54 protein-coding genes are annotated in these 57,671 nt (G+C 44.9%); 2 read left to right on the top strand and 52 right to left on the bottom strand.

Annotated elements, in window-relative coordinates:
- Window positions 1-49: 49 nt before the first annotated feature.
- The 31 genes from G636_RS0114700 to recG all read right to left on the bottom strand — a co-directional run bounded on the left by G636_RS0114700 (window position 50) and on the right by recG (window position 36,441).
- Window positions 50-2,212 carry a cell division protein FtsA gene (locus G636_RS0114700; protein WP_026508662.1) on the bottom strand — a complete coding sequence of 721 codons (2,163 nt, stop codon included), beginning with the start codon at window positions 2,210-2,212 and terminating at the stop codon, window positions 50-52.
- A 67-nt stretch (window positions 2,213-2,279) separates the two neighbouring features.
- Window positions 2,280-2,894 (bottom strand): dephospho-CoA kinase, encoded by a 615-nt coding sequence (gene coaE, locus G636_RS0114695; RefSeq protein WP_026508661.1) that lies wholly within the window; start codon window positions 2,892-2,894, stop codon window positions 2,280-2,282.
- Window positions 2,895-2,916: 22 nt separating this feature from the next.
- On the bottom strand, window positions 2,917-5,358 hold the full coding sequence (gene polA / locus G636_RS19770; protein WP_026508660.1) for a DNA polymerase I: 2,442 nt from the start codon (window positions 5,356-5,358) through the stop codon (window positions 2,917-2,919).
- A 28-nt stretch (window positions 5,359-5,386) separates the two neighbouring features.
- Window positions 5,387-5,722 (bottom strand): anti-sigma factor family protein, encoded by a 336-nt coding sequence (locus G636_RS0114685; protein ID WP_026508659.1) that lies wholly within the window; start codon window positions 5,720-5,722, stop codon window positions 5,387-5,389.
- Window positions 5,719-6,888, bottom strand: coding sequence for a tetratricopeptide repeat protein (locus G636_RS0114680; RefSeq protein WP_026508658.1), 1,170 nt, complete (start codon window positions 6,886-6,888; stop codon window positions 5,719-5,721). The genes G636_RS0114685 and G636_RS0114680 overlap by 4 nt, the downstream gene beginning before the upstream one ends.
- Window positions 6,888-8,522, bottom strand: coding sequence for a class I adenylate-forming enzyme family protein (locus G636_RS0114675; protein ID WP_026508657.1), 1,635 nt, complete (start codon window positions 8,520-8,522; stop codon window positions 6,888-6,890). The genes G636_RS0114680 and G636_RS0114675 overlap by 1 nt, the downstream gene beginning before the upstream one ends.
- Before the next feature lie 28 nt (window positions 8,523-8,550).
- Window positions 8,551-9,579, bottom strand: a complete 1,029-nt coding sequence (locus G636_RS0114670; RefSeq protein WP_330364012.1) for an NAD-dependent epimerase/dehydratase family protein — start codon at window positions 9,577-9,579, stop codon at window positions 8,551-8,553.
- On the bottom strand, window positions 9,576-10,808 hold the full coding sequence (locus tag G636_RS0114665) for a ribonuclease E/G (RefSeq protein ID WP_026508655.1): 1,233 nt from the start codon (window positions 10,806-10,808) through the stop codon (window positions 9,576-9,578). Before G636_RS0114665 ends, G636_RS0114670 begins: the two co-directional genes overlap by 4 nt.
- Before the next feature lie 9 nt (window positions 10,809-10,817).
- Window positions 10,818-11,600: a TIGR03936 family radical SAM-associated protein gene (locus tag G636_RS18835; protein ID WP_051227057.1), complete on the bottom strand. Its 783-nt coding sequence runs from the start codon at window positions 11,598-11,600 to the stop codon at window positions 10,818-10,820.
- Window positions 11,601-11,615: 15 nt separating this feature from the next.
- Window positions 11,616-13,487 (bottom strand): TIGR03960 family B12-binding radical SAM protein, encoded by a 1,872-nt coding sequence (locus tag G636_RS0114655; protein WP_026508654.1) that lies wholly within the window; start codon window positions 13,485-13,487, stop codon window positions 11,616-11,618.
- A 7-nt stretch (window positions 13,488-13,494) separates the two neighbouring features.
- Entirely contained in the window at window positions 13,495-14,835 is a 1,341-nt protein-coding gene (gene hisIE / locus G636_RS20130; RefSeq protein WP_442856000.1) for a bifunctional phosphoribosyl-AMP cyclohydrolase/phosphoribosyl-ATP diphosphatase HisIE, read from the bottom strand.
- A gap of 33 nt (window positions 14,836-14,868) precedes the next feature.
- A complete protein-coding gene (gene hisB / locus G636_RS0114645; protein WP_026508652.1) occupies window positions 14,869-15,456 on the bottom strand; it encodes an imidazoleglycerol-phosphate dehydratase HisB in 588 nt (195 codons plus the stop codon).
- Window positions 15,457-15,549: 93 nt separating this feature from the next.
- Entirely contained in the window at window positions 15,550-16,842 is a 1,293-nt protein-coding gene (hisD, locus tag G636_RS0114640; protein WP_026508651.1) for a histidinol dehydrogenase, read from the bottom strand.
- Window positions 16,843-16,869: 27 nt separating this feature from the next.
- Entirely contained in the window at window positions 16,870-17,511 is a 642-nt protein-coding gene (gene hisG / locus G636_RS0114635; protein WP_026508650.1) for an ATP phosphoribosyltransferase, read from the bottom strand.
- Window positions 17,512-17,524: 13 nt separating this feature from the next.
- Complete coding sequence (gene hisZ, locus G636_RS0114630) at window positions 17,525-18,631, bottom strand: ATP phosphoribosyltransferase regulatory subunit (RefSeq protein ID WP_026508649.1); 1,107 nt, start codon at window positions 18,629-18,631, stop codon at window positions 17,525-17,527.
- A gap of 146 nt (window positions 18,632-18,777) precedes the next feature.
- The gene (locus G636_RS0114625; protein ID WP_026508648.1) at window positions 18,778-19,593 is read right to left on the bottom strand and encodes a YecA/YgfB family protein; all 816 of its coding nucleotides are present in this window, start codon (window positions 19,591-19,593) and stop codon (window positions 18,778-18,780) included.
- 39 nt (window positions 19,594-19,632) lie between these two features.
- Window positions 19,633-19,857, bottom strand: a complete 225-nt coding sequence (locus tag G636_RS18830; RefSeq protein WP_035779813.1) for a hypothetical protein — start codon at window positions 19,855-19,857, stop codon at window positions 19,633-19,635.
- A 23-nt stretch (window positions 19,858-19,880) separates the two neighbouring features.
- Window positions 19,881-21,323, bottom strand: coding sequence for a Y-family DNA polymerase (locus G636_RS0114615; RefSeq protein WP_026508647.1), 1,443 nt, complete (start codon window positions 21,321-21,323; stop codon window positions 19,881-19,883).
- 491 nt (window positions 21,324-21,814) lie between these two features.
- Entirely contained in the window at window positions 21,815-22,150 is a 336-nt protein-coding gene (locus G636_RS0114610) for a PqqD family protein (protein WP_026508646.1), read from the bottom strand.
- Window positions 22,140-24,029, bottom strand: coding sequence for an OPT family oligopeptide transporter (locus tag G636_RS0114605; RefSeq protein WP_026508645.1), 1,890 nt, complete (start codon window positions 24,027-24,029; stop codon window positions 22,140-22,142). Before G636_RS0114605 ends, G636_RS0114610 begins: the two co-directional genes overlap by 11 nt.
- Window positions 24,030-24,179: 150 nt before the next feature.
- Window positions 24,180-24,716 (bottom strand): Holliday junction resolvase RecU, encoded by a 537-nt coding sequence (locus G636_RS0114600; RefSeq protein ID WP_026508644.1) that lies wholly within the window; start codon window positions 24,714-24,716, stop codon window positions 24,180-24,182.
- Between the two features lie 91 nt (window positions 24,717-24,807).
- Window positions 24,808-25,845 carry an RluA family pseudouridine synthase gene (locus tag G636_RS0114595; RefSeq protein WP_026508643.1) on the bottom strand — a complete coding sequence of 346 codons (1,038 nt, stop codon included), beginning with the start codon at window positions 25,843-25,845 and terminating at the stop codon, window positions 24,808-24,810.
- 15 nt (window positions 25,846-25,860) lie between these two features.
- Window positions 25,861-26,463, bottom strand: coding sequence for a hypothetical protein (locus G636_RS0114590; RefSeq protein ID WP_026508642.1), 603 nt, complete (start codon window positions 26,461-26,463; stop codon window positions 25,861-25,863).
- Window positions 26,463-27,227: a pseudouridine synthase gene (locus G636_RS18825; RefSeq protein ID WP_051227056.1), complete on the bottom strand. Its 765-nt coding sequence runs from the start codon at window positions 27,225-27,227 to the stop codon at window positions 26,463-26,465. Before G636_RS18825 ends, G636_RS0114590 begins: the two co-directional genes overlap by 1 nt.
- Before the next feature lie 97 nt (window positions 27,228-27,324).
- Window positions 27,325-28,023 (bottom strand): hypothetical protein, encoded by a 699-nt coding sequence (locus tag G636_RS18820; protein ID WP_196803123.1) that lies wholly within the window; start codon window positions 28,021-28,023, stop codon window positions 27,325-27,327.
- A 25-nt stretch (window positions 28,024-28,048) separates the two neighbouring features.
- Window positions 28,049-28,546 carry a pantetheine-phosphate adenylyltransferase gene (gene coaD / locus G636_RS0114575; protein ID WP_026508641.1) on the bottom strand — a complete coding sequence of 166 codons (498 nt, stop codon included), beginning with the start codon at window positions 28,544-28,546 and terminating at the stop codon, window positions 28,049-28,051.
- Between the two features lie 12 nt (window positions 28,547-28,558).
- Window positions 28,559-29,125, bottom strand: coding sequence for a 16S rRNA (guanine(966)-N(2))-methyltransferase RsmD (rsmD, locus tag G636_RS0114570; protein WP_026508640.1), 567 nt, complete (start codon window positions 29,123-29,125; stop codon window positions 28,559-28,561).
- 5 nt (window positions 29,126-29,130) lie between these two features.
- Window positions 29,131-31,380, bottom strand: coding sequence for a DNA gyrase/topoisomerase IV subunit A (locus G636_RS0114565; RefSeq protein ID WP_026508639.1), 2,250 nt, complete (start codon window positions 31,378-31,380; stop codon window positions 29,131-29,133).
- Between the two features lie 35 nt (window positions 31,381-31,415).
- Window positions 31,416-33,344, bottom strand: coding sequence for a DNA gyrase/topoisomerase IV subunit B (locus G636_RS0114560; RefSeq protein ID WP_026508638.1), 1,929 nt, complete (start codon window positions 33,342-33,344; stop codon window positions 31,416-31,418).
- An 87-nt stretch (window positions 33,345-33,431) separates the two neighbouring features.
- Entirely contained in the window at window positions 33,432-34,295 is an 864-nt protein-coding gene (locus tag G636_RS0114555) for a DegV family protein (protein ID WP_026508637.1), read from the bottom strand.
- Between the two features lie 88 nt (window positions 34,296-34,383).
- On the bottom strand, window positions 34,384-36,441 hold the full coding sequence (gene recG, locus G636_RS0114550; RefSeq protein WP_026508636.1) for an ATP-dependent DNA helicase RecG: 2,058 nt from the start codon (window positions 36,439-36,441) through the stop codon (window positions 34,384-34,386).
- A 207-nt stretch (window positions 36,442-36,648) separates the two neighbouring features.
- Here recG and G636_RS0114545 point away from each other — a divergent pair, with 207 nt between their 5' ends.
- Window positions 36,649-38,913, top strand: a complete 2,265-nt coding sequence (locus tag G636_RS0114545) for a diguanylate cyclase domain-containing protein (RefSeq protein WP_026508635.1) — start codon at window positions 36,649-36,651, stop codon at window positions 38,911-38,913.
- A gap of 87 nt (window positions 38,914-39,000) precedes the next feature.
- On the opposite strand, the gene G636_RS0114540 is transcribed toward G636_RS0114545, so the two are convergent.
- The 21 genes from G636_RS0114540 to G636_RS0114445 all read right to left on the bottom strand — a co-directional run bounded on the left by G636_RS0114540 (window position 39,001) and on the right by G636_RS0114445 (window position 56,813).
- Window positions 39,001-40,836: a DAK2 domain-containing protein gene (locus tag G636_RS0114540; protein ID WP_026508634.1), complete on the bottom strand. Its 1,836-nt coding sequence runs from the start codon at window positions 40,834-40,836 to the stop codon at window positions 39,001-39,003.
- Between the two features lie 18 nt (window positions 40,837-40,854).
- Window positions 40,855-41,217, bottom strand: coding sequence for an Asp23/Gls24 family envelope stress response protein (locus G636_RS0114535; RefSeq protein WP_026508633.1), 363 nt, complete (start codon window positions 41,215-41,217; stop codon window positions 40,855-40,857).
- Between the two features lie 153 nt (window positions 41,218-41,370).
- Window positions 41,371-41,556 carry a 50S ribosomal protein L28 gene (gene rpmB, locus G636_RS0114530; protein ID WP_026508632.1) on the bottom strand — a complete coding sequence of 62 codons (186 nt, stop codon included), beginning with the start codon at window positions 41,554-41,556 and terminating at the stop codon, window positions 41,371-41,373.
- Window positions 41,557-41,687: 131 nt separating this feature from the next.
- Window positions 41,688-42,248 (bottom strand): hypothetical protein, encoded by a 561-nt coding sequence (locus tag G636_RS0114525; protein ID WP_026508631.1) that lies wholly within the window; start codon window positions 42,246-42,248, stop codon window positions 41,688-41,690.
- Between the two features lie 27 nt (window positions 42,249-42,275).
- Window positions 42,276-42,668 carry a GerW family sporulation protein gene (locus G636_RS0114520; protein WP_026508630.1) on the bottom strand — a complete coding sequence of 131 codons (393 nt, stop codon included), beginning with the start codon at window positions 42,666-42,668 and terminating at the stop codon, window positions 42,276-42,278.
- A gap of 20 nt (window positions 42,669-42,688) precedes the next feature.
- Window positions 42,689-43,732: a DUF2953 domain-containing protein gene (locus G636_RS0114515; protein WP_026508629.1), complete on the bottom strand. Its 1,044-nt coding sequence runs from the start codon at window positions 43,730-43,732 to the stop codon at window positions 42,689-42,691.
- On the bottom strand, window positions 43,732-44,070 hold the full coding sequence (locus G636_RS0114510) for a hypothetical protein (RefSeq protein ID WP_026508628.1): 339 nt from the start codon (window positions 44,068-44,070) through the stop codon (window positions 43,732-43,734). Before G636_RS0114510 ends, G636_RS0114515 begins: the two co-directional genes overlap by 1 nt.
- A 1-nt stretch (window position 44,071) precedes the next feature.
- On the bottom strand, window positions 44,072-45,763 hold the full coding sequence (locus G636_RS18815) for a peptidoglycan D,D-transpeptidase FtsI family protein (protein ID WP_242826986.1): 1,692 nt from the start codon (window positions 45,761-45,763) through the stop codon (window positions 44,072-44,074).
- Entirely contained in the window at window positions 45,763-47,109 is a 1,347-nt protein-coding gene (locus tag G636_RS18810; protein WP_051227055.1) for an FtsW/RodA/SpoVE family cell cycle protein, read from the bottom strand. The genes G636_RS18815 and G636_RS18810 overlap by 1 nt, the downstream gene beginning before the upstream one ends.
- 21 nt (window positions 47,110-47,130) lie before the next feature.
- Window positions 47,131-48,144 carry a hypothetical protein gene (locus G636_RS18805; RefSeq protein ID WP_035779811.1) on the bottom strand — a complete coding sequence of 338 codons (1,014 nt, stop codon included), beginning with the start codon at window positions 48,142-48,144 and terminating at the stop codon, window positions 47,131-47,133.
- Window positions 48,145-48,146: 2 nt separating this feature from the next.
- Window positions 48,147-49,478, bottom strand: a complete 1,332-nt coding sequence (locus G636_RS18800; RefSeq protein WP_051227054.1) for a peptidase U32 family protein — start codon at window positions 49,476-49,478, stop codon at window positions 48,147-48,149.
- Between the two features lie 45 nt (window positions 49,479-49,523).
- Window positions 49,524-49,958 (bottom strand): cell division protein ZapA, encoded by a 435-nt coding sequence (locus tag G636_RS0114490; protein ID WP_026508627.1) that lies wholly within the window; start codon window positions 49,956-49,958, stop codon window positions 49,524-49,526.
- A 115-nt stretch (window positions 49,959-50,073) separates the two neighbouring features.
- Window positions 50,074-51,063, bottom strand: a complete 990-nt coding sequence (gene ruvB / locus G636_RS0114485) for a Holliday junction branch migration DNA helicase RuvB (protein WP_026508626.1) — start codon at window positions 51,061-51,063, stop codon at window positions 50,074-50,076.
- 206 nt (window positions 51,064-51,269) lie between these two features.
- Window positions 51,270-51,881 (bottom strand): Holliday junction branch migration protein RuvA, encoded by a 612-nt coding sequence (gene ruvA, locus G636_RS0114480; protein WP_026508625.1) that lies wholly within the window; start codon window positions 51,879-51,881, stop codon window positions 51,270-51,272.
- Between the two features lie 74 nt (window positions 51,882-51,955).
- Complete coding sequence (locus tag G636_RS0114475) at window positions 51,956-52,450, bottom strand: Gx transporter family protein (RefSeq protein ID WP_026508624.1); 495 nt, start codon at window positions 52,448-52,450, stop codon at window positions 51,956-51,958.
- Window positions 52,451-52,519: 69 nt separating this feature from the next.
- Window positions 52,520-52,984: a NusG domain II-containing protein gene (locus G636_RS0114470; RefSeq protein WP_051227053.1), complete on the bottom strand. Its 465-nt coding sequence runs from the start codon at window positions 52,982-52,984 to the stop codon at window positions 52,520-52,522.
- A 24-nt stretch (window positions 52,985-53,008) separates the two neighbouring features.
- On the bottom strand, window positions 53,009-53,800 hold the full coding sequence (locus G636_RS0114465; RefSeq protein ID WP_026508622.1) for a histidine phosphatase family protein: 792 nt from the start codon (window positions 53,798-53,800) through the stop codon (window positions 53,009-53,011).
- Between the two features lie 35 nt (window positions 53,801-53,835).
- Window positions 53,836-54,690, bottom strand: a complete 855-nt coding sequence (locus tag G636_RS0114460) for a patatin-like phospholipase family protein (protein WP_026508621.1) — start codon at window positions 54,688-54,690, stop codon at window positions 53,836-53,838.
- Window positions 54,691-54,841: 151 nt separating this feature from the next.
- Window positions 54,842-55,117: a hypothetical protein gene (locus G636_RS0114455; protein ID WP_026508620.1), complete on the bottom strand. Its 276-nt coding sequence runs from the start codon at window positions 55,115-55,117 to the stop codon at window positions 54,842-54,844.
- A gap of 24 nt (window positions 55,118-55,141) precedes the next feature.
- Window positions 55,142-55,426, bottom strand: coding sequence for a hypothetical protein (locus G636_RS0114450; RefSeq protein ID WP_026508619.1), 285 nt, complete (start codon window positions 55,424-55,426; stop codon window positions 55,142-55,144).
- 22 nt (window positions 55,427-55,448) lie between these two features.
- Window positions 55,449-56,813 carry a radical SAM/SPASM domain-containing protein gene (locus G636_RS0114445; RefSeq protein ID WP_026508618.1) on the bottom strand — a complete coding sequence of 455 codons (1,365 nt, stop codon included), beginning with the start codon at window positions 56,811-56,813 and terminating at the stop codon, window positions 55,449-55,451.
- Between the two features lie 428 nt (window positions 56,814-57,241).
- On the opposite strand from G636_RS0114445, the gene tnpA reads away from it, so the two are divergent.
- Entirely contained in the window at window positions 57,242-57,658 is a 417-nt protein-coding gene (tnpA, locus tag G636_RS0114440) for an IS200/IS605 family transposase (RefSeq protein ID WP_155832413.1), read from the top strand.
- Window positions 57,659-57,671 lie beyond the last annotated feature (13 nt).

The following is a 57,671-nucleotide window of genomic DNA, read 5'->3' as shown; positions in this document are numbered from 1 at the left end:
GATATCTCCTTAATCACCTATTCTATTGATGTCACTAAGGCTCATATTCTCACGTCCAATAGACCTCGATCTTGTCCCCTTCCTTTATGGACTGCATATAGTCGGGAGTCTGACCGTTAAGGAGAGTCACTATGCCCTTGCCCTGGGGCTTACTAAGGTCAAAATCTATATAGTCAAATATATCTACAAAGATATAATCTGCCTTGTTATGAAGTGTTATGGGCGAGCCGTTACAGATCACATGAAGATCATGAGCCAGGATGTTTTTAACAGTGGCGACAGCTTCTTCTTTTTCTACTTCCTGATTAACAGGATCATGCTCATCAAGGTCTGTGCGCTCAGCTCTGTCAGCATTATCTATATCTGAGAGCACTTCTTCATTTTCCTGCTCTATAAGTACCTCATCTGCATCAGGGATGTCACTGTAGTACTCCATGATGGCATCTTCCTTGCTCTTGAAGTCGATCTTGAAATTCTCATAAACAGGTGTATCCGGTCCTGCCACTTCATTATTGACCACTATCATGGTATCTTCAGTGATCTCAATATCCAGAAGCTGGGCTATCTGAGCAGCTGTATCATAATCCAGCACCTTGACTTCATCTCCGGGCATGATCTGGTAAAGAGGGGTCTTTGCCTGCCCTCCTACTGTTGCAAAGCGGGAAGCCTCCACATCCTTGCCATTTACGATAACCTTAAATCTGGACTTGTATTCAGGAAGTGAATTAATATCAGCAGTACCGGGGAGTCCGGCAGTTGAGGGCTTTACATTGATAATGTCATTGGCATGGATCTTGGAGTGTATGTCAGCGGGCTTACCGTTTAGAGTGATCACAGCGGATTCTCCGGGCTCACCTGCAACTACTCTGTCCTGACCATTAACTGTAAAGGTAAGAGCTTCGCCCCTCTTGGGGAAGAGATCCTCATTAGGGAAGGCTGCCTGCATGGCAGCATCCACTATCTGGAGCTTGCCATTATCATATATCTTGGTCTGTACTCCGTTAAAGGAGACAAATACAAAGTTATTGGTATCTGTGTAATAGCTCTTGCATATACCAAGAGGTGTGACCATAAGCGAATCATGGGCAGGACCTTCATCAGAAAGGAATACAAAGTCTTTCATGACTTCATCGCCCCTAAGAGCTACCCTCTCTTCGCTGATGCCCATATCAGAGGCTATAGCAGAGGTATAACCGTCTATTCTTCCGCCGCCGCCTACTACAAAGACAGCACTTACAGGCTCTCCGCCGTTGAGTCTTCTGATCTCACCTGTGACCTGCTTGGCCATCTTGGATACCAGGGGATGAAGTGTCTGATTTACTTCCTGCCTGGATATGGTCTTGGTCAGTCCCATGATATCTGTATATTCCACAGTATCCATATGGGAAGCATCAACCTTGATCTTATCTGCTGTATTAAAATCTACCAGGCAATGCTGGGCTATGGATTCAGTGAGATGATCGCCTGCTGTAGGGATCATGCCATAGGCGGTTATGGTGCCTTCCTTGGTAACGCATATATCAGATGTTCCTGCACCCACATCTATAAGAGCCAGATTCAGGAGTCTGAACTTTTCCGGGATAGCTACCATGATAGCAGCTATAGGCTCCAGAGTAAGATTGGCTACGTTGAGCTCAGCTCTTTCGCATGCTTTATAAAGGCCGTCCACAACATCATCAGGAAGAAAGGTCGCTATAAGCTCTACGCGCACCTTGCCTGAGTTATGTCCTTCCAGATTGGCTATCTGATAATCATTGAGATAATAGTGCAGGACAGAATATCCCACCAGATAGAATTTCAGATTGCTGTCCTTATTCTTTTCCAGGAATTCCTGATATGCCTTCTCTACGCCCTTGGAATCAAGATTGTAGATATCCTCATCAGTAATAGCGCGGCCTTCCTCCATATCCTCTTCATAGGAGGTCTCCACTGTACGAAGTACACGCCCCGCAGCTGCGATACATACATCCGTCAGATGGATATCAGAATCTGTCTCCAGCTCATTCTTAATAGTGCGGATAGTCGCAGATACCTTGTTGATATCATGTATCTGACCATCCAGCATAGCTCTGCTCTCATGACTCCTGGCTTTTTGGGCGATAACATAGAATTTGCCGTCATCTCTGAGATATCCTATGGTACCCACTACGTTCCTGGTACCTATATCCAGACCAAAGACAACCTTTTGCTGTTTCTGTTCAAGGCTTGGCATGATTAAGAACCCCCCTTCGCAAATCCTGACATCTCACAGGATATATCGGATCCAAAGGACTTATTCTTTATACCATTTGTTTAGATAGATGTTCTTTTACAATAGTGATACTGTCAGAGAGCTCGCCGCTGTTATCAACTATAAGATCGGCATTAGCTCTGAATATCTCGTCTGACAGCTGAGATGCAAAAATCGAGTCTATCTTCTCATCACTGTAAGCTCTGCTTTCCTTGAGGCGTTTTCTTCTCACTTCCTCAGAGGCATATATATACCACATCTCGTCTACTATATCTTTGTAGCCGTTCTCTATAAGGAGGGCTGCTTCTACGAAGAGATAATCCAGCTTTCCGGCATCCTTCTCCTTTTCTATTGTCATCTTGATATAATCATTGGTCGCAGGATGGAGGATGGCATTTACTTTTTCAAGGAGCTCAGGCGCATTAAAGATCTTATCGGCCATGGCTTTCTTGTTTATGCCTATATCCATCCCGCTTTCATCAAATAACAGGATATCTCTTCCAAGCAGATCTGCAAGTTTGTCATAAGCAGGCATCCCCTTTTCTTTGACCCTGTTGGCAACGTCATCGGAATAGATGACTCTGCAATTATAATTATTCTCGATCCAGGACAAGACGCTGCTCTTGCCGGCGCCCACGCCCCCTGTCACACCTATAAGGCGCATATATCCTCCAAATATTTATATATCACTTGGCTTCGTACCAGTCATAACCTGTGCTGCATTCTGCAAGAAGAGGTACTTTGAGTTCTGCTGCTTCCTCCATGCCCTTCTTTAGTATCTCTGCCACCAGTTCCTTTTCATCAGGAGCAGTCTCTATGAGCAGTTCATCATGGATCTGTAATATGAGCTTTGACTTAAGTTTTCTCTTTCTCAGCTCCATATATACATTTATCATGGCTATCTTCATGATATCTGCAGCAGTGCCCTGAATAGGAGCATTCATGGCCACACGTTCACCAAACTGCCTCTTCATATATACGGAATCCTTAAGCTCTGGTATAGGCCTTCTCCTGCCCATACGTGTAAGGCTGTAGCCATGCTCCTTGGCAAATTCCACGCTGCTCTCCTGATATGCCTTTACTCCGGGATAAGTGAGGAAATAGCCGTCCATATAGGATGCTGCTTCTTCCCTTGATATATTAAGGTCATTGGCAAGGCCAAAAACGCTGATACCATAAACTATACCAAAGTTGACCGCCTTGGCATTGGACCTTTGAGCAGCTGTTACCTCATCAAAGGGAGTATGGAATACTCTGGAAGCTGTAGCTCTGTGTATATCCCTACCTGAGCGGTAATCATCTATCAGCCCCGGGTCTCCTGACATATCAGCCAGTATTCTCAGCTCCACCTGGCTGTAATCGGCATCGGTAAAGATATAGCCTTCCTTAGGTACAAATACCTTCCTGATCTGTCTGCCCAGCTCAGTCCTCATGGGAATATTCTGGAGATTGGGCTCTGAAGAAGATATCCTTCCTGTAGCTGTAACTGTCTGGTTAAACTGGGTATGAATCCTGTTATCAGGTCCTATGTAATCAGCAAGGCCCTCGGCGTAGGTGCTCCTTAGCTTGGTCAGGCCCCTGTACTCCAGGATATCCCTTACTATAGGCTCATCTACTGCTATCTTCTCCAGGACATCTGCCGAAGTGGAATAGCCTGTCTTGGTCTTCTTGCCACCTTCGATGCCCATTTTCTCGAAAAGGATCTGTCCTAACTGCTTGGGCGAATTGATATTGAATACTTCGCCTGCAGCCTCGTAGATCCTGCTCTCTAATCTGTCGATACCTGCAGTGAGCTCATAGCCGTAACTCTCAAGCTCTTCTCTCTTACAGATTATGCCTTCCTTTTGCATATCATAGAGCACATATGAAAGAGGCATTTCCATCTTTCTCATGATATCAAGCTCGCCTATGCTGACCAGCTTATCTTCCAGGATGGGTGCAGCCATAGCTGAGATCCTGGCTAGATCTGACAGATATTCATAGAGAAGGTCATAGGACCTGAGCACGCTATAGGGCGGAAGGGGCTTTTTAGAGCTGTCTCCCAGCCTCTTCTTAAGGTCAGGAATATCTGTATCAAGATATAACTTTGCAATATATTCAGCAGTGATGGCTCCGTTATTGGGATCCAAAAGGTAGGCTGCAATGAGTATGTCAAAGGAGCCAGCCTCCTTTTGATGATCTATCTCATAAGGAGTATAGAATCTATAGCTCCTCTTAAGATCAAAGCCGGCAAGCCTGCAGTCTTCTGACAAGCCGCTAAGTATCTCATCAAAATATGCCCTGTCAAAGCCTTCACCTGACTTTATATAAAATGAGCCTGTAGCAGGTGTGTAGAGGCATAGTCCCACTATATCTTCACCGGAGAGCTCATCACCTTCTGCAGCAAAGCCTATGAAGCGATCATCATGACCTGAAGCATATTCTCTGCATTTTCTTATCAGCTCATCAGCAGTCTCTCTATTCTTAACTTCTCTATAAGGAGACTGTTTTGAGGAGACTCCTGCAGCAAAAGCTCCCATAGCAGAGCCTGCCACTGAGCCGCAACTGCTATCTGTATCATCATCAAAGGGATTATCACTGCAAGGCATGAATGCATCTTCCGGATTATCTCCGCTTACAGAGCCGCTTCCTGCATCAAGCCCTTCCAAAGGAAATGCACCGTATTCATTTAGGCCTATGCTCTTGTCTGTAAGCTCCAGACTCAGGATCTCAGCTTTATCTCCTGCGTAGCTCTTTAGAGTAATTCCGGCAGTCAAAAGAGTGTATCTCGTATCATCAATATCTGTAGAAAGAAGCTCAGTAATTGATATATCCATTTCTTCGGACAGTTCCGCATTCTTTGATCTGCAATAACTCCTGATCTCTTCAAGTTCAGCAGTCATATCAGCGCCATTAACAAAATAAGCCCCTGCAGACTCGCTCATATTGATACCAAGATCAAGTGACAGGTCAGAGCCTGCATAGAGCATAGTCTTCACATAGGGCCTTCTCTTAAATGCTGTATCAACAAGGTGCTCAAAAGCTGACAAAACTGCTGTCCTGAGCCCCTTCTCATCTCTCATATCAGGTACAATGTCCCTGAGCAGAGCCAGCAAAGAATTAGAGTCTATTATCAGTATATTATTCATACAATACCTATCTCTCAACAATATATATTTATACTACCATGTGCAGATAAAAAGCCATGATGACCACTGCTGTAATAAAAAGTATGGCAAATACTTCAAAGGAAAAAGAAATATTCCTGAATCTCTTGTTGTGCTCCAGCCTCTCGTGAGCTTCTTTAAGCTTCTTGTTCATCTCACTGCTAAGGTTAAAGGTCTCTCCCGTTTCAAGGAGAGACATGCCCAGTCCCAGGAGGAACTGCACTGTGAGTTCTTCCTTGCAGGAAGGGCATTTTTCAATATGATCCAGGAATTTCTCCAAAGTATCATCATCCATACTTTCATCAAGAAAACTGGGTATGAGTCTTTCTATATCTTTGTGATTCACAGAATCTCCTTCATAAGATCATACACTTCATTCAAACTATAATTTGGGCTTCCTGTAACAGCTGCCGCTTCATGGATATAATCCAGGGAATTGTCATAACTCACAGTCTCTATAAGATTGCCCTCGCTGTCAAGCTTCTGGCTGTACAGCTCTTCACCGTTGTCACCACGGATATAGACCTCGTAACCTGTAAGATTATCGCCGTAATAAGTGGATACACCTGTCATAACGCCATCAGCATACAGCGGAATGTACACATCCCAGGCACCATCTGTATGTATAAAGCCATATACATATCTGTCAGTACCCTCATAGAGTGAGAAGCTGGTACCTATCTCATTGCCATCTGCATCATAGGTCCTGATCACAGCAGGGCTGTCCTGGCCGTTTATATATCTCTTATAATAGATGGTCTCATATAAAGAGCCGTCTTCCAGGCGTACCTCTTTGCACCTTGCTCTTCCCAGGCTGTCTGAGTAATCTGCAGATGCATTAAGTTCATCTGCCTTATCCTGAAGGCTCCTCATCTCAGCTTCATCCGTGACAGCGTCCATACCTTTCTCAAGCACTTCCAGAGCCTTATTCTTAAAGGTATCTCTGATATAAACCTCTGCTTCGCCAAGATAACCATAAGCCTCATCAGGATGAAGGGTCTGATACTTTTGATAGTCCAGCGCAGCTCCTTCAAGCGATACAACAGTATCTGAGTGCATCATGTAAGCTTCTGCCCTTCCTCTCAGAGCGTCCTCATAGTCAGGATCCTCTTTCAGAGCATTTGAAAAGGCTTCAATGGCAAGGCTTAAGGTCTCATCATCATGACCTGTTTCCAGTATGGACAGGGCCTCCTGTGTATAGTCATAAGCAGGGTCTGTCTCCGGCTCTTCTTCCTGGATGAGATTCACAGATACGCTGCCCTCATCATTATCAGCAGTCATCTCATTCTCTGCTGACAAAGCAGCAGTCATTACGCCCTTTTTCTTTTCTTCACCGGCCTTTTTGATTATGACTATGCAGGGGATGAGCAGCAGAGCAGCTACAAGGACCATTGAGATCACTATATACCTTCTGCTTTTAGGATATGCAAGCTTTCTGATGATCCTTCTTATGGTCCTTTTAGCAGTCTTTCTGACTTTGACAGCAAAGCTTTTAATAAATGACAGATTCATTAACTACGGTTCTCCATTGCTACCAGGTTCTCCGCACCGTGGAGCTTGCGAAGGCGGGGCTTCTCAATCTTGCCGGTAGCGTTTCTGGGGATCTCCTCAAAAAATACTTCCTTGGGTCTCTTGTATCTGGGGAGGCCCAGGCAGAACTCATCAATCTCTTCTCTGGTAAGTTCGCAGCCTTCCTTGGTTTCAATAACTGCTGCAGTGATCTCGCCAAGACGAGGATCAGGCATGCCGATAACAGCTACATCCTTGACCTTATCATTGGTCCTGATATAGTTCTCAATCTGAACAGGATATATATTCTCACCACCGGAGACGATTACATCCTTCTTTCTGTCAACCAGGAATATAAATCCATCAGGATCCTTCATGGCCATATCTCCTGTATAGAGCCAGCCGTCCTTCAGGACTTTATCAGTTTCTTCGGGATTATTATAATAGCAGGTCATGACACCGGGGCCTTTGACACAGAGCTCGCCCACCTGGCCATCCTCCACTTCATTATTATCTTCATCTACGATCTTGCAGGACCATCTGTATCCGGGAACACCGATAGCGCCTACTTTATTTATGTTTTCTACGCCCAGATGTACGCAGCCGGGGCCTGTAGATTCTGAGAGACCATAGTTGGTATCATACTGGTGCTTGGGGAAGTACTCCAGCCATCTCTTGATAAGTGACGGAGGAACCGGCTGAGCACCGATATGCATGAGTCTCCACTGATCCAGCTGATAATCTTCAAGCTTTAAGTCTCCCCTGTCCAGAGCATCCAGTATATCCTGCGCCCAAGGTACCAGGAGCCATACTATACTGCATTTCTCATTGGATACAGCTGAGAGTATGATCTCAGGCTTGGCACCCTTTAAGAGTACTGCCTTGCCCGCTGAGAAGAGACTGCCCATCCAGTGGAACTTGGCGCCTGTATGATAAAGAGGCGGGATGCACAAAAATACATCATCATGTGTCTGACCATGATGCTTTGCTTCCATCTCTGCAGCCTGGCTCAGGCTCAGATGCTTATGAAGTATTGCTTTGGGAAAGCCTGTGGTACCTGAAGAGAAATATATAGCTGCGAAATCATCCTCTTTGAGCTTAAGTCCCGGAGACTTGCTGGAGCAGTCAGCCACCAGTTCTCTGTAGCTCTCTGCAAAGCTGGGACAGTTGTCGCCTACATAAAAGAGAAGCCTGCCCTTACTGAGTCTCTCTGCATAATTCTCGATTCGTCCAATGAACTCAGGGCCAAAGACGATAACATCAACTTCTGCAAGCTCTGCGCAATAGAGAATCTCTTCAGCGTCATATCTGAAATTAAAGGGTACAGCTATAGCACCGGTCTTGAGTACGCCAAAATATACAGGCAGCCACTCCAGGCAGTTGTACATGATAATAGCGACTTTATCCCCCTTGGTAATGCCCCTGTTGATAAGGAGATTAGCAAATCTGTTAGCCTTTTCATCAAACACTTTCCAACTGATCTCTCTTCTGTAAGGCTCAAAATGTGAAGGCTCTATGAGTTCATACTCTTTCCAGCTGATCCTCCTGGTATCTGCAAGCTCAGGATTCAGCTCCACAAGAGCTATCTCATCAGGATATAACTTGGCATTACGTTCCAATAATTCTGTAACCGGCATAATTCCCCCCTTGGTAATTTATGTATTTTTATCTAAAGCTTTTTAGCGCATCTTGCTGCGCTGCAATAACCTTATCACAGAATGCATCAAAGGCAGAATCCTCCCTGCGGCATTCTTCATGGCTCATGATATAGTCAAGACTCCTTCTGACTCCCACCTTGAAGGGTACTCTTGTCTTCATATCAGGCACCAAGCTCTTGAGCTTACTGTTATCAAATACTACAGACGCTGCCTTATCTCCCGTAAGGGCGCCCCTAAGATCATAGCCTTCACTTTGTCCTGCTTCTGCCAAAAAGTCAGAAGAAACATGGAAAGGGATAAAAGGCTTATTAAGTGCATCACAGATGGTCCTGTGGATCTGATCCCAGCTTAGTATCTCATCCCCTGTGATCTGAAAAGCTTCGCCAATAGCATGATCATTTGCAATAAGGCCTGTATAGCCCACTGCAAAATCACTGTTATGTGTAAGAGCCCATAAGGAAGACCCGTCACCATGAATAATGACAGGCTTCTCTTCCATGATCCTCTTTATGACCTGATAGGAGCCATTGTTACCATGAACTCCCACAGGAACGGAACGCTCGTCATAGGTATGACTGGGACGGATAATGGTCACAGGAAAGCCCTCGCTGCAATACTTCTCCATAAAGAATTCTTCGCAGGCCTTCTTATTCCTGGAATACTCCCAATAGGGATTGGCCAGGGAAGTACCCTCTGTAATGATATAATTCCTGGAAGGCTTGTGATAAGCAGACGCAGAGCTTGTAAACATAAACTGCCCTGTTCTGCCTTTAAAGAGCTTGTAATGCCTCTCGGCATCCCGGACTGTAAAGCAGATAAAATCACATACGCTGTCAAAATACAAATTGCCCAGAGCCTTATTTGCCTCTGCCTCATCATTGATATCCGCCTTAAGGATATGCACATTTGAAGGGATCACGTCAGATCTGTTGCCCCTGTTAAGTACATATACATCATAATCAGCAATAGCTGAAAGATGTTTAACAATACCGCTGGAAATAGTACCACTGCCGCCTATAATCAATACCTTTATCATGACTTCCTCCTAACCAGCTCGGCTATGCCCAGCCCGGTGAAATCAATAAATGTACATTTAACAGGGTCTGCCTTGCATTCCCTTTTAATAACCTTCTCAAGCTCTACATATTCTTCGCGGGAGGCCATATTGATAAAATCGATAAGGATCATGCCCTTAAAGCCTCGCACTCTGATCTGCCTTATAGCCTCTATGGCAGCTTCTATATTGATATTCAGGAAAAGATTGCCCTTAAGAGCACCGGAAGAGCCGCTATTAACATCTATCACATGCATGGCTTCCGTGGATTCTATCACAAGGTAGCCCCCGCTCCCAAGCCATACCTTCTTGCTGCTGCAATGCTCCAGCTTGCCAAGAAGACCAAATACAAGCTCTGCCTTCCCAAGGCTTTTCTCAAAAGGACGGATATCTATATTATACTCTTCAAGATCCAAAGAGCATACCATTCCCATAAGTTCTCTGTCAGAAGAGATCAGTTCGCACCTTCCCTCAGGTGATAGGGTATCCAGGCAGCCAGCAGATGAAACTATGGCTTCCAAAAGGTCTCTTCCTGCAGATCCCTCATATATAAGGCTCCCTGCAGTCCTCATCCTGCCACTATCAATGATCTCTTCAAGAGCAGCTACCTGCTCCATAATTTCACGTCTTGCCTCTGCAAAAGCATCATCATTACTGATACAGTCTGCAGCTCTGGTCCTTATAAGGCAGCCATAGCCCTGATCAGCCAGGGATCTGAAGGTAAAATCATGAGAAAACCTGGCTATGAGCTCCCGCCTTAGTTTTTTATCAATTTTCCTGGAACAGCCTATCCCTTTTCTGCCAAGGCTTAGGACAGTGTACTTGCCGCTAATGCTGATACAGCCGCTTAGAACCGCCTGTTTGGTCTTGATAGGAGCCTTGGATACCTGCACCAGGATAAGGTCTCCGCCTCTTAGCATGCTCTTATTATCATTATGACTGCTGTATACTACATTTGGATCTATATCCTTCAGAGGCAGATAACCGGTATTGTCCCTGGCATCAGGAGCATCATTTTTGAACCTGACAAAGGCCGCACCAAGATTATCTATTATATTCTCTACCCTACCCACATATATATTCCCAACAATGGAATCAGAAGGTGAGATTGTCAGATCATATTCCAGCTCTTTATCCAGCATAGAGCTGATCCTGATTCTGCTTTCATCCTCTTTTACCCTTGATATCAGGATCTGTTTGGAAGCTGTCATATTACCCCTTTATATATATATCCTGGATCCGGCAGATTCTATAAGAGGTCTCTCATATGTCCCCTTATCATCCTCGCCTCTTAGATAGGTCTCTATTCTGTGAAGCCTGATAGCAACGCTTGAAAGACGAAGGCCCTGATCCTGTGCAAAATTCTCTATTACCATTGATGGCTTTAAGTGGTCACTGCTTCCGCTGCTCACCAGAAGATGAAATACATATTCATCAGGACTTACCTGAGGATCAGTGTATCTGTAGTTCTCATCAGCATAGCCCTTAATATCAGCAGCTCTGATTATCTCATATCTATAGATCAGAGGCTTCATGTCTATGGTAGTCTCGCCTCTCTTGGTCTTCTTAAGAGCAGGAAGTGACTCTCTCTCTAGATAGCTTTCAAGCTTAACAGGCCAGTCCTCTGAGGGAGCAAGGCCTTCCCTGAAGGAGAGTATCCATTCTGCAGCATCTACTATGGTCATGGCCTTTTCGGATCTCTCGGGAAGCTTCTCGGCGCCCAGTATCCTGACGCCTTCGTTCATAACACTATTTAACTTCTCGCAGAGCACTGCTGTATCCATGTCTTCTGACAGCTGCATATCCAGATATTCACCGTCACTGGTAGCTCCTACGCTGAGGGGCTCAGCAAAGGACAGTATCTGATGAGGGCTGTAGCCTTCTGAATAAGCTACCGGGATAGAGGCGCGTCTGTTGACCTTCTGGAAATATCTCATAAGGTCCAGGTGACCTATGAAGCGGATAGGGCCCTTTTTATCAAATTTAAGTCTGATCTTTATCATCAATAACCTCGCAAACTATTTCATACATATACCACAACCATAGGACCTTGCGCCGCAGCCCATGCACTGCTGCGCGCAGTTGGGTGATATGTGGCCCTCGCCCAGGGCTATATGCCATTCCCTGAGGAGATATTCCTTGGTCACGCCTATGTCTATCACATCCCAGGGGAAGACCTCATCATCAGCTCTTTCCCTTACTGTATAAAATTCAGGATCTATACCGCATTCCTTAAAGCATTCTTTCCATAGATCGATCTTAAAATATTCGCCCCAAGCATCATAGATGCAGCCCTTTCTATAAGCTGTAAGTATGACCTTGGAAAGTCTTCTGTCACCTCTTGCAAATACGCCTTCCAGCATGGAGGCATCTGCTTCATGCCAGTTGTAATGTATCCTCTTTTGATTGATCTGAGACCTGATACCCGCCTTGGTCTTGGCAGCCTTTTCCAGGAATTCTTCGGGCCTGCACATCCTGGCCCACTGGAAAGGTGTAAAGGGCTTGGGTACAAAAAAGCTGGTGCTGGCTGTGATCTCCACAGACTGGCCGTTTCTCTTCTCCTTTGGCACTGTATCAAAATATTCTGCAGCTACCTCATTGCAGATCTCACCAATGCCGGCAATATCTTCATCTGTTTCTGTGGGATGACCCAGCATGAAATAGAATTTAACCTTATTCCAGCCGCCCTTAAATGCCTCCCTGGAGCCCGTGAGTATATCCTCTTTTGTAACTCCCTTATTGATCACGTCGCGAAGACGCTGAGTGCCGCCTTCTGCAGCGAAGGTAAGGGAGCTTTTCTTGATATCCTGGACCTTGCTCATTACGTCCAATGAGAAATTATCTATTCTAAGTGAAGGCAGGGAAATATTGACCTTTTCCTTGCCGCATTCATTTATAAGAAAGTCAAGAAGCTGAGGCAGCTCATCGTAATCGCTGGTAGATAGAGAAGCCAGCGATATCTCTTCATAGCCTGTATTCTTAAGTATCTCTCTTGCCTGCTCTATGAGGACCTTTGCACTTTTGACCCTTTTGGGACGATAGAGCTGGCCTGCCTGGCAGAATCTGCAGCCTCTGATGCAGCCTCTCATTACTTCCAGAACAGCCCTGTCCTGGGTAGCTTTGATAAAGGGCACTACAGGTGCAGTGGGATAATAAGAGCTGTCCATATCTGTCACAACCTGGCGCCTTACCCTGGCAGGTATATCGTCTGAGAGAGGGTTGATCGAAGCTACAGTATCATCATCATTGTAGCTGACCGCATAGAGTGAGGGCACATAGATGCCTTCAATGCATGCAGCCTTCTTTAGAAACTCTTCTCTGGAGCAGCCATCTTCCCTGCAGCTCTCATACAGGTCAAAGAGCTCTCTGTATCTGACTTCTCCTTCGCCAATATAGAAGATGTCGAAGAAATCAGCTATAGGCTCGGGATTGGTTGCACAAGGGCCTCCCCCTATAACGATGGGACTATTCCAGTCCTTCCTGTCTGCAGATAAAAGGGGAATGCCTGACAGGTCCAGTACCTGCAGGATATTGGTATAGCAAAGCTCGTACTGGAGAGTAAAGCCCAGGAAATCAAAATCCTTAACAGGCTCCTGGGATTCCAATGTGAAAAGAGGGATATTCCTCTCTCTCATGATCTTGTCCATATCAGTCCAGGGAGAGTATACCCTTTCACACCATACATCATCCATGGAATTAAACATGCCATAGAGGATCTGGATTCCCAGATGAGACATTCCTATCTCATAAACATCAGGAAAACAAAAGGCAAAGCGCAGTTTTACACTGTCTTTGTCTTTTGTCACACTGCCCACTTCATTGCCTATATATCTTTCAGGCTTTTCGCAGGACAGAAGTATTTCATCGCTAAGTGCCAGTTTGTCGTTCATAATATACCTATTCTCTTCTTGTAAGCTCGTCCGTTATATCTTCCCAGCGTACATTCTTTTCTACCATTAGTACCATCATATGATACAGGTAATCAGCTATTTCGTAAACTATCTCATTTTCGCCGGGATTCTTGGCAGCTATGGTTATCTCTGTGGCTTCTTCACCACACTTCTTTAATATTTTATCAATTCCTTTGTCAAAAAGGTAGTTGGTATATGAACCTTCTTTTGGATGAATCTTGCGGTCGGCAATAACATTATATACATCTGAGAGAACCTTGCTGGGGTCCTTCTTGTCATATTCCTTCTCAGCGATCTGGTTAAAAAAGCAGCTGTAAGAGCCTGTATGGCAGGCTACTCCGATCTGCTTTACCTTGGCAAGGATAGTATCCATGTCGCAATCTGCAGAAAGGCTTTTAACAAACTGGAAATGGCCGCTGGTCAGGCCCTTGATCCAAAGCTCCTGCCTGGAGCGGCTGTAATAGGTCATCTTACCGGTCCTGATGGTAGTATTAAAGGCTTCCTCATTCATATAAGCCAGCATCAGCACCTGTGAAGTCCTGTAATCCTGGACTACTACAGGCACCAGTCCTGCATTGTCCTTTTTAAAATCTTCCCATTTGAAGCTGCTGGTCAGCTTCTTTACCTCCATACCGGCTTCAGACACTTCTTCCTTGATATCAGTGATCCATTCTGCGCCATTTATAAAGCCTGTACCTGTAGCACCCAGGTACAGATCATTATTCATAAATGTAAGACAGATGTCCATAAGCCTGTCTTTGTCGCAAAAGCTGCTGATATAAAGATAGCCCTTTAAACCGTCAAGCTCTTTAGGGAGCACAGCCCCAACAGAATCTATGCTATTATCGTCAAATGCGCATGGAAGCACAATCATAGAGGAGGCGTATTTTTTAATATCTTCAGAATGAGCTATACCCCTTGCTTTTTCCTCGTCCTTATCAGCATAGCAGATCATGATCTTCTCTTTGCCGAATTTCAGGGATACTTCCTCTAAAAGCTCCATATTGGACTCCTTGGCCGTACTCAGAAAGCATGCCTTGCAGCCTGCATAGAGCATCTTCTTGACATCTTCCATCCTCTTTATGTTGCCGCCGCCAATAACAGGAATATCAACAACATGGCAGATATCCTTGATGATATCCAGGGCCTTGTCATGGGATGCATCATCTGTTGACTGATCAAATACTATGAGAGCATCCGCACCTGCATCATTATAGCCTTCTGCAAGCTTTACAGGCTCAGAAGATATGCTGTTTCCTCCTTTAAAAGAGTCAAAGACCTTTCCGTCACGTAATATTATTGATGGTATAAATTCTTTTATCATGATATATAACCTTTTCAATTTATTGTAATTAGGAGATTAGAGACTTCCCTTGGTACTTAGCACACCTTCCACTCTGGGATCAAACATGGATGCTTCATCCAGTGCCTTGGCAAAAGCCTTAAAGATGCCCTCTATCTTGTGATGATCATTATCTCCGTCCATCAGCCTGATGTTGATATTCATCATAGCGCTGTAGGAAAGAGCATAGAAGAATTCTTTGACCAGCTGGGTATCAAAATTGCCTACCATGGCCTGTGTAAAGTCAGCATTAAATACCAGATAGGGCCTGCCGCCAAGGTCTACAGCACAAAGAGCCAGCGCCTCATCCATGGGAAGAAGCCTTTGTCCGTAACGCTTTATGCCCTTCTTATCACCCAGTGCCTTCATGATAGCCTGACCAAGGACAATGCCGGTATCCTCTACAGTATGGTGCCCGTCTACGATAAGATCTCCCACTACCTTCACATCCAGATCAAAGAAACCATGGCGCCCAAAGGCGTCCAGCATGTGATCAAAAAAGCCTATACCTGTATCAATATTTGTTTTGCCGCTGCCATCAAGATTAATGGTAACAGTAATATCTGTTTCTCCGGTTCGTCTTGTGACTGTTGCAGATCTGCTCATGGCGTTCCTCCACCCAAAGTCTGTTATTTTCCCCCTTGCCCAAAGTCCGTCAGACTTGTCATGGATCATTTGCTGCAAAGGGGCCTTTACCTATCAGTCTTCAAATCTTACTGCTATAGAATTTCTGTGAGCGCTAAAGCCTTCCTTGGAAGCAAAAAGCTCGATATCCTTGTGTACCTCTTCAAGACCTGCTCGTGAATAAGCGATAATGCTGGTCTTCTTAACAAAATCATCCACAGACAAAGGACTAAAGAACCTTGCTGTCTGATTGGTAGGAAGGATGTGATTAGGGCCAGCGAAATAATCCCCAAGGGGCTCACTGGAATATGCTCCAAGGAAAAGTGCTCCTGCATTCTTGACCCTGGGCATGATCTCAAAGGGATTGGCTGTGATGATCTCGCAGTGCTCTGAAGCCACAGCGTTAGCGGCATCTATAGCATCATCCATATCCTTTGCCACAAAGATATAACCGTAATTATCAAGAGACTTTCTGATTATCTCCTGCCTGTCAAGTTCATTGGTGAATTTCTCCACTTCCACAGAAACCTTATCAGCCAGCTCAGGAGATGTAGTGATCAGTATAGCAGAAGCCATCTCATCGTGCTCAGCCTGAGACAGAAGATCAGCAGCAACATAACGGGGATTGGCTGTTTCATCTGCGATCACCAGGATCTCTGAAGGGCCTGCTATGGAATCAATGGATACGTGGCCAAATACTGCCTTCTTGGCAAGTGCCACAAATATATTGCCGGGGCCTGTGATCTTGTCTACTCTGGGTACAGAAGCTGTACCAAAAGCCATGGCTGCTATTGCCTGAGCACCGCCTACCTTGTAGATCTCATCTACACCGGCTACCTTTGCTGCAGCCAGAGTACCGGGATTGACCTTGCCGTCAGCTCCGGGAGGTGTGCACATGATGATCCTCTCAACGCCTGCAACCTTAGCCGGGATGACATTCATAAGTACAGATGAGGGATAAGCAGCCTTGCCTCCGGGCACATACACGCCTGATATCTCTATGGGCAGTATCCTCTGGCCCAGGATAGAACCATTATCAGAGCTTGTAAACCAGGAATTTCTCTTCTGCTTCTCGTGAAAAGCTACTATATTATCCCTGGCTTTTTTCATAACCCTGATAAATTCAGGATCAAGGCTATCCATAGCCTCATTAGTCTCTTCTTCTGTCACTTTGATATTATCAGCGTTCAGCAGGAATCTATCAAATTTCTGAGTGTACTCAAATAATGCCTCATCGCCCCTTTGCCTGACATCAGCAATAATAGCATCAACCTTTTCTTCGTATTCTGCAAAGCCCTGTGTACTTCTCTTCTGAAGTATATCAAGGAGCTCATTTTTACTTTCGTTGTTAAGTTCTATGATCTTCACGTTAATCCTCCGTTTATAAGTCTTAAATTACTGTTCAAGAGCTGCTTTCATATCAGATATTATCTTCCTGATCCTCTCGGATTCCATCTGCATACTAACAGGATTGACTATGACTCTGGCAGAGAGATCGCATATCTCCTCCAGAACTTCGAGCCCGTTAGCCTTAAGTGTAGAGCCTGTCTCTACTATGTCTACGATCACATCAGACAGTCCTACAATAGGTCCCAGCTCAACAGAACCATTTAGTTTGATTATATCTACTGTTTGATTTTTCTTATTATAGAAATAGTCCCTTGCTATATTGGGATATTTACTGGCTACTCTGATCATCTCATGATGTTCAAGGAGCTGTCTCTTCTGGGCAGGTCCTGCCACGCACATCCTGCATTTGCCAAAGCCCAGGTCCAGCACTTCATATACATTCCTGCCCATTTCCAGTATGGTATCTTCTCCTACCACACCGATATCAGCTGCGCCGTATTCCACATAAGTGGGAACATCAGGTCCCTTGGCCAAAAAGAATTTCAGCCCCAGTTCTTCGTTGGTGAATATCAGCTTTCTGGTATTCTTGTCAGTTACTTCGCTGCATACGATACCGCATTTCTCCAAAAGCTCCATGGTATCGTTTACCAGCCTTCCCTTACCCAGGGCAAAAGTCAAATATCTCATATATGTCCTCTCCTTATCTGTGAATCAAAAGGAGATGCTCTCCCTTTGCCCTTCTTTCCTGAACATTTTTCAGCTTTTCTTCAAAATCATCATCAGTATATTCAACAATCTCAGGCTCTTTGCAGCAATTGATCTCAATCTTCTGACTGTAAAGTGCGCTCATGAGGTACTCCAGATCAATCATAAATCCGATAGCCGCAGCGTCCTTGCCAAATTTGGACAATAGTGAATCATATCTACCGCCCTTGGCAATAGCATCACCTACGCCGTAGGTATAAGTCCTGAAGATGACGCCTGTATAATAGTTGTACTCAGAGAGCATAGCCAGATCAAAGGAAACGTAATCACCAAGACCATACAAGGACAGCACCCTGTATATCTCAAGGAGCCTGCATACACTGGCCTTGGCTCTGTCGCTCTTTACCTTGTCTGCAGCCCTAAGGAGGCCTTTTGTATCATGGAGCTGCTGCATATCTGCGATGGTCTCTCTGTATTTCTCATTGCCTGTGGCAGTAACGATGAGATCTGATGCAGCATAGAAATTCCTGCCCTCTATAAGGCTTCTAAGCTTCTCCTCTGTCTCATCATCTATACCGGACTCCTGCACGATGCCCATGTAATAATCCGCATCAGACAAGGTCACGATAAAATCCTTAAGACCTGTATTTCTAACAGATTCGATCATCATGGCTATCATCTCAGCATCTGCATGTATGCTGTCATCACACATAAGCTCTGCGCCCAGCTGAGTATGCTCTCTGAGCTTACCCTGAAGCCTATGGGTATTGATATAGATATTGCCGTTGTAACAGATCCTTACAGGATCATTGGCATCCATATAATATTTGGCAATACATCTGGCAACAGAAGGGGTAAAATCAGGTCTCAGGACCAGAGTGTTGCCTTCATTATCAAAGAACTTGTAGAGATCCTTGGCACTGGCCTGACTGATCTCTTTGGCAAATACATCAAAAAACTCAAAGGCGGGAGTCATGATATTCTCATAGCCGAATCTGTGCATGGTCTCCAGTATCCTGGAACTGATGGCTGTTCTCTCATAAGACTCACGGCCATAAACATCTCTGACGCCTTCAGGGGTATGGACTAATTCTCTGCTCATATTATCCTTTCGAAACGCTTTACCATAGTAACGTGCTACTTCACTAATTAGATAAATTCGAGTATACAGGCCAGGCCCAGCCTTGTCAAGGGGAATATATGACGCTGCTTAGAAAGTTAGTTTCCTCGTTCGAGGCACTTAAGTTTTCAGATCAGGTTGCCATGACATTTTTTGAATTTACGTCCGCTGCCGCAGGGGCAATGATCGTTACCGGAAGCCTTATCCCAAAGAATTCTCTTTTGATCATATTCATCTTTGCGCTGGGGATATATCTTTTGCATATTATCATAATATGATGATATAAGTCTCCTGTAGAGATCGATGCCCGGCGCTGTTACGCCTTTGATCTTCTTCAGATATTCTATCTCCAATGATCTGTACGAAGTGCTTGTATTTCCTATATCTTCTACGCATTTATAGAGCCCTGGATAATCTTTTTGGAGAAGGGCAAGGTCTCCTTGCTCCTCTTCCATATATTTCAAGAGATACCACTTGTTGATATAGTAATCACCGCTATTATCTGGAGCCTTTCCCTCTCCATAATAATGATCTGCAATAAGAGGGATCACCCTTTTGATAAAGATGTCCATCTCCTTATCGTCAAAGAACCTATAAGACTCCTCCGAAGCCCTGGCAGCATCCAGTACTCTGTCCAGTTCAGCTGTCTTAAGGTAAAAATCATTGCTTATAAAAGACAGATATCCTGCAAACTCGCTTCGAAACCAGGCCCTGTCCTGCAAGGAGCTGAGCACCATGACAGAGCTGATGATAGACTTTTGAGAATCCTCGTCTATATCTGAACCGTTAAGATATGCGTAGAGCCGTCTCATATCCTCCCTGCAGCGCTCCTTATCACCGGCTTCCACGTCTTTTTTGACCACTTCTGTCATAGACATGATGGCAGACCTGGTGTCGGTATCTCCACTATTTATGTAATTGGTATAATGATCCATAAAATTCATGTCAGTACCTTTTTCTTTAATACATGTAATCTAAGTAAATCATATGTCATCAGGCAGATCATCTCTGTATTCACCGCTTTTGGCATTTTCTTCAAAAAAGAGGAGCCTTGCGCTGTCTATTGAGTCCTCATATCCGGTGAGCGCCGCAAAAGGCGAGAACTGAGCAGCTCTCTTATCCATAGGCATAGGCGGATGCTTAGCAGATACAGGCCTCTTCTCATTAATGATATCAGAATATTTAAATTCACCATTAGTATTATACATAATAATCCCTTATATTTCTTCTTCTAAGCTTTGTGGCCACCAATCTGGGAGTTCCTGTTAATGGTCTGAGCCCCCTCTTGCAGATCCATTCCTTTCAGGATGGCATTCTTACCATACTTTTGCCGTATAGAGACCACAGCCTGCCTGGCTTTCATATCCTTGTCCCTTTCTTTGCGAAGCTTGTCCTTTTCATCCATCATCTCAGGTATGTTATCAAATAGGGACAGCTGTACGAATTCATTTTGCTCCAGTTCCATAGCGGCAGCTTCACTTATCACACGGTTTGCAGATATATTCACCCTGCGGATGAGAAGGTCCCTGTTGACGATCCTTTCATAAAGCCCGCCCATAGCATCCATGATCTCCCTTGTGGATGATCTGTATGAAGGCAGGTTAACAGACCCCCTGGCATGCTCGGGAACAAGCCTTCCCATATAATCCATTACCACATTTCCTTTGTATTTCCGTGAAATATCAGGATCCGTAAGATTAGATATATCATAACCGATGGCCAGTCCCAGCTGATCTGTAACAAGCCCCTTTTCTGTCATATCCAGAAAAAGCTGATCAGTCATCTCCTTTACAATGAGATATGCCTTGTCGTAATCATAGGGACACATAAGCACCTGCCCTGACGAAAGTGAATTATTAACAGGCTTGTATGCCTTGATATCCGGTATTGTAGACGGCTCTATGCCAAAGGCATGGTCTATAAGGAGCTCTGCATTGACACCGAACATATCATAAAGTATATCTTCATTAGCCAGCGCACATCTGGCTACGTCACCCATAGTAAAGATGCCATGGGATTCCAGCTTTCTGGCATAGCCACTTCCCACTCTCCAAAAGTCTGTCAAAGGCCTGTGTTCCCAGAGCTGTTCCTTGTAGCTCATCTCATCCAGCTCAGCTATCCTTACGCCGTCCTTGTCTGCAGGCACATGCTTGGCCACAATGTCCATGGCGACCTTGCACAGATAGAGGTTGGTCCCTATACCGGCAGTAGCTGTAATGCCGGTCTGGCTAAGCACATCCCTTATCATGGTCATAGCCAGCTCTCTGGCGGTCATCTTATAGGTAGACAGGTAAGAAGTCACATCCATGAATACCTCATCTATGGAATATACATGGATATCCTCAGGAGCTATATATTTCAGATAGATCCTGTATATCATGGAGCTGTACTCCATGTATTTCTGCATTCTGGGCGGGGCTGCTATGTAGTCTATTTCCTTGCCTGTCTCTGATTTGATCTGCCTGATCCTTTGCTCCACTTCAAAAAGGCGAGCACGCCCCGATATCCCATAAGCCTTGAGGGCAGGCGAAACTGCAAGGCATATGGTCTTATCCGTTCTGGACGTATCCGCCACCACAAGGCGTGCAGTAAGGGGGTCAAGGCCCCTCTCCTGACACTCCACGGAAGCATAGAAACTTTTCAGATCAATAGCGATATATTGTTTTTCCTTCATACTGAAAATAATTATAACATTTATAACTCATAAAATAAACAATTATAGTATTTTAAAATCTATTCGTTGCAGCTGCAGAATTTATTTTACAAAGTGAGCTATTCACTCAAATGGTTTGTTTTTCTTATTCTTCATACGCAGGCTTCAAAGCGCCCACGAGAAAGTTGTTTGAGCATGGCAAAGCAGATAGTTTACGCTCAATGGTCATTGGGGGCGTTAGCACCCAAAAATAAAAGAAATATCCGGCTCTTAAGCTTGCTTAAAGAGAGGGATATTTCTTTTATTGTATATGCTCGCGCAGCGGGCATATGACCATTGAAAATAATAATAATACTTTGCCCATGCGAGTTTCTTTCGAGTGCGGCGCATTAAAATGAAGTCTGCGGAAGAATTAGAAAAACACCATTTGAAGTGCTGCGAACGTGTAAAAAACTTCTGCAGCTGCACTATAACCCAAAAGCCTCCTTGCTGCGCTGCAAGGAGGCTTTTGTTTAGGACTTTTTAAATTCGATATAATGATTGCCATCCAGCAGCTTGAAGAACTGGACCAGCCTTGGAAAGAGAGGCTCAGCCTTCTCTCCCAGCCTTTCTTTGACTATAAGGCCTATCTCGTAGATACTACGCTTGCCGTCGATGAGAGACCAGACAGTACTGCCGTTTTCGTCCAGGTCTACTGTAGAGACAGGAGCCTTGTGAAATACTTTTTGGGCAATCTTGTCGACCATGGAATTATGACTTACAAGAAGGGTTATATTGCCATTATCTCTAAAGGTATGATGTATGTCCTTTGCCTTTACTGGCACAAAATCCAGATAATTACTTTTCATTCTTCTTAAGACCACTCTTAAATACGAGAGCTACAATAGCAGCCAGTACAATGATACCACCAACTGTGCCAAGGTTCAGCACGGATGAGAGATTGATGACCTTATCAAATCCAAATACTGCAAAGATAGCCAGTACGATTCCGATAAGACCCTCTCCGGCAATAAGTCCTGAACAGAAAAGGATACCATGAGAGGTCTCGCTGTTCTCTTCAGAATCATTATTCCTACGATCAATGAGATAACGGATAGCACCGCCGATCATGATTGTAGTAGAAAGCTCAAGAGGCAGATACAGACCGATAGCAAAAGGCAGGATCGGCACTTTAAGTACCAGCATTGCAGCGCCTACGAAGATACCGATCATGATCAGTGCCCAGGGAAGGTTGCCATTCATAACACCTTCTGTGATCATCTTCATAAGTGTAGCCTGAGGTGCAGCCAGTTCAGGTGTACCAAAGCCCCACGCCTTATCCAGAAGGAGGAGTACGCCGCCTATTGTGAAGGCTGATACGATAACACCGATAAGCTCACCTATCTGCTGATTTCTGGGAGTAGCGCCCAGGATGTAACCTGTCTTAAGATCCTGTGAAGTATCACCTGCAACACCTGCGATGATGCAGATAACAGAACCGATACAGATAGCTCCGATAAGGCCTGAAGCACCAGTAAGACCTGTAGACTTCAGGATCAGTGTAGAGAACAGCAGCGTAGCAATAGCCATACCTGAAACAGGGTTATTGGAACTGCCTACCAGTCCTACCATTCTGGAGGATACAGTAGCACAGAAGAAACCAAAGAGGATGATCAGCAGTGCTCCGATGAAATTAACAGGTACAGCAGGCAGGAGCCAGAGAAGGACAGCCACGATCACTGTTACAACAAGGATCAGCTTGCTGCTGAGATTCTTGTTGGTACGAAGGTCTCCTGTTACCTTATCAGCAGATGTCATATCCTTGACTGAGGATGTAAATGCTGAAAAGATCATAGGAAGTACTCTGATCAGAGATACGATACCACCAAAGGCAACTGCTCCGGCGCCGATGTATCTAATATAAGAGGACCAGATGGCACCTGCTCCGTTTGCTGCATACATCTCTCCGATGGTAACAGTACCGGGATAAAGCACGGTGTCAGCGCCAAAGGTCACAATAGCAGGGATCAGGACAAACCATCCAAGGAGACCACCTGCAAACATATAGGACGAGATCTTGATACCGCAGATATAGCCTACGCCAATAAGTGCAGGATATACTTCACCGGAGAACTCAGTCTTCATAGCCTTTACAGGGATAGTGATAACGCTGCCTGCGACTTTAAGACCATCTACGATAAACTTGATAAGAGCAGATACGCCAAGGCCCATGAATACGTGCTTGGCTCCTTCGCCGCCCTCTTCACCTGCCAGCAGTACGTCTGCACATGCTGTTCCTTCAGGATAAGGAAGGTTGCCATGCTCCTTGACTATAAGAGCATTACGAAGAGGTATCATAAAGAGCACGCCAAGTATACCACCAACCAATGAGATTGCTGTGATAGTGATGATACTGGGCTTACCTGTCACGCCCTCCTGTGCCCATAAAAAGAGTACAGGCATTGTAAAGATCGCACCGGCAGCTACTGCTTCGCCGGCAGATCCGATTGTCTGGACCATATTATTCTCAAGAATGGAATCTCTTTTAAGCACATACCTGACAATAGCCATAGAAATAACGGCTGCAGGAATAGATGCAGATACGGTCATGCCTACGCGCAGACCAAGATAGGCATTTGCAGCGCCGAATATAACAGCCAGCAAAATACCGATAATAACAGATGTCACGGTCAGTTCAGATACTTTCTTATCTGCCGGGACAAAGGGTTTGAATTCTTCATTTCCCATAGTAAAATAGCTCCTCTGTAATAATTTGCGGCAAAGCGTCGAAACTTTAACGCGTTGAACGCAACAAGAGGAATTATATCACTTAAAATGGTAAAAGTGAAGAGAAAATCTTATATTTAATCAAGCGAAACATTAATTTTGCTACGGTTTTCAAGCTTCTCTTTGCTTCAGATCCAGTGCCAAAGGCTCCAGATAAGGAACCAGGCCATCGACGCTCTGATGAATAAAATACATTTCATCAAGTTCATCATAGCGAAAAGATTTTCTGCCCCCATTTTCTCTTCTGTCCCAAAAGACCTTTAGGTCTCTGAAAGGCAGGTAATAATATTCATCTCTTCCCGTGAAATAGATGAGAAAAAAAGCCACGCCGTCCTGTTTCTCAAAGTTCTCCATAAAGGCTACCTGATGAGGATGGATATTCTGCAAAGTAAAGGTGTCCACGCTGCATTCCTTGGCATCAAAGCACACCGGAATCCCCTGGACCGCACCAATATAGTCCACAGTGGACTTTTGGTCAAAATATGCCAAGGTGATATGCCTGGTCTCTTTATCAATATTAATGGGAGTAATGGGCGTAGGGATCTTCTGTATCAGAGCCAGGCCCCTGGCCAGATAGCTCTCATTGGTCCTGTTGATCATCTCTTCCAGAACAGATCCTCTAAGTCCTCTGGATGTCCAAGTCCCCATATATATCCTCCAAAATCACAGTACAAACATATAGTCATACGAAAAGGCAAAAGCAGCTGTCAAATGCAGTTAACAGCCGGATCACAATATATCAGAACAGATCTTCTATGATTTTTTTTGCCAGAGGCGGAAGGGGACATTCTATTACCATGTCCCATACAGAGCGCTCATCTTCCATCTCCTGAGCAGCTTCATCAGCCCCCGGAAATTCCATTCTATAGGCATGGAGCAGCTGATATCTAAGCCCATACCTGTCTCTAAAGGCCTTGTTAAGCTCCCTGTCACCGTATTTGGAATCACCTATAAGAGGATGACCTATGGATGCCAGATGAGCTCTTATCTGATGAGTCTTGCCTGTTCTTAGCTCCACTTCTATATATGTGAGCTTGTCAGCCTTATTTACTGCCAGAGGCACGATAGCTGTGTCTATATTGGCAGCAGGGTCTTTAGACTGGATATTTTTGACCTTTACGATATTATTCTTTTCATCCTTGGACAGGACACCCCTGATCTCAAGAGGCTCTGTGATGATACCTGATACCACTGTCCTGTAGTATTTCTTAAGACTCCTGTCTTTTAAAAGGCTGGCAGCTGTTCTGGCTCCAGTAAGGCTCTTTGAACATATCACCAGTCCTGAAGTATTACGGTCCAGCCTGTTGCATACAGAGGGCTTAAAAAAAGCCAGATCCTTAGCTATTATTGCATTTTTATACAATAAATAACCTATCAGCCACTCATTAAGTGATATATCCCCTGCTGCAGCCTTCTGAGTCAGGATGCCTGCAGGCTTATTAACTATCATTATATCCTTATTTTCAAAGAGGATCTCTATGCCCTTTAGTTCGGAATAGGCTCTCTCATACTCTGCCGCATCTACGCCGCCTTCTGTTTCAGACTGCCTGGCAGCAGGATTTACAAGCTTAAGATAGGTCTCATCAGAGAACCAGAGCCTTATACTGTCTCCCTTTGCAAGCTTTTCGGAGCCGTCGGCCTTATGGCCGTTGAGGACTATATTCTTTTTTCTAAGCATCTTGTATATAAAGCCCTTACCGGCTTCAGAGAGATACTGGCCCAGAAATTTGTCCAGGCGCTTACCGGCTTCATTATCACCTACTATGATCTCTTTCATAATGCTTCCCGCCTCTTATAAGGATACACTCTGCAATATTCCGCTGACAGTCTGCTTGGTACCGGGTACCCAGGCATCTTCTACGGCTTTGGGATCTATCTTGTGGGCTATCCTTAGCTTTTCCAGTTCGCCCAGCCTGTCACAGAACTTATCAAGATTGTCAAAGATCTTGATGGTATAGTCATGATAGCCGCTCTGAGCTATCATATTTCTGATGTGCTCCTGGCAGTCACGAGAATCCATATCCTCATCCTCGCTGTAGCCTATGATATTCTTTTCCATTACTGTAATGGCAGAGACATTATAGCTTCCCTTTTCTGAAGTCATACACAGGTCATAGAGGACATACAGACCTTCTTTGACTCCTTCGATCCTCTCGAGGGCCCTGTCAGAGATCTTGTGAGCTCTCAAATACATATAGAGATTGACCGCGCTCCAGGCACCGGGCAAGCACAGCACTATAGCTATTATTGTAAGAGCATTTTGTCTGTTGCCAAAGATCATCAGGCCTGCTATGAATATAGCCAGGATCACACCCGCTATGATGCCTGTCCTGATGCCTGTATACCTTCTCATACTGTCTATATATGTCCTGCTACCCTTTACTGCTTTTCTCATTATTCCTCCAAATTATCCACGATTAAATCATCAGTCTTCTTTAGGAGAGTCAGCTCATCAGCTGTGAGTCTCCTGTATTCAGATATCTCAAGGTCCGCAGGGAGACTAAGGCCTCCCATCCTGACACGTTTTAGAGCTGTCACTTCATTGCCGACAGCTTCCAGCATGCGCTTAACCTGATGAAAACGTCCTTCGCAGATAGCCAGATATATTACGGGATCTGCGCCTTCCCCATATTCTCCTCTTCTGCATTTTGCAGGAAGAGTGATATCAGGGCTGTTGTCCTTCCTTCGATCACCGATATCTACGCCCTTTATGAGCTTTTCAATATCCTTGTCTGTTATATCATGTCTCAGATGTACCTCATATTCCTTTTCAACATGATGAGAGGGACTTAGAAGGTAATGATTCAAAGCACCGTCATCTGTTATGATAAGGAGTCCCTCTGTATCTATATCCAGGCGTCCCACAGGAGAAAGGCCTTTTGTATTCTCGCCTTCAAGGAGGTCCAGGACAGTAGCAGCTCTTTTATCATTTGTAGCTGTGATCACACCTGAGGGTTTATTTAATATATAATATCTGTTTTTTTCGTATACAAGCTCTTCTCCCATGTAATACACATGGTCAGTAGTCTCATCAATATGAGTGTCTGCCTTATAGATCACATCACCGTTAACAGATATGGTACCATTCTTTATCAGATCCTTTATCTGCTTCCTTGTACCCAGGCCTCTGTCAGCCAGAAATTTGTCCAGTCTTTGCATTAGCTCTCCTAATTGGCACATATGTTGTGCATAAAATAATGCGGCCCGATTTTACTCAGGCCGCCTATATCCAGTCGTCATATGATGTTAATGGATTTTATACAGTCGGCTCTGCAGCGCCTGCAATAGCAGCCATCTCTCCTGCGTTATCCGCTGCAGCTGGGGAAGCTGCGTCATAAGTCTGATCAAAAGCCGTGCTCTGATCCAAATATGTCTGTCCATCCTGCATAGGATAAGTCTCAGGTGCAGCTACAGGCTGCGGAGGAACCAGTTCTGCTCTGTTGGATCTAACCATTTCTTCGAAGCTGGTAAAATCTGTCAGCAGCTGCTCATAATGAGCATTGGTAGTATTGATGGAATTCTGCAGGACATTCTGCACTTCAGCCAGAAGCTGGTCTGTATAGGAAACAGCCTGAGCCTTCAGACTATTGGCTTCATTGCCTGCTCCGTCTATGATCTGCTGCGCCTTGGTTGCAGCAGAGGATACGATCTCACTGGCCTGATCATAAGCCTGGCGCATGATCTCGTGTTCGCTTATAAGTTCATTGGTCTGAGCCTTGGCATCTTCGAGAAGCTGCTGAGCCTTGCCCCTGGCATCATTCAGGATAGCCTCCTTATTGGATACGATCTTCTGATAACGCTTGATCTCGTCAGGAGTCTTGGTCCTGAGCTCACGGATCAGCTCCATGATCTGTTCCTTGTCCACAATAATGCTGTTATTGGAGAAAGGTACTGATTTGCATCCGTCAATGTATGCTTCGATCTCGTCGATAACCTGTTCAATCTTGTTGGTCATAAAGGCTCCTCACATAAATATAGAATTAATTCCCCTTGCTGTTATGGCCGTATTTCTCCCGCAGCCTCTCCAGCACGTTTTCCGTAACCATACCGGACACATCTCCGTCATATCCGGCTATCTCCTTAACAGATGAGCTGCTAAGGTATGAATAGATCAAATTGGTGGTCAGAAATACAGTATCGACGTTATTATGGGATAACTCACGATTAGTTTGTGCGATCTGCAGCTCATACTCAAAATCAGTAATAGCACGCAGCCCCCTCAAAACAATGTGGATCTGTTCCTTTTTGCAATAATCTATCAGCAGACCATCATATGAATCTACTGTTATATTATCCAAATCCCCCACACAATCCTCTATCATTTTAACACGTTCATCAGGCGAAAACAATGAAGTCTTGGCAGAGTTCTTCATCACGACTACGATCAGCTTGTCAAACATCACTGATGCTCTGCGGATAATATCAAGGTGCCCCAGAGTAATAGGATCAAAGGATCCAGGATAAACAGCTACTTTCATAATTACCTCCCATCAAAGCGCCCTGTTTATATTTCTCTTCTTCAGGAACACATGCTTGTTGTTCTTGTAGAGTTTTTCTCTTGTGATCTCATAGCCCAATCCCTCAGCAAAGGAGAAGTCCTCGTTAATATCAGCCTCGCAGATGATCATGGTATATTCACTGACATAGGGCATGGAATAGAGAGTTCTGAGTGTATGCTCATAAAGTCCGCCGTCATATGGAGGATCGATATATATTATATCCGCTTCCTTTTCGTGAATAGACCTGAGGGCAATGGATACGTCCTTTTTGATAATAGTCGCCTTGTCATCAAAATGGCATTTGTGGACATTGGCTGTAATACAGCTGATGGGCTTGACGCCTCTGTCTACAAAATAAGCATGGGCAGCACCTCTTGATATGGCTTCCACTCCTATGGAACCACTTCCTGAATACAGGTCTATGAATATAGAGCCCGGCACCTGCATCTGGATCATATTAAAAAGTGTTTCCTTGATCCTGTCCTGGGTAGGCCTTGTATCTTCTCCTTCAGGTGTTACAAGTGGTACGCTTCTAGCTTCTCCTGCTATTACTCTCATTAGGATTATCCTTTCTGTTTCTTTACCTTGCTGCCCTTGCCGTTTCTGCCGGCTATCTTTAAGCTTCCAAGGTCTGTCTTTATTCCTGATATCTTCTCGGTCCTTTCTTCCATAGCGCCAAGGAGATATGCATTTTTGATCTTATCTTTTGCTGCCAGGTTCATACCATGTACACCTGCTGCAGTCTTCTTTTGTTCCGGTACTTCATCAAGGAGGAATCTGAGGCAAAAGCCGTTTTCGGATTCTAATACCACGCTTTCCTCACCCTTAATGGGATGAACGCATACCAGCTCATCCTTGTCAGAAAGCTTGGTAGCGGCAACGGTCCTTCTTGATACATCAAACTCACCGCCGCCTACCTGCTTGATATAGGCATCAGCTGTTACAAAGAGGAGCTTATACAGGTTGATGCTGGACTGGCTCATGACCGTGATGATAGTCTCCTTGGATGAATCAAAGCCTGAGACATTGTCAATAGGCACACCCTTGTCCCTGAGCCTGCCCTGGGGCAGATCTGAAGCCTTGACTGTATGGAGCTGGCCACTGCTGGTAAAGATGCAGACCTTACCGGTATTCTTCATAATAAAGTGATACTTAAAGTCGCTCTTTACAGCTTCAAGATTCTTGTCATAGGTTCCTGCATCAATAGTCTTGGCATATCCGAATCTGTCCATGACAAAGGCAACATCTATTTCGGCTTCGGGCTTTTCTTCATAAACAGCCTCGTCGTACTGGCCTATCTCTGTCTTTCTCCTTGTCTTGTATTCGCTTCTGATAGCCCTGAGCTCTTCCTGGATGACCATAGACATGCTGGTCCTGTCTTCCAGTATATCCTCATATCTGTAGATATTAGCTACAGTATTCTCGTGCTCCTTGACCAGGGCATCCAGCTCCAGACCTATGAGTCTGTAGAGTCTCATCTCCAGGATGGCATCTGCCTGTCTTTCTGTAAAATGGAGCTGCTCAGCCATCACTCTGGATTCTCTGGACTTGAAATTAATTCCCTCTGTCACACCGTTTACAAGGCAGTTCTTTGCCTGAGGACGGTCCTTCGACCCCCTTAGGATCTCTATTACCAGGTCTATAACATTGCAAGCCTTGATAAGACCTTCCTGGATCTCCTTCTTTTCAAGCTCCTTTTTCAGAAGAGTCCTGTATTTCCTCTCTGAGGTCTCAAACTGGAAATCAATGGAAGCCTGAAGAGCAGCCTTAAGTCCCAGCGTCTCAGGTCTTCCGCCGGATATAGCCAGCATATTGACACCAAAGGTATCTTCCAGCTTAGTCTTCTTGTATAAGAGATTGGTAAAGTTCTCAACATCAGTGTCCTTTTTTAGCTCTATGACTATGCGGACACCTTCCTTGGAGGACTGGTTGGAAATGTCTATTATGTCATTTGTGATCTTCTTTTCAGCAAGAGCAGCCACATCTGCACAGAACTTGGATATGCCTGCACCGATCATGGTATAAGGGATCTCTGTGATCACCAGGTTGATATGACCGTTCCTTGCCTTCTCAGTCTCTACTCTTCCGCGGATCCTGATCTTGCCTTCGCCTGTCTCATAAATAGCCCTTAGCTCGTCCTTGTTGATCACTATACCGCCTGTAGGGAAATCAGGTCCCTTGATATAGTGCATCAGCTTGGCAGTAGAGAGGGTCTCATCCTGCATCAGGGCTATCTCGGCATCTATCACTTCAGCCAGATTGTGAGGCGGTGTACTGGTAGCCATACCTACCGCGATACCTTCCGAGCCGTTTATCAGAAAATTGGGTATCTTAACAGGCAGTACAGAGGGCTCCTTTTCAGTGGCATCAAAATTGGGTATAAAGTCCACTATATCCTTGTCCAGGTCAGCAAGAAAATTCTCCTGGGTCACCTTAGACAGTCTTGCCTCGGTATACCTCATGGCAGCCGCGCCGTCGCCTTCTATGGTACCAAAGTTGCCATGACCGTCTACCAATGGCAGACCCTTCTTAAAATTCTGGGCCATGACAACCAGACAGTCATATATGGAGCTGTCACCATGGGGATGATATTTACCCATGGTATCGCCTACTATACGGGCACTTTTTCTATAAGGTCTGTCATATCTGATGCCCAGCTCATACATATCATAGAGGGTACGCCTCTGAACGGGCTTAAGGCCGTCCCTGATATCAGGTAGAGCCCTGGATACGATTACGCTCATAGCGTAGTCAATATATGATTTCTGCATTATCTCCGAATATTCACTTCGGATAATACGCTGTTCTTCCATAACTAATCTCTCTTCCCCCGATCAAATCCTTCTTATCACGCCTGGAAATCCAGTTCTGCATCTTCTGCATGATCATGGATAAATGCGCGTCTGGGTGGTACTTCACTGCCCATGAGCAGCTCTGTCATATGTGAAGCGGTCTTGGCATCGTCTATCTCTACAACCCTCATCATACGGGTCTTGGGATCCAAAGTGGTCTCCCAGAGCTGTCCCGGGTCCATTTCTCCCAGACCCTTGTATCTCTGAAGAGTAAAGGATCCCTTGTGGCTGGCCCTGTATCTCTCCAGAGCCTTGTCATCATAGAGATATTCCTCCTTGCCCTTGGACGGTACCACCTTATAAAGAGGAGGCATGGCGATATATACATGTCCCTCCTGGATCAGCTCCGGCATAAAGCGATAAAAGAGCGTTAGGAGAAGAGTTGCTATATGGGCACCATCCACGTCCGCATCGGCCATGATCACTATCTTGTCATAGCGGAGCTTGGAAATATCAAAGTCATTGCCATAACCTTCCGAGAAGCCGCAGCCAAAGGCATTGATCATAGTCTTGATCTCAGCATTAGCCAGGACCTTGTCTATGGAAGCCTTCTCTACGTTGAGGATCTTACCTCTGATAGGCAGAATGGCCTGATACTGACGATCTCTTGCCATCTTGGCACTGCCGCCCGCTGAATCACCCTCTACGATAAAGATCTCGCACATCTTTGCATCCTTGCTGATGCAGTTAGCCAGCTTGCCGTTGCTGTCAAAGGAATACTTGGGCTTTGACAGGAGGTTGGTCTTTGTCTTTTCCTCAGTACGTCTGATCTTGGCAGCCTTTTCTGCTGAAGATATGACAGCCTTAAGAGTATCCAGGTTCCTGTCAAAGAATCTGGTAAGCTCGTCACCTGCTATCTTGGATACAGCCTTTGAAGCATCCTGGTTGTCCAGCTTGGTCTTGGTCTGGCCTTCAAACCTGGGATCCGGATGCTTGATGGAGATAACTGCAGTCATGCCGTTTCTCACATCTGCACCTGTAAAATTGGCATCCTTGTCCTTAAGATTACCCAGCTGTCTGGCATAGGAGTTGATGATAGAGGTAAATACTGTCTTAAAGCCGGTGATATGTGTACCACCTTCTGAGTTATAAATATTATTACAAAAGCCCAGCACATCCTCATGGAAATCATTAACATACTGGAAAGCGATCTCTACAGAGATATTATCGCTCTCACCGCTGATGTATACGATATCATGGAGAGCCTCGGCATTCTTGTTCATCTCATCCACAAAGCCCCTGATACCGTCAGGCTCATGGAATTCCAAATGCTCCATACTGCCCTCTCTCCTGTCATCATAGATGATGGTGAGATCAGGATTAAGATATGCTGTTTCGTGAAGTCTGTTCTTGATATCCTCTTCGCGGAAACGGGTCTTCTCAAATATCTCGGGATCGGGAAGAAAAGAGATGCAGGTACCATGCTCTCTGGTCTTACCCACTTCAGGAAGAAGTCCGCCTATGAGCTCTGTGGTAGGGATACCTCTTTCGTAGCTGTCTTCGTATATGCAGCCATTCTCTTTGATCCTGACCTTCATCCAGGATGAAAGAGCATTTACTACAGAGGAGCCTACGCCGTGGAGACCGCCTGATGTCTTGTAGGCGCTGTTATCAAATTTGCCTCCGGCATGAAGCATGGTCAGTACCACACGCTCTGCAGACACGCCCTTGGCATGGAGACCCACAGGGATACCTCGTCCGTTATCCTCTACAGATGCTGAACCGTCCTCATAGAGAGTGACATGTATCTCTGTGCAGTAGCCTGCAAGATGCTCATCCACGGAATTATCTACTATTTCATAGACCAGGTGGTTCAGACCCCTTGTAGATGTGGATCCGATGTACATTCCGGGTCTTTTACGGACTGCTTCAAGTCCCTCGAGGACAGTGATACTGCCTGCGCCGTATTCGTTCTTATCTGGCATTGTTTCCCCCTAACAGATCTTATATCTTCGTATAACTTCATAAGAAAGAACCTGCAGCACAAAAAATATCTGCAGGTCTATTAATTATCATTTAAGTATTTTGGTAACTGTAACAGCAAGAGCTCCGGGGCCTATATGACAGGATACAGACAGTGACAAGGGATCCATATCAACTTCAAAACCGGGGAAAGCCTCCTCTATGGCCTGCTTCCAATGCTCAGCTCTCTCCTTGTCCTGAGTATAAGCCGCAGATATCCTCACATTATCAGGATCCAGCCCGCCAAAGCGCTTCATGGCATCATCTCTAATGGCACCCAGCATGATCTTCTCGCCCTGAGAAGAGGTACGGGCCTTGGCAAAGGCATCCAGCTTCTCTCCCTGGATCTGAAGAACAGGCTTAAGCCTGAGAAGTGTACCCAGTGCAGCAGCTGCAGGTGTGATCCTGCCGCCCTTCTTCAGGTAATGAAGAGTATCCAGCATAATATAGATGCTGGAATTAAACTTATCAGCAAGCAGTATCTCCTTGATCTCTACCGCGCTCTTACCCTCAGCTGCCAGTTTCAAGGCATCCAGACATGAAGATTTCTGAGTAACGGATATCCTCTGGTTATCAACAACCTGTACTTTGCCGTCATAATCCTCTGCAAAAATGCTGGCACTCTGACATGAGGATGACAGACCGCTGCTCATAGGTATATATACTATCTCATCATGATCTTCAAGGATCTTGTCCCAGGTCTTCATTAGCACTTCAGGTGAAGGCTGGGATGTAAGGATTTCCTCATCATCATTAAGCTTTTGGTAAAACTCTTCCTGTGTAAGATTTATATCTTCAAAATAATCCACGCCAGCTATACTAAAGGGCATGGGAATGACTTCAATACCCAGTTCTTTGGACTTTGCCTGTGTGATCCCGCTGTTGGAATCTGTTACAACTGCAATCTTAGCCATAAGTGTCCTTTCCTTTTCCGTCTATATTATCAACTTAATTATCTTACCCGCAAAGCCAGTAACTGTCAAATTATGGAAGGATTTATAGTCATAAGGTCACATCTCTTTCCATAACGGGCAGATATACTTCCTTCCTCATAAGGCTGTGCTCTTTATTGCTCAGATCGGGATCAGACTCCAGTATCTTAGCGGCATCTGCAGCAGCCTGCCTGATAAGATCAGAATCAGCATATATATCACCTGCTTTAAAAGAGAGCTCTCCGCTTTGCCTGATGCCAAAGAGCTCTCCGGGACCTCTTTGCTTTAGGTCTTCCTCCGCTATCACAAAGCCGTCATTGGACTTTGCCAGTATATCCAGCCTTTTGGCGGCTTCTTCCCCTTCAGAACTGTTGATAAATATGCAGTAGCTCTGCTCGCTCCCTCTTCCTACCCTGCCCCTTAACTGATGGAGCTGGGCCAGACCAAAGTGCTGGGCATTCTCAATCATCATCACAGTGGCATTGGGCACATTGACGCCCACTTCTATAACTGTCGTTGATACCAGTACGTCAATATTATGAAGGGCAAAGTCTTCCATGATCCTGTCCTTCTCGGCAGCCTTCATCTTGCCGTTTAGCATGGCTATCTTGAGGTCAGGAAGAATTTGCGAGAGCTTAGCAGTATAATCTGTGACATTCTCCACATCATTCATCTCTCCCTCTTCTATCATGGGACAGATGACGTATACCTGCCTGCCCAGAGCTACCTGCTTTTTTATAAAATTATAGGCCGTAGGCCTGTAGGAAGTATCTACTACGCAGTTCTTGACAGGGAGCCTCTCCCCGGGCTTCTCATCAACCACGGATACGTCCAGGTCACCATAGAGGATAATAGCCAGAGTCCTGGGTATGGGCGTAGCACTCATAGCAAGGACATGGCATTTCTCTCCCTTGTCTGCAAATCTCTCCCTTTGCCTGACGCCAAAGCGGTGCTGCTCATCCGTGATCACAAGAGCCAGGTCCTTGTATTCCACCGCATCCTGTATCAGAGCATTGGTCCCTATTATCACATTGACTTCACCGGATATGATGCTCTTTCTGATCTTTTTCTTTTGTGCAGCTGTCACACTGCCGGCCAAAAAGACAGGCTTAAAGGGCAGGTCATACTTTTTAGTCATCTCCAGCATATCTTCATAATGCTGCCTTGCCAGCACCTCTGTAGGAGCCATGAGAGCCGCCTGAAGGCCCATGGATACAGTATCGAGCATGGCCATAAATGCCAGGATAGTCTTGCCGCAGCCCACGTCTCCCTGGATCAGCCTGTTCATGACTCTACCTGAAGACATGTCCCTTCTGATCTCTGACAGGACTCTTTTCTGGGCCGTGGTCAGTTTATAGGGAAGGCTGTCAGACAGCCTGTCTGTGATCTCTGACGGTCTGATCACCGCCTTTGGCAGCGCCGGGCTACCTGAGAGCTTTAAGAGCTTTAATTTTAATATAAATAACAGATATTCATCATAAGCAAGGCGTTTTCTGGCCATGTCAAAAGAGTCTCTGTTTTTGGGAAAATGTATATCCTTAAGAGCTGCGCTGTATTCCATAAGCTCATGTCTTTGCTTTAGCTCTGCAGGCAGAGTATCCTTCATATAAGACACATATTCTATAGCGATCTTCATGGCCTTCTTGACCATATTATTGGTGAGACCGCTTACCAATGGGTATATAGGCTGCATGGTACCTTCAAGGGCAGCATAGTCCTCTTGCTTGTATATGGAAGGCTGCTGCAGGACGAGCTTTCTTCCTTTTGTCTTAACAAGGCCCCTGAAGATATACCAGCCTCCCCTTTTAAGACTGGATTTCAGATAAGGCTGGTTAAAAAAGGTAATGTTAAGCACGCCCTCATTATCAGCTCCTTCAAAGGTCAGTATGCTCATATTCTTCACATGCCTGACAGTGATCTCCGAACTGATCCTGAGCCTGAAAGCCGAAACATTACCTGCCTTGGCCGCAGATGAAGGCAAAATTTCCTCGAAAGTATCATAATTTCTGGGATAATAGGCCAAAAGGTCTTTGATATAATAGATACCGGCCTTATTAAATGCCGCTTTGGTTTTATCTCCAATGCCCTTGATGGAATCAATGGCTTCAAACAGAAAGTCCTCGTTCATATGATCCTCCCCACAACATTGTATGAGATTTTGCCCACATGTTCAAAGCAAATTAAAGGATAAGGCTCAAAATGCCGATAGTACATACAGATGCTGTATATTTTGATATATAATAATATTTGTTTTTAGTATATATTTAATATTGATGCTTATTATCCAATTGATTAAGTATACACATAATTTATTTCGAGCATATATGGGATCATTATGAACAAGAAGATACGTACTATAGGCATATTATCAAGCGGTATAACAGAAGAATACTCAGGCCAGATATGCAGAGGCGCAGTTGACAGAGCCCTTATGGAAGGTATCAATGTCATCATTTTCCCCGGCAAATACCTGGATGTAAGGGATGATATCCTGCAAAAGGAATCTTCTTTTGAATATCAGTACCAGGTACTCTTTGACGAAGCCAAAAAAGCCGGAGTGGATGCCTTTATCTGCACAGCCGGTTCCATAGGCAACTATACCTCCAGAAAAAAGCTCAGAGCTTTTATTGAAGGCTTCAAGGACTATCCCATTGTATTATGCGGTATGCATATGGAGGGCTATTACAGCGTAAATTACGATAACACAAGGGGTGTGCACGAAGGCCTGGAATTTCTCTATGACAAGTTGGGTGTTAGAAAATTCGCCTGCCTGGCAGGAAGCTCAGAGAATACTGATATGCTGGAAAGAGAAATGGCCTTTTGCGCCTTTATGGAATCCCATGATCTGGAAGTGACAAAGGATCAGATCGTCCGCTGCCTCCTTCCCAGACATAAAGATAAGAGCACAGCCATGATCTTGGATCAGAACCCCGGCGTGGAAGCAATATTCTGTGCCAATGACGACACAGCTCTTGCAGTATATGAAGAGATGTATTACAGAGGTCTGACTCCCGGCAAAGATATTTATATCCTTGGTTTTGATGATGTGAGCGGCGCTGCAAATGCTTCTCCTTCCCTCTCCACCATACATGCTGATGCCCAGCGTATTGGAATGGAGTGCGTATCTCTCCTGCAGAAGATATGCAGTGATGCACCTCTCTCTGACCGCATAGATTTCAGGATCCCCTGTCCTCTTATTATCAGAGATTCCTTTGGTAAGGGCTCAAACAAGATTGTCAGCGACCTTAACTACGCCTCAGATTCAATGAACAGCAGCCTCCTTAGGAACAGCCATTCTATCAAAACCGAGGAGTACCTTAGAAACAAGCAGCTCTATGATGCCATACCTGTCATCATTGAAAATGCAGTTGCCTCAAATTCTGAAAAAGATTTTAATGAGCAGCTCTTTAATATATCAAACCTCTTGTCAGACGCAACAGAAAAGGCCGGAGCTACCGCATTTCTGGATATAAGCTCCACTATCAACTATCTGACCAAGCTTGAACAGCAGCTCAGGCACAAGTATCAAAGCGAGGATTCTCTGAGCAGGCTCTATTCTGTCTTTAGTCTGGTATTCAAAAAGATGGTAAAAGCCCTCAATGAAGAAAACGGACGATTGACCAGAGAAAAGATGCTCAACGAGCAGGAAATGAGACTCTTCTGCCGCCGCACCATGAGCTTTACAACAGGAAATGACAAGAGCTACTCAGCCATCCTGTCTGACCTGGGCTGGCTTGGTATTGACAAGGCTGCGCTGTGTCTTACGCCCCGTATGTTCATACATGATTTCAGAGATGAATATGAACTGCCTGACAAGCTGCTGCTAAAGGCCATTCTCAGGGACGGCAGAGTCAGCTCTCCCAAAAAACAGGAAATGACCATGGAGGAAATCTTCAAAAAGCTCAGCAATGGCGAAAAGAACCAATATGTCATGTTCCCTATCTTCTATGGTAATGAATACTACGGTTTCCTGATCTGCAACATGACCGAGGATCTCTATATCAATGGAGACTTCCTTGCAGGCCAGGCCGGCTGCGCGGCACGAATGATATCACTCCTGCATCTCAATGAAGTCACTTCGGACAAGCTTGATAAATTGTCCAGGATCGATCCTCTCACAGGAATACTCAACAGAAGAGGCTTTACAGATGCAGCTTACGAACTTTTTGCAGAGGAAGAAAAGGGCATGGCCTCTCATCTGCTCCTGCTATACCTTGATCTGAACTGGCTCAAGGAGATCAATGACGAATTTGGCCATGAAGAAGGTGATCACGCCATCAGATGTGTAGGTGAGATCATTACAAAAGAAGCTGAAGATAAAGGCTATGCTGCCAGGATCGGCGGCGATGAATTTGCATGTCTCTTTAGATGCTCAGATAAAGAAGCTGCTGACAACGCGATCCTTTCAATGAGAAAAGCTTTTGATGAGCTTAATGACATGTCCGATAAGCCCTATCTTGTATCAGTTTCCATAGGAAGCTGCTTTGTCAAAGGAGGATATCCCAAGGTCCTGGATGATATGCTGGAAGAAGCAGATAAATCCATGTACCTGGAGAAAAAGAATATCCATAAACAAAAAGGAAGCGGATTCAGAAAATAGTAAAAAGCCCATTATAATTTCAAATAAATATATAAAAAGTAAACCCCCGTTAAGGAATGAACCTGAACGGGGGTATAATATTAAAACTTATTCAGCAGATACAATGTAATAATATACAGGCTGTCCGCCGCACTGAAGCTCGATATCACAGGAAGTAAACTTCTCTTCTATCCTGTCACGAAGCCTTGCAGCCTCAACTTCATCCACGTCAGAGCCGTAATATACACTTATAAGCTCAGTCTCAGCTGAAACCATAGATTCCAGCATCTCAAAGGTAACATCCTGAATGTCTGTACCTACTGCAGCAATACCATCATCACCGATACCCATATAATCACCGGAGTGGATCTCTCTGTCATCGATCATGGTATCTCTGACGGCATAGGTCACTTCGCCGGTACGTACACCGGATATGGCATCCAGCATCACTTCCTCATTTTCCTCAGCAGACATATCGGGAATGAAGTTGATGGCAGCTGTGATACCCTGAGGTACTGTCTTTGTGGGAATCACTATTACAGTCTTGTCTTCTGTCAGGTCCCTTGCCTGGTTGGCAGCCATGATAATATTCTTGTTATTGGGGAATACGAACACAGTCCTGGCATTGACCTTCTCAATAGCACTGAGAATATCATCAGTACTGGGATTCATGGTCTGACCGCCTGATATGACATAGTCAGCACCCAGTCCTCTGAATATCTCAGCAAGGCCGTCACCTGCGCATACTGTCACAATACCAAAATCCTTGGCATCCTCTACAGGCTCTTGTGCAGCTTCAAGACTTCCAAAAGCTTCGCCCTTGTCATCTTCCCACTTGGCAGCATCATTAAGAACTGCCTCCACATGTTTGCCGGAAAGAGAGATATTGCCGTCAGGCCATTCATTCTCAGCAGTCTGAGGGATAGTCCTCTCAGCCATGCCTGAGATCTCCTGATCGATCTCATCAGCCTTGCCGTCCTTGTTCATATGGAAGAGCTTCTCTCTGTGCTCCATGCGCATGTTGTCCACCTTCATATTGGACAGCTGGCCCAGCATAAGAGCCTTCTGTATAGCAAGTCCGGGATCATTGGTGTGTACATGGATCTTGCAGATCTCATCATCTGCTACCATGACTATAGAATCACCTATATCTCCCAGGAATGTCCTGAAATCAGATTCCTGCTTGCTGTTAAGCTCATGCTTTAAGAGGATGACAAACTCTGTACAATAACCAAACTTGATCTCTGTAGGTGCAGACTTCTCTACCATCTTGGCAGGAGCTTTGGGAGCAACATCTGCGGCGGGAGCAGTGATCACCAGCTCTCTTCCGTTGATGCAGTCACAGGCACCTCTAAGGACCTCTACCAGACCCTGTCCGCCTGAATCAACTACGCCGGCCTGCTTAAGAACAGGAAGCATATCAGGAGTGGCAGCCAGTACTTCCTCTGCATACTCCAGCACCTTCTGAGCAAATACTTCAAGATCAGTCTCACCGGCAGAAGCCAGCTCTCTGGCCTTATCACAGGCTCCCTTCGCAACAGTGAGAATAGTTCCTTCCTTGGGCTTCATAACAGCCTTGTAAGCTGTCTCTACAGACTTGTCAAATGCGTCCGCAAGGATCTGGACATCAAGTGTATCATGCTCTGCTGCTACCTTGGTAAATCCACGGAGAAGCTGGGACAGGATAACGCCGGAATTACCTCTGGCTCCCCTTAAGGAACCTGATGAAATGGCTTTACATACAGCTGCCATATCTGTCTGATCGCATTTGGAGACCTCTCCTGCGGCAGACATAATGGTCATAGTCATATTGGTACCGGTATCTCCATCAGGAACAGGGAATACGTTCAGCTGATTGATCCAGTCCTTCTTGCTCTCAAGATTCTGTGATCCCTGAAGGAACATTCTGGCAACCTTGAGGGCATCTATAGATACTGTACTCAAAACAAAAACCTCCTAAATTCAGTCAATCACGCGGACGCCTTCAACAAAGATGTTGATCTTCTCGATCTCAAGTCCGGTAAACTCCTCGACCTTGTACTTAACACTGTCGATAAGATTATCTGCAACAGCGGAAATACTTACGCCGTAGGATACGATCACGTGGAAGTTGAGGATCAGCTTACCGCTCTGGCTGACTTCAACATTGATACCCTTGGTCATATTGTCCTTATGGAGCAGATTAACAAGGCCGTCTCTGATGCTGACATTGGCCATACCCACGATGCCAAAGCATTCCATGGCAACTGTTCCTGCGTACTGGGCAATAACCTCAGAATCAATGGATATATTTCCCATATGAGTGTTCATTGTAGAAGCTTTCATAGGAATCCTCCTGGTCAGTTGTTATTGGTCACGACTAATATTTTATCATATGAGGTAGGTGTCAAAAATTCCTTTTGACCCTTACGTCATCATATTACGATAACAAACAAGGGACATCTTATTCAGATGTCCCCTGGTACTACTCAAATACTCTTATGCTCTTTCTACAGCATTAGATCTGAGACAGCTGGTGCATACGTTCATTCTGCGTGTATTGCCGTTGATCTTAACAGCTACTCGCTGAACATTTGCGTTCCATGCTCTGTTTGATCTTCTATGGGAATGGCTTACGTTGTTACCGAAATGAACGCCCTTGCCACAAACTTCGCACTTTGCCATTTTGACACCTCCTTATAAGCCATGTGAAATCTGCTAATTTACATAACAATTTTATAAATGTGCGACACCAAGTCGCAACATTGATACTATATCAAAGACCGGGACTATTTGCAAGAAGTTTTTTTAAAAATTCAATAATAGTCACCTAATTCATCAAGAAGTCTTGTATATTCGATATTAAGGAGCTGTACCAGCTCTGTATCTCCATCCGTATTATCGGGATGGAATATCTTCATCAGGTCCCTGTATCTCTTCTTGAGCTGAGCTTCGCCTTCAGCACCTTTAAAGAGCACAGACATGAGCTCTGCGGATTTGCGCTGTATCTCATCATCCATATAGGCCATATCTTCAAGGAGACTCCTCCTGTCAGATAAGATTTTCTTCTCCTGAGCCCTTAGCTGCTGTCTGTCAGCCTCAAGCTTCTTAAATCCATCGGTAAGGATAGCCATCTTTTGATCAAACATGGAAGCTTCCTGTTCAAAAGCGGCCCGCTCCTCCTGGAGCTGCCTTAGTCTCTCCGCTGTCTCGTCAGCCAGATCCTGTCTCATCTTTTCCAGCTTCGTCCACTGGTCATTTAGAGCACTCTCTCTGTTCTTAAGGCGGCAGCACTCTTTAAAGAGGAAGAGCCTTAGTTCTTCAAGATCCTTCTCGTTTCCGTTTTTGATTATATCTTCGCTGCTTATCTTATCCATGGCTCCGTCCCCCTTTATCAGGACTTATTACAGCTCTTCTCCAAAGGCCGCATCTACTGCTTCCTCATCAGAGGGCATATTCTGCTTTGATGCTGTAAATTTATCGACCACATCCGGTACCAGATCCAGTATCTTGGTAACTGCATCCTGGTTCTTGACATTGACCAGCTTGGTAGAACCATTCTTGATGACCAGCACAGCTGAAGGTGACATCTTGGCACCAAAGCCTCCCAGTCCCTTCTTTGCCTTATCCTGACTGTTGCTGCCGGCTCCCACGCCAAAGGATACATCCACAAGAGGAAGTATCATGGTACCGTCAGGAAGCTTTGTAGCTTCGCCTATAACAGTCTTACTGGACAAAAGATGATTCATACCATCCATCAAAGAATCAACAACATTATCAAAATTATTTTCAGCCATTTCTCCTCCAATCCCCGGCATCAGGCAAATATCTTCTTGAATCTTCGGATAACCTCTCGGATATCCTTATTAAAAAACAGCACTGCGCCCCAATACAACAGAACAAATATCCTTATCCTGCCCTTGATATCAATATCAAGATCCAGGTATTTCCTGTCAAAATCAGGATAGATATCAAGCCTGTTATCTGTATAGGCAAGTATAGGACCTGCTATTGCCAGCAGATTTGCTGTATCAGCAGGATCTCCCATCCCGTATGTCACTTCGCCTGTGATCTTACAGGGCATGATATCCTTCAGGACCTTGTAAATGCCCTTTTTGCCAAGGCCAAATCCTCTTTCAAATTCAGGGCTCTCTATGAGCCTCCTGATCATTTCTATTCTAACACAGCCCTTTTCCAATGTATATTCGATTTTGGAGGCCAGGGCATCAGTGTCATTCAGGAGCGTCCACAGAGCATCCACAGCCTTAAATATCATATCTATAAAAGAAAAGATCTTATCCAGAATATTCCATATAATGCTTACAGGATCAGGTATTTTCCATTTTAGAGCGCGTGAAGGCTTTGCAGCTTTAGGTGCTTTCTCTTCCTGATCATCAGGCTCATTATAAGAAACACTGTCTGTATGAGTATCATCCAGATCCAGGTGCATATCAATCTCAGTTGCAGTATCTGCCTTAGGAGAGATTAGATTATCCTTTTCTTCGGACTCATCTATAGCCGCTGACACTTTTTCTCTCTCAGCATCTGTCATTTGCTCAGCTTTTGTTTCCTCCCTGCTCTCGCGAGGCAGAATGGTAAAAAACAAAGCCTTGGCCCAAAGGGACACCTCTTTGTTTTCAAATAAGAGTCTCCCCCTTACTATTTTCAGGAGCCAGCTCACTTTGGCAGTTGCCCCAAAACGCGTCAGGATATCTCCCTCCCCGTCAGGCGGCAAAACGGCCCTGATCTCATATCTCACAGGCACGAAGAGTATCAATAGGATAAGCACTAGTAGTAGTAAGAGGATAATGCCAACTACTATCCCTGTCCATTTAATTATTCCAAATAGTATCGCAGGCATTATTCTCCTTTCCCACCACTGCTCCTAAGATATCCCAAAAGGTCCCCGTCCATACCTGAGGCAGATGCCTCTTCGGATATAGTCACCAAAAGGTCTATGGCTTCTGCCTTGCCGGCAGCTATGCCATATATGAGCGCAGGATGCTCTCTGTAGTATTTCTGTTTCAGATTGGCACAATGGATGATCTCCAGCTGATCAATACCATTAAGAGCCGGAGTGATGAGATATATGCCAAACTGACCGGCACCGTGAGTCAGCTTCCATCTCACCAGAGCAGGATTATCCACAGATTCACCTATATACAGATTGTCAGCAAATATGCAGTAGTGTTTATCCATATCAGTCTCCATAATTGTAGACTCTGAAATACTCGTCAAATATCCTCTTGGCTACAGGCACAGCCATACGTCCGCCGCTGCCTGCCTTCTCCATTATGACAGTCACACATATCCTGGGATCGGAAGCAGGAGCAAATCCTGTAAACCAGGCATGAGAATCAGTCTTGCCTGTCATATATTCAGCAGAGCCGGTCTTACCTGCAGCATGATAAGAAGCAGACTTAAGGCCAGAGCCCGTACCCTCTTCCACAACCTTTGTCATCATCTCTGTCAGGATATCAGCTTCCTCCTGACTCATAAGCCTGCCATATTCTTTTGGCTCAGTATTCTCCAGTACATGTCCGTCCGAAGTCTTGACCAGCTCTACCAGATAGGGCTTCATAAGAAGGCCGTCATTGGCGATAGCCATGGTGATCATATTCATATGAAGGGGCGTGACCAGAGTCTTGCCCTGACCTATAGAGAGCTGCATCCTGTCATGGACTGACAGTCCTTTCGAAGCTTCAGCCCTGGATACTGCTGAAGGAAGCTCTGTCGGAAGCTCATGTCCAAAGAGAAGCTTGTCCAGAGTTGATGAGAACTTTTTCTGGTCCAGTTCAAGTCCCATATTGGCAAAAGAGCTGTTGCAGGACTGGGCAAAGGATCCATAGAAATCAACATTCCCATGAACAGAACCATGATAACACTTAACACTGGTATCATCCTTGGTAAAAGAACCCTGACAATGGAACTTGTAATCATTATACCCCGCAGGATGCTCCCTTATATATTCAAGAGCTGTCACTATCTTGAAGGTAGAGCCCGGAGGATAGAGGCCTCCTGTCGCTCTGTTAAGGAGAACCGAGCTCTCCTTGTCCTGGCTAAGGCTCTTCCAGTTATCAGCTATAGTATTAGGGTCAAAATCAGGCTTTGATACCATAGCCAGGATCCTGCCGGTCTTTGGATCAGATACTATAACAGCGCCGTCATAATCTCCCAGTGAATAATATGCCAGTCTCTGGAGAGAAGCATTGATGGTACTGTAGACATTATTGCCGGGGAACTTCTGCCCCTTGTCCATGGCATCCGCTCTGGTGGACAGTGACGCATCGGATCTCATGAGATAATAATCCGATATCTTCTCAATGCCGCTTCCTCCAAGGATGTTATAGCCCACCACATGGGCAAATTCATTGCCAAAGGGGTATACTCTATGGTCCTCACCCTTTTCATCCACTTCCGAATATGCAAGATCATAGCCATCCGAGGACACTATCCTGCCTCTGAGATTCTCTTTAGCAAGCTGCACAGAACGCTTATTATAGCTGTTGGAGATCAGTTCCTTTCTGTTGCTGTAGCTGTAATAGACTATATAGGTGAGCATGGCAGCCATGAGTAGGGAAAAGATACATCCAAGCAATACTACCCCTCTGTTCTTGTGAGGTCTGCGATACCTGCGCTTATAATCAGGATCATCTTCATAGGAATAATCATCTTCTATATCCTCAATACCCTCATAAGAGACAGGGCCATTATACATCGAAGGATCACCTTCTTTATAACTGTTATCATATCCCTGTGAATGATTTATTCCATTATATCCGTTATCATATCCATCACCGGGATAATCAGGACCATCATAGCCCTGCTCAGGATCATCCTCGTAATAATCCTCTTTGTATTTCTTTGATCGAAACAGACATTTAAGTGACATTATCCCTCTCCCGTATATCCCCTGTATCTGGCAAGAGCATCATAATGCTCGTCCATTCTGATAATACTAGTAGCTTGAAATAGTCCAATCATGATCATGCTGGTCATGATGGAGGAACCTCCGTAACTGACAAGGGGCAGAGTAACACCTGTAAGAGGTATAAAGCGGCTACCGCCGCCTACTGTCAGGAAGGTCTGGAAAATAAATGAAATGCCTATACCTGTATCCAAAAGTCCTGACCATTTGTCCCTGAGCCTGGCTGTCTCAAGGAGCATCATAAGGAATATACCAAGACATATACAAACCATGGAAACAGCATAGATAATGCCAAATTCATTGGCAACTGCAGAGAAAATAAAATCATCCTCCACGTATGGTATGGCCGAAGGATCCCCCTTAAAGAGGCCGGTCCCCCAAAAGCCTCCGCTGCTGATGCCAAAAAGGGACTGGGTCAGCTGATATCCGCTTCCATCAATATTGGTCCAGGGATCGATCCAGGCTGTAAATCTGCGTCTTACATGGGAAAAGAAAAAGTATGCAAGAACGCTACCTGCTCCTCCAAGGGCCAGGCCCGCGAGGAGATATCTGATCTTCTCGGTGGCAAGATATACCACGCAAAGGCATATCACAAACAGAATAGCCGAAGCACCCAGATCTCTGCTTGCAAGAAGGACCAGCATATAAACAAAAGTCACTGCAAAGCATACACCCACGCTTAATATATCAGTCCTCCCACTTAGGGTACATGCAAGAAAGAGGATCAGCATGATCTTGGCAAATTCTGAAGGCTGAAATGTAAGGCCCATAAGAGTAACAGACAGATAAGAGCCGTTGGTCATACTGCCAATGACTCTAACTGCCAGGAGCATACTGACTCCCAAAGCGCCGTATACAAAGCCGATACGCGAAAAAATAGGAAATTTATAATATATCTGGCATACCAGAAAGCTCACCAGTATAGAGGCTGCAGCTATGATCATCTGCCTGATGCCCTTAGCCTGATTGATCCTGACCAGGACAATAAAGGAAGTCTGCAGCAGAAATGCTGCATTATACAGGACCATCCTGTTGCAATCAGGAAATACAAGAGGAAAAAGAGATATGAGCAGCATGACAATAACGGCAGTAAATATGCCATATAAAAGCATGGATATATCCCTGTTATTGACCAGTATCTGTATAAAGCTGAGAATGAGTATGGTAAATAAAAGCACTGTCAATATGACATAAACAGGCTTTCTTCTCTTCTCACTCTTAAATTTCAAGGTGATAAAACCCAGCAGGGCATATATAGCCGCTGCACAGGCCGTGATATATTTGGCGATCTCAGTAATGTATAGTATCATTTCTCCCCCGCTTGTGCTTGATCACATAGTCCCTCTACGGAAATGTCCGGTTGTATAATCCTTGCAGGGAGCTTCATCTCCCCCGGCTTTTCCTCCAAAAAAACGAAGGACAGCCGCCGTCTCAGCCCCTGATTCATTTGTCAGATCTATCCTGAGAGCTGTTATCCCCTTCAATCTGTCTATATCTCCCATTTGCTTATGAAGAGAGAGGGGCACCGAATTATATATTACATTAAGGCAGCTTTGGCAGTCGCACAGGACCGGCATCCTGTTCCTCTTCCTGTCAGTGATATAGGAATACTCTGTATTATTCTCGCCGGTGAGTCCCGAGCACTTGTCAGCAGTCTTCTTAACGCAGCCTGCAGATACCATCATAGGTATCCTGCCGTATATACAAAGGGAAACAGGAAGTTCTCCTTCTCTATTCTCTGCATTCGTGGTCCTGATGCCTTTTAATAGATCCGCTATCTCATGAGAGTTGAGCTCAAGGGGCACCGTGATCTCTGATACTGACAGATCAGCACTCAAAAAGGCAGCAGAAGCATGATTCCAGGAATAGATGCAATGATCAGCTACAAGCTTAAGCTCTGTGCCCTTCTCTGTCAGATAACCCAGTTCCTCCAGGTTCCTCACAAGGAAGCCCTTTAGTATATCTCCATAACTGTCTGCGATACGGTCTATAATAGCATATCCCTTTAGCTTATCTTCATTCCTTAGCATATAAGGAAGCGCGCAGCATATCTCTGTATCCGAATCAGCAATAGCTGTAAGCTGCTCCCTTAGCCCCGTATCCATTAAGAGATGATAGTCTATATATATCCTTTCTGCCTTAAAGAAACTGTCAAGATATGCCTTTAGCTGAGACAGACTTGCTATTAGCAGATGAAAGGGAAGACCAGGCTTAATATAGCCTTTTTCAGAAGAAGGCTTACCAGCGCGTTTATTTTTGTTATCTATTTCATTATTTGATTTTCTATTAGTTTTACTATTTATTTTACTAATTTTCTTCTTGCTATTTCCTTTTTTACCAGGCATTATCATACTCCCCGGGACAGCTCTTTCATAAGTCCCTGCGCAGCAGCTCTTCTCAGATCATTGAGTTCCTTTACGGGGATGAAGATTCCATTACCGCTATCCCTGATATCCAGACGGCAATCGTTTTCATCCACTTCAAAGAAGCTGTTGCCGAATTTACATAGAGATTTCAGGATAGTCTCCCTGTCCATGGGCCTATTGGCAGCAGGCTCTGGCGCAGCCCCTTTTGCTTCATAGCTGGCATTACCGCAGCTGATAGAGAGTACAGACTCTTCTCCTTCATGAAGCACAGCCTTTAGGCTGATCTTTAGCTTCTTTTCGCCTACAAGATACCGCTCTCTGACCATCTTCAGTACCGCGTCATCAGAGCCTTCATATCCAGGAGCTGTGAGAGTCACCATTTCTCTGCCGTTGTGCCTCTTATAATAGCCCTCACTGATCTCTGATCTGATATAGAGGGACCTGAGAATATCCATATCCTCAGCACTGACTCTTGCGCCTTCAGTACCATATTCATAGTATCTGTCTATATACTTGCGATATATAGAGGTCACACCTGCGGCGTATTCAGCCTTCTTCATCCTGCCTTCTATCTTGAAAGAATCAATACCGGCTTCGATAAGAAGGGGCAGGAATTCTATGGTGCACATGTCCTTGAGGGACAAGGGATAATATTTGCCATCCTTGCCCCTTATCCTGCCACCCGTTTCCACAGTATAGGGCAGACGGCAGGGCTGGGCACAGCGTCCCCTGTTGCCGGACCTGCCTCCCACTATTCCCGAGAAGAGACAGATACCTGAATATGAATAGCACATAGCGCCATGCACAAAGGCTTCAACTTCAATATCCGCATCACGTCTTATAGCTTTCATTTCCTCCAGCGACAGCTCTCTTGCAGGTACCACGCGGACTGCGCCGGCTTTCTTCAGGAGACGCGCGCCATATGGTCCTGTAACAGCCATCTGGGTAGAAGTATGAAGTTCCACCCCCGGAAAATGCTCTCTGATAAATCCAAATACACCAAAATCCTGTACGATCACTCCGTCAAGCCCGGCATCAGCAAAGGGCTGCAAATAATCGTACAGGTCCAGGTATTCTTCTTCTTTAATTAAGGTATTAACGGTCAAATAGACCTTGCGACCGTAGATATGGGCATAATCAATAGCTCTGATAACATGCTCAGTGTCAAAATTATCAGCATATGCCCTTGCTCCAAATCTGTTACCGCCCAGATAGACCGCATCAGCTCCTGCATTTACCGCAGCAAGAAATGCTTCGTAATTGCCTGCAGGAGCCAGCAGCTCAGGACGTTTTGATCTAATAATATCTGACATATGATCCTTTATCTGCTATAGCAGATCAATAATCAGAGCCTGTGATCAGCTCTTCTTTGATCTGGACTGAGAGGAAGACTGGCTATTCTTGAGCTCAGCTTCCAGTCTTATGATCTTTCTGCTGCTCTCTTCCAGCTCACTTTCCAGATTCTTTACATTCTTCTCATTATTTTCAAGCTTGATCTGAGCTGCGATCAGCTCGTGCTTGATATCATAGAGCTCTTTCTCTTTTTCTTCAGCCTGCTCTTCAAGAAGGCTGATCTGCTTCTTGGCCTTGAAATAGTCATCAGCTATATTCAGCTGAAGGGCCATATTCTGCATATCAAGAGACTGGCGGCTAAAGCCGTCCATTCCGCCAAGCTCAGCTAGCTTATTATTGATATATGAAGCTACCTTCTGAAGGTATTCTTCACTTTCATAACCACTAAGGGTAAGGACTTTACCACCTATGATAACCTGTGCATCGGTTTTACCTGACATAATCTCTCTCCCCCGAATAAATATCCGCTGCCCGGCAGGGCATATAGGATATATGATACTTGAACATTATAAACCTACAAACATTATATCTGTAGGGCCTGTTCTTTTCAACAAATCATGGGGCATTATACTCATAGCCCATCTGAAGATAGCCTTCAGCAGTGACCACTCTGCCTCTGGGCGTCCTGTTGATAAAGCCGCATTTGATAAGATAGGGCTCGTATACATCCTCTATAGTACCGGCATCCTCACCTATGGCAGCAGCCAGAGTATCAAGGCCCACAGGACCTCCTCCGAATTTCTCGATCATAGAGGTTAATATCTCGTGGTCTGTTCTATCCAGGCCCTTATCATCTACTTCAAGAAGGCTAAGAGCCTCATCCACAATCTGGCTATTTATGATACCGTCATTACGAACCTGGGCATAATCCCTAACCCTCTTAAGAGTCCTGTTGGCAAGCCTTGGTGTACCGCGGCTGCGCTTAGCCATTTCCAAAGCGCACTCCCTATCAACATCTACCCCCAATACACCCGCAGATTGTGTGATGATCCTGGCCAGCTCATCCTCGTTGTAGAATTCCATCCTGTGAATCATGCCAAACCTGTCCCTTAGAGGGGCTGAGAGCATGCCTGCTCTGGTGGTTGCACCCACCAGGGTAAAGGAAGGAAGGTCCAGCCTCACCGATCTGGCTGTAGGCCCCTTGCCTATCATGATATCTATGGCAAAGTCTTCCATTGCAGGATATAATACCTCTTCCACCTGCCTGTTGAGTCTGTGTATCTCATCGATGAAGAGGACGTCACCTTCATGGAGATTATTGAGAATAGCCGCCATATCGCCGGGCTTTTCAATAGCAGGGCCTGATGTGATCTTGATATTGACTCCCATCTCAGCTGCTATGATCTGAGCAAGGGTAGTCTTGCCCAGTCCCGGAGGTCCGTAAAAGAGGATATGATCCAGACTGTCCTTTCTCTCCTTGGCAGCATCTATATAGATCCTGAGACTCTTTCTGATCTTCTCCTGACCTATATACCTATCAAGAGTCCTGGGGCGCAGAGAGCCCTCGACCTGAAAATCCTCGGGAGTGTATCCCGCATCCATCATATTCTTATGTTCTGAGCCTGTTTTAATAGTTCTGGCCATAGTCACCTTCTTTTAGATTACTATTCACAGTCTTACGACTGCTCATAGTAACATTCGGGGCGATATTAAAGTTTTGCTTCGCAAAAGATCGCCCCTCACTCTTGTATCATATTCTCACGAATCACGCAGCTAGTGCGTGATTCTACTGTGAATAGTAACTCTTTTGATCACATTTCTTTAAGGGCAAGCTTCAGGATCTCTCCCACGTCTGATATATCCCCTGATGCAGTCACCTTTCTCACTGCTTTCATAGCATCGCTGCCGCTGTAGCCAAGGGCCATGAGCGCTTCCACAGCTTCATCTCTGACTGAGCCATCTGCAGTATCAGAGCCGGATATAACGGCTCCCTGACTTATTACGCCGTGGGTGATCGCTTCATTTCCAATCTTGTCCTTTAGCTCCAGGGCTATCCTCTCTGCAGTCTTCTTGCCTACTCCGGGCGCCTTGGAAATAGACTTTACATCACCTGCCAGGATGGCAAATCTCAGATCGTCAGGTTCAAAAACCGACAATATGGACAGCGCTCCCTTTGGGCCGATACCGCTGACAGATATGAGCAGCTTAAAGAGCCCGATCTCATCTCTGGATAAAAAACCGTAGAGGCTGATATCATCCTCCTTGACACTCATATATGTATAGAGGGTAACATCATCCCCGATCCCCGGCATTTTCTGACAGGTGGAGGCTGATATATTAACTCCAAAGCCCACACCGCCCACATCTATCACAGCCAGGTCTTCTTCCAGATATTTAAGGATTCCATTAAGATATGAGATCATTTCTCCCCCGTTCCAACTAAATATATATGATAAGCTAATGCCTCTTAAATACGCTAAAGCACTTGTATAGCAGGCTACTGCCCAAGTCTCCCGACAATACGCAGCGTACCCTCTGATGCTATACCTATTATAAGCCCTGTTACCACTCCGGCGGCAAGGAGAAATGGAGCATAATATAATATGCCCGCTGTCTCCATGAGAATGGCAGCAGTCAAAAGCTGAGCTATATTATGGCTAACTGCACCGCAGATACTCACTCCTCTTATTGAGAAAATATCAATTCTCCTTACAAGGAGCATTATAACAAAGCTTGTGAGTGCTCCTGCCAGGGAATAAATGATCCCAAACATATTGCCAAAAAGGAAGCCTGAAAGGATGATCCTGAGGACATTAACTGTAAGAGCCCATTTCCAGCCAAATAGATAGAGGGCTATCACAACTGCAAGATTAGGCAGGCCCAGCTTCATACCCGGTATGCCAAAAGCAAAGGGGATAAGGGATTCAACATATGACAATATAAGAGCCAAGGCAAGGATCAGCCCCAGCCTGGCCACTGATCTATTGTTCATTATAAAGCCTTTCTATGTAAAGCTTTTTTCTATGTAAAGCTTTTTTCTATGTAAAGCCTTCTATGATCACTATCTGGCAACAGAATCCACACCATCACCATCCGCCTCATCTCCTCTGATGGTGATGATAAGCTTATGAGGAAGGCAGATGATAGACCTGCCTGAACGGCTTATATGCCCCTGCTTTACACAGAGCCGGTCTGGACAGTCAGCATCAGACAGATAGCACTCACCGCCACTTATGACCAGGAGATTATATCCCCCATCTTCGGACTCTATCCTATACTCCATGTCTTTATCAAGGGGATAGACAGCTATGATCTCTCCGCCAAGGCTCACTTCTACAGTGCTGCCGCTTCTCATACCCAGATTCATGAAGAGGTATATTAGAAGAGATATAGTCAGGATAATGATGATCAATATGGCTTCAGCACGAATACGGCCGGGACGCAGATCATTACGATCATAAGGCTGACCCTTCAGTTCATGAAGGATTTTATTATTATTTTTAATATTATTAAGATCTGTCTGCATAATAATATAGTATCCACTTCATGGTCACTTGGAAAAAACAGTGGAGAAAGCTCCAAAGCCTGATACTCTCTCTCCTTCCATTCTCAAGTGGCTGGTATCACCAAAGGCCTGCAGCCTGAAAGCTGCCTGACCGTGATAGCGCTTCTCCGCATTAAGGACAGTTACAGATGAAGCAGGCATAAAAAAGCTATGCCAAAGGGTCACAGGAGAAAGATTGAGCAGGTGAGCCAGCATAACGCAGCTTACCCCCAGATGACAAAAGAATATGATGCACTTGTCGTCATCCTTGTCCCTGACACTATATTCCATATGGCCCCCGGTCTGGATATCATCCAGCTCTGAAGAATAACCGGGTCCATCAGGATCACGGAAGATATAATACTTATCCTTTCTCTCATAGCCGTAAGAGGCCAGTATCTTGTCAAGCTCCTTGCAAATGGTAAACCACATCTCTTCAATGCGGGGATTTTGTCTGTATATCTCAGCCTTATACCAGTTCTCCGGATCCAGCATATATTGCTGGGTGGTATAATACTCCGGAAAATAGTCCCACGGTACTCTCTCTCTTCCTGTATACGGGTCTGCGATTTTATAGTCAAATTCCTGCAGCCAGTCCAAAGTCTCACCTTCCATGCCCATAGCCTTCAGGCTGTCTCTGGCAGTAGCCTGAGCCCTGCCCATAGGTGAGAGATATATCTTGTCAGCCTTCCAGTCTGCAGCCCTGTGAGATAAGAGCTCTGCTTCTCTAAAGCCCTTGGGTGTCAGGCTGTCATGTTCATAATCAGGTTCTGCATGTCTTACAAATATGAGTCTCATAGTGATCCATCCTTTATATTTAAATAAGCTAGTTGTCAAATGCCAAGCTCACTAAGCCAGTTCTCTTTAGACAGGATTTCAAGGGCAGCCTTTCTTCCCTCCTCATATACCCTGTCAAATTCGTCAGTATCCCTTTCCATGGGGCTGATATCAAGAGGAGAAGCGGGCCTTATTACCAGCACATCACCTGACTTTTCTCTTTCTCGGATGTAAGCTTTTTCATTATTGTACATTATATACCTGTCCTTGATGGTACGTACAAATGAGGGATAATCTCTGTAGACAGTTTTTATCAGCCCCATATAGCTCTGAGGCTTTTTGATATAGTCCGCAGGCTGTGTCTCCACCACCAGTAAATGGTCATAGCCTCTCTCTTCCATAAAACCAAGAGGAATGGAATCAGAGCTGCCGCCATCAAGATACAGCCTTCCATCTATGGATACAGGTCTGGACGCCAGGGGCATGGACGCAGAAGCCCTGATCCACTCCAGATCCTTGCCGCACCCGTCTGTGAGCTTGTGATAAGCAGGAAGACCTGTCTCCACATTGGTAGCCACCACATAGAATTCCATGGGGTCAGCAGCAAAGGTGTCAGCATCCCATATATCAAGCTTAAAGGGAAGTTCATGATAGCAGAAATCTACATTAAAAAGATCTCCGGTCTTGATCCAGGACGAGAAGCTCTTAAGCCTCTTGTCTCGTGCATAGCGCTTATTATATCTAAGAGCCCTGCCTATCTGATGGGACTTTAAGTTGCATCCAAAGGTAGCTCCCGCAGAAACACCTATTGCGCCGTCAAAGGTGATCTTTTTCTCCATAAGTACATCTATCACGCCGCAGGTAAAGAGGCCTCTCATGGCCCCGCCTTCCATAACTATCGCTGTTTTCATAAGTCTCCCTTATAAATAGATATGTACTAACAAATTATATCAAAAATAACACAGATATCGTAAATAAAATAAAAGGCGGAGGATCCATGATAGGTCACAGACCTTCCGCCTTTTAAAAAACATAGTTCAATATATGCCGCAGGGTTTTAAATCAGAAAAGTTTTCTGACAACAGGATCAAGATTCTTGATATCGATCTTTTTTGCTTCAAGAGCCTTTTTGAGCATGCCCATAGTGCCGGGATCTACATTGAAATAATCTCCGCATTTATCTATGAACAATTGACAATCATCTCTGCCTTTCTGATGATAATCAAAGACTTTAGCCAACAGCTCCTTATCGATACCTGCCAATTTAAGTTTTTCAACTATTTGGTCTCTTTCCTTAGCTGTCAAAGTAACCGTTTTGTTCATTGGATTACTTTTCATATATCACCTCATATTCCAATAAGATCAAAAAAGCTTCTTGATAATGGGATTTACTCTGGGATCCTTGATCTTGGAGCCCAGAACCTTCTTGAGTTCAGCCAGAGAATCAGGACTGACACTGAAGAAATCATCACACTTTATATGATGATCACAGGGAGTATTATCAGAACATCCTGATCCCTCCATCATAGGTCCAAGGATTCCTTCGATCTTGCCCCTGTCAATGCCCAGATCGACAAGACCTTTGACAATTGCCTTTCTCTCTGCAGAAGACAGCTTTACTGCCTTGTTAAGTGATTCACTCTTCATCAAAGCCTCCTTTCAAGATAAATTATTCGTTCCCTGCGGACAGATATTCTTCAGTAAGCTTCGCCAGATGATCATCAAACCTGCTGTAATAAAAATCACAGTCATGTGCATTTACGTCTTTTTCACCTGACAAAGCAGGCCTCAAGCACCCGCCTCCGCAAATAAATGCATATTTGCATTTCAGGCAGTGCTCCTTTGAGCCCAGCATCTTATTTTTCCACCGCTCAAGCGCCTTGCCATCCCAGACAACATTTGCTGCTTCATCAAACTGCCCAATCTTCTCTGCAGGATTGCCCACGCAGGACCAGCAGGAATATATGCTGCCGTCTGCAGCAAAAACCTTCATGCAATGAGCTGCGCCGCATACAGTCACCCTTAAAGCAATAGGCTCTTCAAAAAACAAAGAAGGAAGGATCATTTCATTTGTTCCTCGCAGCATGCCCATTATAATATTTTTGAGTTTTGGGTATTTGGCTTCTGCTTCTTTTTCCATTCCTCTTACTTCATCATATTTAAGCATTCCATCACTATCGCCAACAACGGGACTTGCTGCAAGAGTCACGGCTTTATTATTTAAGATCCCTCTTTTATCCAGATCTGTGAGGAGCTCCATCATATAAGGAGCATTGCTGTGATCCAGATTCATCCTGAGCCTTATCTCAACACCGGTTTCCTTTAGTGCCCTTTCTATATTGGAGACGATCTTGTCATATGAAGGAAGGCCATCTGTGGATACTCTGCGTTTGTCATGTATGTATGAGGGACCGTCAAGGGTGATCTGCAGGATCCTGATCATATCTTTGCCAAGGAGGTCCATATAGCTGTCAAGTCCATGACCATTTGTAACAGCAAAGAAATAATAGCCACGCTCTTTTCCTTTTTGGACAATATATTCCACCAACTCTCTGTTCCTGGCATCAAGAGGCTCACCGCCATAGAGAGTGATACATTCTCCGGAGGGAATCTTGTCTTTTATGATTTCATAGACAGCATCTACCTGCTTTTTGTTCATGGTACGCTTTGGATAACCGCTCTCTTTTTCAAAGCAGTAGCTGCATCTGTAGTTGCAGCCAAGATTGGGCACCAGGACAATAGACCATTTGCCGCCTGTGAGCTCAGCTTCCATTTCAGCAGCCTTCTTTGCAGCAGCTCTAAGCTCATCAGCAGGGCTTAATTCAGTAAGATAACCTCTTTTGAGGAAATGATCCTTAATATCTCCCATCTGATCAATAAGCTCGTCTGACAGGCACTCATCATCCTTGTGAGCATCTATCAGTTCATAGGCCTCCTCATCAATGAGATCAAGGAGTCCGGTAAGGCCACTTAGTATGATATGTCCGCCATTATTAAGCTTTCTGGTCACAATGTCGTAACTGCTAAATCTCATGATCCAACCCCCTCCTGCCATGAAAAAATGTACGTTTATATATTATTAATATATTATTATTTCATATCGGTATATTTCACATAAAGATTGTAACATAAATCCAAAGAGATGTGTGTTATTTTAGTATATTAATTATCGTATTAATATATATCATTTCTGTTATATGCATAATGTTTGCAACAGATATTTAGAGGGGATTTACGAATGTTTTAGGATTGTGAGAGTTTCGAAGAAACGGAACAATCCGTTAGTCATAAGGTGTCAAAAGGAACTTTTGACACCTACCTCCTTATATTGTTTTAGGACATCAAGCGGGAATCCTCGGCAATTCAATTGCCGAGATGAAAGCGCTACAAAAAAAGAGGTCAAAAGAAAAAACAAGCATACAACGAATGTATGTTTGTTTTTTCTTGTATTTGTGCTATACTATGTGTATGAAAGAAAATCTAATACATTACCGCACTTCTGTGTGCAATATCAACTACCATGTGGTATGGTCTGTCAAATATCGGCGTAAGATACTCAATAATGAAGTTGAAACGTATCTAAAACAGCTTATCAATCAAATTGCTGATGAGAAGGGGTTCACTGTTAAGCTTTTTGAATGTGGCGAAATGGATCATGTCCACTGCTTTGTTACTGCACCACCAAAGTTATCGGTCACAACTATTGTAAAGTACCTTAAGGGCATTACAGGAAGAAAGCTTTTTGAACAGTTCCCTGAAATAAAATCCAAACTATGGAAAGGGGAATTGTGGAATCACTCATATTATTGCGAAACAATAGGCTCTGTATCTGAAGAAAATATAAGGCGATATATAGAGCACCAGAGTAAATCATATTAAGGAAAGGAGTAAG

It is taken from the genome of Butyrivibrio sp. MC2013, assembly GCF_000424585.1.
In the GTDB taxonomy this organism is placed as follows: Bacteria; Bacillota; Clostridia; order Lachnospirales; family Lachnospiraceae; genus Butyrivibrio.
Note: the sequence above shows the minus strand (reverse complement) of the source record. Positions and strands in the feature narration are given on the sequence as shown.

Excerpts from the sequence above, each read along its gene's own strand:
- G636_RS0114700 (WP_026508662.1), bottom strand. The coding sequence starts at position 2,212 with ATGCCAAGCCTTGAACAGAAACAGCAAAAGGTTGTCTTTGGTCTGGAT.
- coaE (WP_026508661.1), bottom strand. The coding sequence starts at position 2,894 with ATGCGCCTTATAGGTGTGACAGGGGGCGTGGGCGCCGGCAAGAGCAGC.
- polA (WP_026508660.1), bottom strand. The coding sequence starts at position 5,358 with ATGAATAATATACTGATAATAGACTCTAATTCTTTGCTGGCTCTGCTC.
- G636_RS0114680 (WP_026508658.1), bottom strand. The coding sequence starts at position 6,888 with ATGAATCTGTCATTTATTAAAAGCTTTGCTGTCAAAGTCAGAAAGACT.
- G636_RS0114675 (WP_026508657.1), bottom strand. The coding sequence starts at position 8,522 with ATGCCGGTTACAGAATTATTGGAACGTAATGCCAAGTTATATCCTGAT.
- G636_RS0114670 (WP_330364012.1), bottom strand. The coding sequence starts at position 9,579 with ATGATAAAGGTATTGATTATAGGCGGCAGTGGTACTATTTCCAGCGGT.
- G636_RS0114665 (WP_026508655.1), bottom strand. The coding sequence starts at position 10,808 with ATGACAGCTTCCAAACAGATCCTGATATCAAGGGTAAAAGAGGATGAA.
- G636_RS18835 (WP_051227057.1), bottom strand. The coding sequence starts at position 11,600 with ATGATAAAGATCAGACTTAAATTTGATAAAAAGGGCCCTATCCGCTTC.
- G636_RS0114655 (WP_026508654.1), bottom strand. The coding sequence starts at position 13,487 with ATGAACGACAAACTGGCACTTAGCGATGAAATACTTCTGTCCTGCGAA.
- hisB (WP_026508652.1), bottom strand. The coding sequence starts at position 15,456 with ATGAGCAGATCTGCAACAGTCACAAGACGAACCGGAGAAACAGATATT.
- hisG (WP_026508650.1), bottom strand. The coding sequence starts at position 17,511 with ATGAGATATTTGACTTTTGCCCTGGGTAAGGGAAGGCTGGTAAACGAT.
- hisZ (WP_026508649.1), bottom strand. The coding sequence starts at position 18,631 with ATGAGCAGAGAATTAGTCCATACCCCTGAAGGCGTCAGAGATGTTTAT.
- G636_RS0114625 (WP_026508648.1), bottom strand. The coding sequence starts at position 19,593 with ATGAATTTTATGGATCATTATACCAATTACATAAATAGTGGAGATACC.
- G636_RS18830 (WP_035779813.1), bottom strand. The coding sequence starts at position 19,857 with ATGTATAATACTAATGGTGAATTTAAATATTCTGATATCATTAATGAG.
- G636_RS0114615 (WP_026508647.1), bottom strand. The coding sequence starts at position 21,323 with ATGAAGGAAAAACAATATATCGCTATTGATCTGAAAAGTTTCTATGCT.
- G636_RS0114610 (WP_026508646.1), bottom strand. The coding sequence starts at position 22,150 with ATGAAAAGTAATTATCTGGATTTTGTGCCAGTAAAGGCAAAGGACATA.
- G636_RS0114605 (WP_026508645.1), bottom strand. The coding sequence starts at position 24,029 with ATGGGAAATGAAGAATTCAAACCCTTTGTCCCGGCAGATAAGAAAGTA.
- G636_RS0114600 (WP_026508644.1), bottom strand. The coding sequence starts at position 24,716 with ATGGGGACTTGGACATCCAGAGGACTTAGAGGATCTGTTCTGGAAGAG.
- G636_RS0114595 (WP_026508643.1), bottom strand. The coding sequence starts at position 25,845 with ATGAAAGAGATCATAGTAGGTGATAATGAAGCCGGTAAGCGCCTGGAC.
- G636_RS0114590 (WP_026508642.1), bottom strand. The coding sequence starts at position 26,463 with ATGAGAAAAGCAGTAAAGGGTAGCAGGACATATATAGACAGTATGAGA.
- G636_RS18825 (WP_051227056.1), bottom strand. The coding sequence starts at position 27,227 with ATGCAAAGACTGGACAAATTTCTGGCTGACAGAGGCCTGGGTACAAGG.
- G636_RS18820 (WP_196803123.1), bottom strand. The coding sequence starts at position 28,023 with ATGACCAACAAGATTGAACAGGTTATCGACGAGATCGAAGCATACATT.
- coaD (WP_026508641.1), bottom strand. The coding sequence starts at position 28,546 with ATGAAAGTAGCTGTTTATCCTGGATCCTTTGATCCTATTACTCTGGGG.
- rsmD (WP_026508640.1), bottom strand. The coding sequence starts at position 29,125 with ATGAGAGTAATAGCAGGAGAAGCTAGAAGCGTACCACTTGTAACACCT.
- G636_RS0114565 (WP_026508639.1), bottom strand. The coding sequence starts at position 31,380 with ATGGAAGAACAGCGTATTATCCGAAGTGAATATTCGGAGATAATGCAG.
- G636_RS0114560 (WP_026508638.1), bottom strand. The coding sequence starts at position 33,344 with ATGCCAGATAAGAACGAATACGGCGCAGGCAGTATCACTGTCCTCGAG.
- G636_RS0114555 (WP_026508637.1), bottom strand. The coding sequence starts at position 34,295 with ATGGCTAAGATTGCAGTTGTAACAGATTCCAACAGCGGGATCACACAG.
- recG (WP_026508636.1), bottom strand. The coding sequence starts at position 36,441 with ATGAACGAGGACTTTCTGTTTGAAGCCATTGATTCCATCAAGGGCATT.
- G636_RS0114545 (WP_026508635.1), top strand. The coding sequence starts at position 36,649 with ATGAACAAGAAGATACGTACTATAGGCATATTATCAAGCGGTATAACA.
- G636_RS0114535 (WP_026508633.1), bottom strand. The coding sequence starts at position 41,217 with ATGAAAGCTTCTACAATGAACACTCATATGGGAAATATATCCATTGAT.
- rpmB (WP_026508632.1), bottom strand. The coding sequence starts at position 41,556 with ATGGCAAAGTGCGAAGTTTGTGGCAAGGGCGTTCATTTCGGTAACAAC.
- G636_RS0114525 (WP_026508631.1), bottom strand. The coding sequence starts at position 42,248 with ATGGATAAGATAAGCAGCGAAGATATAATCAAAAACGGAAACGAGAAG.
- G636_RS0114520 (WP_026508630.1), bottom strand. The coding sequence starts at position 42,668 with ATGGCTGAAAATAATTTTGATAATGTTGTTGATTCTTTGATGGATGGT.
- G636_RS0114515 (WP_026508629.1), bottom strand. The coding sequence starts at position 43,732 with ATGCCTGCGATACTATTTGGAATAATTAAATGGACAGGGATAGTAGTT.
- G636_RS0114510 (WP_026508628.1), bottom strand. The coding sequence starts at position 44,070 with ATGGATAAACACTACTGCATATTTGCTGACAATCTGTATATAGGTGAA.
- G636_RS18815 (WP_242826986.1), bottom strand. The coding sequence starts at position 45,763 with ATGTCACTTAAATGTCTGTTTCGATCAAAGAAATACAAAGAGGATTAT.
- G636_RS18810 (WP_051227055.1), bottom strand. The coding sequence starts at position 47,109 with ATGATACTATACATTACTGAGATCGCCAAATATATCACGGCCTGTGCA.
- G636_RS18805 (WP_035779811.1), bottom strand. The coding sequence starts at position 48,144 with ATGCCTGGTAAAAAAGGAAATAGCAAGAAGAAAATTAGTAAAATAAAT.
- G636_RS18800 (WP_051227054.1), bottom strand. The coding sequence starts at position 49,478 with ATGTCAGATATTATTAGATCAAAACGTCCTGAGCTGCTGGCTCCTGCA.
- G636_RS0114490 (WP_026508627.1), bottom strand. The coding sequence starts at position 49,958 with ATGTCAGGTAAAACCGATGCACAGGTTATCATAGGTGGTAAAGTCCTT.
- ruvB (WP_026508626.1), bottom strand. The coding sequence starts at position 51,063 with ATGATGGATGCGGGATACACTCCCGAGGATTTTCAGGTCGAGGGCTCT.
- ruvA (WP_026508625.1), bottom strand. The coding sequence starts at position 51,881 with ATGATCTCATATCTTAATGGAATCCTTAAATATCTGGAAGAAGACCTG.
- G636_RS0114475 (WP_026508624.1), bottom strand. The coding sequence starts at position 52,450 with ATGAACAATAGATCAGTGGCCAGGCTGGGGCTGATCCTTGCCTTGGCT.
- G636_RS0114470 (WP_051227053.1), bottom strand. The coding sequence starts at position 52,984 with ATGCAGACAGATCTTAATAATATTAAAAATAATAATAAAATCCTTCAT.
- G636_RS0114465 (WP_026508622.1), bottom strand. The coding sequence starts at position 53,800 with ATGAGACTCATATTTGTAAGACATGCAGAACCTGATTATGAACATGAC.
- G636_RS0114460 (WP_026508621.1), bottom strand. The coding sequence starts at position 54,690 with ATGAAAACAGCGATAGTTATGGAAGGCGGGGCCATGAGAGGCCTCTTT.
- G636_RS0114455 (WP_026508620.1), bottom strand. The coding sequence starts at position 55,117 with ATGAAAAGTAATCCAATGAACAAAACGGTTACTTTGACAGCTAAGGAA.
- G636_RS0114450 (WP_026508619.1), bottom strand. The coding sequence starts at position 55,426 with ATGAAGAGTGAATCACTTAACAAGGCAGTAAAGCTGTCTTCTGCAGAG.
- G636_RS0114445 (WP_026508618.1), bottom strand. The coding sequence starts at position 56,813 with ATGAGATTTAGCAGTTACGACATTGTGACCAGAAAGCTTAATAATGGC.
- tnpA (WP_155832413.1), top strand. The coding sequence starts at position 57,242 with ATGTGTATGAAAGAAAATCTAATACATTACCGCACTTCTGTGTGCAAT.